Source organism: Streptomyces sp. NPDC026394 (genome assembly GCF_055567735.1).
Genome location: NZ_JBVHPX010000025.1, coordinates 56,342 through 105,473, shown reverse-complemented (window position 1 = coordinate 105,473; position 49,132 = coordinate 56,342). Strand labels below are relative to the sequence as shown.

Here is a 49,132-nt window from a genome sequence, read left to right as displayed (position 1 = left end):
GGTCACACCTACAACGAAACGATCGCTTTCCCACAAGCCCCAGCGGAGGTCCAAGCAGCGGCGGCTTGACGCTTATCCGCGTGGGATGTCTTGTCCACGGGAATCTGTTCCACCGTGCGGACATCGAGCCCCGTCCTGTCGAAGACCGTCACGTCGGAATGGGGGCGTTGCGGTCATCGATCACCACGCATTGCTCGCAGTCGACGGCGAACGGCTCACGCCGGACGCTCCGCAACTGGAGATACCGTTGGTTTCGCAGACGGTTGTGCCACCCCACGGCCATTTCCCGGACCGCGATGTTCCCAGCCAGCAGTTCCCCTTCGACCGGCAACTCCAGATCCTTCACCTGGTCGTCCGTCCAGCCATCCGGCAGCCGGTGCATCCAGGTCTCCGGGATGGCCCGCGCTCCCCGCTCCTGCTCGGCTTCTGCGGCCATTGCTGCTCCCAAGTACCGGAGCGTGCACGTGCGCGTGCACCTAACTCCGCGTCCCACCACCGACCGTGGCGCCACCCGCCCGAGTGACGCCGGACGGCGCGACCTTCATGGCTCTCAGTGGTGGAACGCGGTGCCCCTCCCCGCCCGGCCCCCCAAAGGCCCGCTCTGTGCCCGTAGTTCCGGAAGCAGCCGCTCCAGATCGGCCACGAACAGATCGCTCAGGTCATGCGAGAACCCGTTGCGGCAGACGATCCGCAGGACGGAGAGGTCGTCCCGGTCGGGCGGGAAGGTGTACGCGGGGACGAGCCAGCCGCGCTCGCGCATCCGGCGGGACACGTCGAAGACGTCGAAGTTCCGCACGCCGTCGGCCGTGGTGAAGGCGAAGACCGGCAGTTCGTCGCCGCGGGTCAGCAGGCGGAAGTCGCCGAGCGCGCCGATCCGGTCGGCGAGCGAGCGGGCCACGTCGCGGGTGGTCTGCTGTACGGCGCGGTAGCCCTCCCGGCCCAGCCGCAGGAACGTGTAGTACTGGGCGACGACCTGGGCGCCGGGGCGGGAGAAGTTGAGGGCGAAGGTGGGCATGTCGCCGCCCAGGTAGTCGACGTGGAAGACCAGTTCCTCCGGCAGGGCCTGCCGGTCGCGCCACAGGGCCCAGCCGACGCCGGGGTAGACGAGCCCGTACTTGTGGCCGGAGGTGTTGACGGAGACCACGCGCGGCAGCCGGAAGTCCCACACCAGGCCGGGGTCCAGGAACGGCGCGATCATCCCGCCGGAGGCCGCGTCCACGTGGACGGGGATGTCCACACCGGTGCGTTCCTGGAGGTCGTCCAGCGCCGCGCAGATCTCCGCCACCGGCTCGTACGAACCGTCGAAGGTCGAGCCGAGGACGGCCACGACGCCGATGGTGTTCTCGTCGCAGAGCGCGGCGGCGGTCTCGCCGTCCAGATGGAAGCGGTCGCCGCGCATGGGTACCTGCCGTGCCTCGACCTCCCAGAACGTGCAGAACTTCTCCCAGCAGACCTGCACGTTCGCGCCCATGACCAGGTTGGGCCGGGCGTGGGCCGGATACCGGTCGGCGTTCGCCCGGCTCCAGCGGCGTTTGAGGGCCATCCCGGCGAGCATGCACGCCTCGCTGGAGCCGGTGGTGGAGCAGCCGACGGCGGCGGACGGGTCGGGGGCGTGCCACAGGTCGGCGAGGATGGCCACGCACCGCTGCTCCAGGTCGGCGGTGCGCGGGTACTCGTCCTTGTCGATCATGTTCTTGTCGCGGCACTCCGCCATCAGTACGTCGGCCTGCGGCTCCATCCAGGTGGTGACGAAGGTGGCCAGATTCAGCCGGGAATTGCCGTCCAGCATCAGTTCGTCGTGCACGAGCTGGTAGGCCGCGCGCGGGGCGGTGGGGCCGTCCGGCAGTGTGTGCCGGGGCGGCGCCGTGGCCATCCCCGCGACCGGGTCGGCCTCGCCGTAGAAGGGGTTGACCGACAGGTGCTGCCTGCCGTCCTCGGCGTCTGATCCCTCGTGGAGTGGCATGGTGCGCGCGTACCCTCAGCCGTTCGCGGAAAGCCCTGCCTTCGGGACGCGGGTGAACTTCACGACAGGCCGCGCCCAGGGGTGATGATACGGGGATGGGGACATATGCGGCATTCGGCGCGCCTGTGATGCGCCGGCCTGGGGTGTGTACCGAAAGGTGTTCTCCGGGTGGGGTGGGGGCACCGCTTGGACTCTTGCCGGGGGGCGGGCGCGGCCGGCAGCGGTGGTGATCCTCAACTGGACGTCGCCTCCGCGGCGCTGGACGATTGCCGCGCCCTTGCTTTTCTCGGTTCATTGCATGCGGGCACGGAACCGGGCGCCGAGTGTCACCAGGAATTCTTGCCGAGGGGCGTGCGGGGACACGGTGCCCACATGAATTACTCTTTACCGGGGACGACTGTGAAGCTATCACCTCGCAGTGCAGCCTGGTCAACAAGGTCCGCTGGATAACAAGTTGGACACGAGGTGGGTTCTTTTTCGCAACCCACCAACCCGTCGCTCTCGATTTGGACCTGACTAAGTATCCCCTGGCTTCTGCTGTTGTGCGCTCTGGTCATGCCGGTCCGGCGTCGGGCCTCAATCTTTCGGAGAATCGCGGTCGTATGCTCGTCGCGCCGAAGATCGGCACGGAATGACCAGCGATAAGGATTTGTACGGTGCGAGAAAGAGGCAAGCGGTGGCGCGGTATACGCGCTGTGTGCGCGGGCGTGCTGCCGCTGACATTCGTCGCGGGGATAGTGGGGGCCGCTCCGGCGAACGCGGCGGGTGATGTGGAGTACTGGGAGGGCGACGAGGCCGTCAACGCCCTTCCGGACACCGACCGGGGCCGCGTCGTCAAGTTCTGGACGGAGGGCAGCGCGGGCGTCAAGGCGGCTGCGGAGGCCGCCTTGCTGGGGTCCGATGACGACGTCAAGCGGTTCCTGGACAACGAGCAGGCGCTCATCGAGGCCAAGGACGACCGTATCGGGGCGATGCAGGTCGTGTCCGCCAGCGGCCCGAATGTGCGCGAGGCGGCCACGAAGGCCCTGTCCGCGAACTCCCCCGATCTGGTGCGGAACTTCCTCAAGGACGGCTGGCAGGAGCCGCTGGTGGCGGACCAGCGCCTCCTGGCTCTCCAGGCCATCAGTAACGGCGGGCAGAACGTCCAGGAGGCCGGGAAGGCCGCCCTGAACGGCTCGCCGGACGACGTACGCGAGTTCCTGAGCAAGACCCAGCTCTCCGCCCGGGCGGCTGACAACCGGATCCGGGTGCTTCAGATCCTCAGCACGGCGGGTCCGGCGGTCAAGGAAGCGGCGAAGGTCGCCCTGGAGGGGTCCGCCGCTGACATCCAGGAGTTCCTGGACGTGGGCCTGGAGGTGGCCCGTGCCCGGGACCAGGAGCGGGCCACCGTCGAGCAGCTGGCACAGCAGGCCACGGAAGCCGGGGTCCGCGCGAAGCGGGAGACGGACGCGGCCAAGGCGGCGTCGGACCGCGCCGTAGCCGCCTCGGAGCTGGCCAAGGAGGCCGCCCAGGAGGCCAAGCGGGAGACCGAGGCGGCTCGCAAGGACTCCGTGAAGGCGGCCGGCGCGGCCAGCCGAGCCGCCCAGGCGGCCAAGGGCGCGGCGCGGGCCGCGCAGCAGGCGATCACCGCGGCGCGGGCGGCCAACGCCTCGGCGCGGGTCGCGGCGAGCGCCGCCTCCCGGGCCGCCGCCGCTGCCGCCGGTGCGGCAAACGCCGCGTCCCGGGCACAGAACGCCGCCGCAGCGGCGGCCTCGGACGCCGGCCAGGCCGAGGCGGCCCGTGCTGCCGCCCAGAAGGCGCGGGACGCCGCGAAGGGCGCTGAGAAGGCGGCCCAGGCGGCCGAGCACGCGGGTGTCGCGGCACATGAGGCCGGCAACGCGGCGAAGGCCGCGGTGAGCGCGGGCGCCAACGCCAACGCGGCCGCCGCCGCGGCGAGCGATGCCAGCAACCTCGCGGGCGCGGCCGGAGCGCACGCGGCCGAGGCGAAGGCCGCGGCTGCCCAGGCCCGCCGCCATGCCGCCGAAGCGACCCGCGCGGCCAATGCCGCTCAGACGCTGGCGAACCGGGCGGCGGCCGAGGCGTTCGCGTCACGCGACGCGGCCAGGGCGGCGGCGAAGCACGCCAACAAGGCCGCGGACGCGGCGGAGGACGCGGCCAAGCACGCGGGCGAGGCGAACAAGCAGGCCGACAAGGCCGCCGCGCACGCCACGGCCGCCAAGGAAGCCGCCACCGAGGCCAGCAACGCCGTCAAGCAGGCGCAGAAGGTCCACAAGCTGGCCCAGGAGACCGAGGAGGAAGACCTCAAGGCCCGTACGGCTGCGGCGATCGAGAAGGCCAAGGACCTCAAGGAAGCGGACGACGAGCGCAAGGCCGAGCAGGAGGGCCAGGCGCAGAAGATCAAGGAACTCGACGACGAGGCGCAGCGCATCGGCTCCGAAGCGGCCCAGCCCGGCGCCGACCCGAAGCGGGTCGCCGAGGACGGCCGCCGGCTTGCGCTGCTCGCGGCGAAGACCCGCGGCCCGTGGAGCCAGACCGCTGCCCGGGTGGCCCTGGCCGGCTCGGACGGCGACGTGCGCGAGTACGTCGAACACGGCTGGCAGGAGGCCGCGGAGCAGGACGAGCGGGCCCGGGTCGAGCACCTGGCGGACGAGTCCGAGATGGAGTCGGTCCGCGCCGCGGCCGCCAAGGCGCTGGAAGGCGACGCCGAGACGATCCGTGAGTTCCTGCGCACCGGTCAGCACAAGGCCGCGAACGGTGACTACCGCATCAAGGCGCTGCAGATCAACAGCAAGGGGGGAACGCAGGTCCAGGAGGCGGCCAAGGCCGCGCTGAACGACGGTTCGCCCGAGAAACTGCGCGACTTCATCACCACCGGGCAGTACACGGCCCGGACGGCCGATGAGCGTGTGCGCGCGCTCCAACTGCTCAGCGTCGACGGCCAGCAGACCACGGAGACCAAGGCCGCGGCCAAGATCGCCTTGGCGGGACCGCCGCAGTTGCTGCACGCCTTCATAGAGGTCGGCCAGTACAAGGCAGCGCGCCAGGACCAGCTCGCCGCCACCCACAGCGCCGACATCCAGCGTCTGATCGCGGAGGCGTCCGGAGTCGCGGCGTCCGCCCAGCAGAACGCCCTGAAGGCGGCCGAGTCCGCCCAGCGTGCCAAGAACGCCGCCGCCCAGGCGGACGAGTACAAGCGACAGGCCCAGGAGTCGGCCGAGCAGGCGAAGAAGTACGCCGCCAGCGCCCGCAAGTCCGCCGACGCGGCCGCCGCCTCCGCGGCCGAGGCCGCCCGTTCGGCCAGGATCGCCCGTCAGGCCGAGGCCGACGCGCACGTTGCGGCCCGCGAAGCCACCGAGTCCGCCGCCCGCGCCGAGTCCTCGGCGCAGTGGGCACGCGCCTCCGCCTCGGATGCCTGGGCCGCCGCCAACTCGGCCCGCGCTTCGGCCGTCCAGGCGGGCAAGGACGCGGCCGAGGCCACGAAGGCCGCCAAGGAGGCCTTCGCGATCGCCGTCGCGAAGAAGCGCAAGGAAGAGGAGGCCGTCAAGCAGGAGAAGGAGGCCGAGAAGGAGCGGGCGCGGATCGACGATGCCCTCAAGAAGCAGGAGGAAGCGGAGGCCGAGAAGAAGGACTCCAGCATCTGGGACGTCGTCTCGGAAGCCGGTCATTTCGGGCTCGACATCGTCGGCCTCTTCCCCGGCGCGGGTGACCTCGCCGACCTGGGCAACTGCGCGTGGTACGGCGCCGAAGGCGACGCGGTCAACGCCGGTCTGTCCTGCGCCGCGGCCGTTCCCGGAGCGGGCTACGGTGCCACTGCCGCGAAGTACGGCAAGAAGGCCGAGAAGTTCTTCAAGGCGGCTGCCAAGGGCGGCAAGGCCGTCTCGATCGCCTGCCGGAAGAACAGCTTCACCCCGGAGACGCCGGTGGTGATGGCCGGTGGCGGCACTCGGCCGATCAAGGATGTCAGGATCGGCGACAAGGTCCTGGCCACCGATCCTGAGACGGGCCGGAACGCGGTCCGGACGGTCGACGACGTCATCGTCGGCAGCGGTCTCAAGCACCTGGTACGGCTCACCGTCGACACCGACGGCGCCACGGGCGACGCCACCGGCCAGGTCACCGCCACCGACGGCCACCCGTTCTGGCTGGCGGACCGGCAGGAGTGGGTCAAGGCCGGCGACATCACGCCGGGCGCGCTGCTCCGTACTCCGGACGGCACGACGAACAAGGTCGAGGCGGTCCGCACCTGGACGGCTGATCAGCAGGTCTTCAACCTCACCGTCGCGGGCCTCCACACGTACTATGTACGGGTCGGAGCGGCCGCGGCGCTGGTCCACAACTCGGGTCCGTGCAAGGAGATCGTGCTCGGCCAGTTCGAGCACTTCGAGCAGGCCCGCAACGAGGCGCTGAAGCTGCTCGGCCCGATCGACGCGAGTACGCGCAAGACGCTGATCGGGCGCCTGGAATCGGCACAGTCCACGTACAACAAGACCATTGGGTTCACCACCAGGGTGAACGGCGTCTACAAGCAGTTCCGGCTGGACATCGACGAGCAGAAGGGACTGCACATCAACGTCATGGTCGGTAAGGGGGCCTCGGCCCGGAAGTGGGCAGTACCGTGGAAGAGCAAGGCGACGGACTTCAAGGAGATGGAGAAGGAACTCGAAAAGTTCCTGAAGAACAACACATGACGCAGATAAACTCTTACGGCAGCCGCCGGGATTACCTCCCCGCTTTCTTGAGGAGCGGGGCCGGCGCGGCGGGTGGTCATACGGAAGCCCAGTTGCTGAGCCGGGAGGAGAGCCGCGCACTCGAAGCCGTCAGCCTGAATCGTTTTCCGCAGCTCCCGAGCGGTGAGATCGGCTGGGAGGACGCCTCCTGCTCCGAGCGCCTCTGGTACGAGGACGACGAGGAAGGGATGCGCGGCGTCACGGAGTTGCTGACCAGGAACATCCGCCAGGACGCGCACGTCGTGATCTTCTGGGGGACGCTGGTGATGCCCTCCGTGCGTCTCCCGGTGAACGACGTCGTGCGGCATGTGGCGGACATCCTGGACGAGTTTCCGCACTTCTGGGTCTACTCGTCCGAGGACCGGGTCCTCATCGAATTCCTGCCGGACGGCCGAGTGACCGTGGCGGACATTCCGGATGAGGCTCCGGCATAGTCGACGCGCTGCGGCACTGCGGAAGTGACGGTGCCCCGCCCGGCTGGTTGCCGGGCGGGGCACCGCTCTTGCCTCAGGGGCTCGGGGCGCTGCCGCCGGGCTCACCCCCCCCTGCCCCCCTGCCTGACTGCGTACGGTCCGGCCGCGCCCCTGCGGGCCCCGGTGTGCCGGGGACGTCACAGCACCCTTCCCGCCTTGGCGTCCAGTGGGTGAACGGTCAACCTCCGCAGCGCTCCAGTGTGTTGCCCGCGTATTGCGCCACCCTGTAGGGGAACTTAGTTTTGCCTGACTTATCGCGCGGGACGGGGGACACGGATCCGCCGGCCCCGCCGTGCCGTCACCCGGCCGCCGGTCCGGCGCGGGAGCGGTGCCCGACGCGACCCGAAGGAGCCGACGTGGAAGCGAACGAGGAACGGGCGACGCCGGCCCGCGAGGCCCGCGCCACCGTCTCCCGGCTGCTGTTCGGACAGCTGGCCACGTACGCCGTGGGCGCGGGCGTCCGGCTGGGCGTGCTGGACCGCATCGGTGACGGCACCCGTACGGCGGCCGACGTGGCGGCCGCGTGCGGCACCGACCCACAGGCCACCTTGCGCCTGCTGCGCGCACTGGCCGCCCTGGACCTGCTCACCGAACACGAAGCGGGCGTCTTCGAGGCCACCGCCGCCGGAGCGCTGCTGCGCAGCGACACCCCGGACTCCATGGCCGCCCTGGCCCGCATCTTCTGCGAGCCGGTCATGACCCTCGCCCGGGAGCGCGTGGAGGACAGCGTGCGCACCGGTGCGCCCGCCTTCGACTCGATCTTCGGTACGGACTTCTTCAGCCACCTCAAGGACGAACCGGAACTGTCGCAGGCGTTCAACGCCGCGATGAGCCAGCGCACCCACACCGCCGCCCAGACCGTGCCGCCCCACTACGACTTCGGCCGCTTCACCACCATCGTCGACGTGGGCGGCGGCGACGGCACCCTGCTCGCCGCGATCCTGCGGGCCCATCCCACGTCGCGCGGCATGATCTACGACAGCGCCGAGGGCCTCGCCCAGGCCCCCGCGAAACTGGCCGCCGCGGGGGTCGCCGACCGCGTCACCCTGGAGCCCGGCGACTTCTTCGCGGCGGCACCGCCCGGCGGCGACCTGTACCTGCTCAAGAGCGTCATCCACGACTGGAACGACGAGCAGTGCGTCGGCATCCTGGGCCACATCCGGCAGGTACTGCCCCCGGACGGCCGATTGCTGATCATCGAGCCGGTCCTCACCGACACGGTACGGCCCGGCGCGACCGCCCTGCCCTACATGAGCGACCTCAACATGCTGGTCACCGTCGGCGGCCGCGAACGCACCCGCGCCGACTTCGAAACCCTGTGCGCCACGGCCGGCTTCAAGATCACCGGCCTCACTCCGCTGCCGACCGCGGACGCGCTGTTCGTCATCGAGGCCGCGGGGATCTGATCCGGAAGGGAGCCGATACGGAGCCGGTACGGCACGCCAGGGGCTTCGGCTGGACGGCCGACGTGGTCGCGTACGCCCGGCGGGCGGGCGTACCGGTCGACATCATTTGGCCGGGCGGTGCGGTGCGGGATCAGCGGGGTGTGCGTCAGGGGCGATGTGCCGGCTGGCTCCCCTGGCGTTCAGGAGGAATGCGTCAGCCCGCACTCGCCAGGGACAGTTTCGCCGCGAAGCCCAGGAATGCCGCGCCCGCGCCGGCCGACAGGCCCGCGGTCAGGCGTTTGCGGCGGCGGAAGGTGGCGGCGAGGTAGGTGCCGCTGAAGATGAGGATCGAGAGGTAGGTGAGGCTGAAGAGCTGGGCCCAGGCGCCGAGGGTGAGGAAGGAGAGGACGGGGTGGGCGTAGGCGGGGTCGACGAACTGGACGAAGAAGGAGATGAAGAAAAGGATCGCCTTGGGGTTGAGGAGGCTGATGACCAGGGCCCGGCGGTAGGGGCGTTCGCGGGCTTCCCTGGTGGCGGGGGCCTCGCCGGACGTGGCCTGCTTGCGGAGGGACTTCGCCGCCTCCCGGTTGCGCCACAGGGCCCACGCGCCGCGCAGCATTCCCACCGCGAGCCAGGTGAGATAGCCCGCTCCGGCGAATTTGACGAGGGTGAAGAGGACCGGGCTGGCCTGTAGGAGCGAGGCCACGCCGCCTGCCGACAGGGTCATCAGGACGGTGTCGCCGCACAGCACCCCGGCCGCCGCGCGATAGGCGACGCGCGGGCCGCGGCGGGCGGCCACGGAGACGACGTACAGCGAGTTCGGGCCCGGCAGCAGAATGATGAGCGCGAGGCCCGCCAGGTAGGTCGGAAGGTCGGTTATCCCCAGCATGGCGGCAGGATGCCACTCGTGCCCCGTCCGCCCCACAGGTTTCCGGTATACGGACTTGCACCTCACGTGGCGTGAGGACTCATCGTGGAGCGCGTACCGAGAGGGAAGGAGGGCGGGACGGTGAGTTATTCGGTGGGGCAGGTCGCCGGGTTCGCCGGGGTGACGGTGCGGACCCTGCACCATTACGACGAGATCGGGCTGCTGGTGCCGGGGGAACGCAGTCACGCGGGGCACCGGCGCTACGGCGACGCCGATCTCGACCGGCTCCAGCAGATCATGTTCTACCGGGAGCTCGGCTTTCCGCTCGACGAGGTGGCGGCCCTCCTGGACGCCCCGGACGCCGACCCGCGGGAGCACCTGCGGCGGCAGCACGCGCTGCTGAGCGCCCGGATCGGCAAGCTCCAGGCGATGGCCGCCGCCGTCGAACACGCGATGGAGGCACGCGAAATGGGCGTCAATCTCACCCCCGAGGAGAAGTTCGAGGTGTTCGGGGACTTCGACCCGGACGCGTACGAGGACGAGGTGCGCGAGCGCTGGGGCAGCACCGACGCGTACCAGGAGTCGCAGCGGCGGACGGCGTCGTACACCAAGGAGGACTGGAAGCGGGTGACGGAGGAGTTCGACGCCGTCCACCGGAAGATGGCCGAGGTGATGGCGAGCGGGCTGCCCGCGGACTCGGCCGCGGCGATGGACGTGGCCGAGGAGCACCGCCGGTGCATCGCGGCCGGTTACTACGACTGCTCGCACGAGATGCACACCTGCCTCGGCGAGATGTACGTCGCGGACGAGCGCTTCACCGCCACCTACGAGGCCATCCGGCCGGGGCTGGCGGTGTACATGCGGGACGCGATGCTGGCCAACGCGGTCCGTAACAGCTGAGTGCGTACGGGGTAGGGGAGCGAGTCCGCACGGGGCAGAGCGTCCCCTGGCCCGTACGGGCGTGCTCCCGGCCCGTACGGGCCCGTACGGCGGGGTCGGCGACCGGGCGGGCTCAGGCGTTCTTCGGGGCGATCACGACGGCGGTGCCGTACGCGCAGACCTCCGTGCCGACGTCGGCCGCCTCCGTCACGTCGAAGCGGAACATCAGCACCGCGTTGGCGCCACGCGCCCGCGCCTGTTCCACCAGCCGTTCCATCGCCTGGTTACGGGTCTCCACGAGCGTCTTCGTCAGGCCCTTCAGCTCGCCGCCGATCATCGACTTCAGCCCGGCCCCGATCTGGCTGCCCAGGTGCCGGGAGCGCACCGTCAGGCCGAAGACCTCGCCGACGACCCGCTGCACCTCGTATCCCGGGACGTCGTTGGTCGTCACCACCAGCACGTCGGCCTGCGCGGCCTGGCCGCCGCCGAACTCCTCGATGCCCATCGTGTGTCCTGTCCCTCCGTACGGTGAGCCGCCTGTCCGGCGGGCTCCTCGCGGGGAGCGTCTCATGGGGGAGGTGCGGAACGGGGGAATCAGGAGGGAACGGGGACATCGGGGCCGTCGTGTCCGGCCATGACGGGGGGAGGGGGAAGGGGAGGACCGGTGCTTGTCGCTCGTACGGAGGTGGAGGGGAGGGCCCGTGCGGAGGCGGCGGAGTCCGCGGCGGGGCGCCCTCGTACGGCCGTGGAGGGGGCCGGCGCGGGGTGTACGGGGGCCGCGGAGAGCGGCTGGAACCATGGCTCGTCATCCGGCGTTGATAGCTTTGGGCCGCACACTGCGCCTGCATCCCGTCGTACCGCACGATCCGGCGCCCTCGACCCAGGAGCCTTCACCCCGTGAATACTCTCGCGCTCGGCCCCCAGTGGCTGGACCCGGACTATCTGATCGGCACGTTCGGGCTGATCGGCGTGCTGATCATCGTCTTCGCGGAGTCCGGTCTGCTGATCGGCTTCTTCCTGCCGGGCGACTCGCTCCTGTTCACCACCGGCCTGCTGGTGACGACCGACAAGCTGGACAAGCCGCTGTGGCTGGTGTGCCTGCTGATCGTGCTCGCGGCGGTCCTCGGTGACCAGGCCGGTTATCTCTTCGGCCGCAAGGTCGGACCCGCGCTGTTCAAGCGCCCGGACTCCAAGCTCTTCAAGCAGGAGAACGTGGAGAAGGCGCACGAGTTCTTCGAGAAGCACGGGCCGAAGTCGCTGATCCTGGCCCGTTTCGTGCCGATCGTCCGGACCTTCACGCCCATCATCGCGGGCGTGAGCAAGATGAACTACCGCTCGTTCATCACCTTCAACGTCATCGGCGGCACCCTGTGGGGCGCCGGTGTCACCCTCCTCGGCGCCTCCCTGGGCAACATCGAGTTCGTCCACAAGCACATCGAGCTGATCCTCGTCGCGATCGTGCTGATCTCGGTCGTCCCGATCGTCATCGAGTACCTGCGCGCCCGCGGCAAGAACAAGAAGGCCGCCGCCCAGGCGCCGTACGACCCGACGGGCGCCGTCCAACCGCCCCGCCAGCCGGGCAACGACGGCCGCCGCGGCCGGCACGCCAAGCGCTGAGCCGACCGGCGTACCGCCGCCGACCGCCGTCCGGTGACATCCGTACGGCGGTCGTCGCGGTCGTCGGGACAGCCTCGGAAGGGCCTCGGTACGGCGCTGCCGCCGAGTACCGCGCCGGAATTCACGGGTTTCCCCTGAGAAACAGGGGACACTCGCAGCCCGTATGAACCTCAGGAGGGGCCCCGCCACGCGCGCCCCTGCCGACCATCAGGCATCGTGTCCTTGACGGTCGGCAGGAGGCGTACGAGGAGCGAAGAGACGTGGCGTCGGACGCACAGCGGGGCCAGCGCGGAACCAACGGCACGAACGGGAAGAGCGGCGTGAACGGCGTCAGAGGCGCACAGAGCGCCAGCAACGGCACGAACGGTGGCAGTGATCAGGCCGAGGACCGCAAGCCCCAGTCGGACGAGGCGCGCAGCGCCTTCACCCCGCCGCCCGGGATGCCGTACCCGCAGGTCCCCGAGGAGGAGCACCCCACCTCCGAGTTCGCCCTCCCCGAGGGCCTGAAGACCGAGGCGCCGGCCGAGCCGGAAGGTTCCGCCTTCACCCCGCCCGCCGGTACCAACAGCACCACCGGTCAGCACCAGCTTCCCGACCGGACGCCGGCGGGCTGGCCCGCCTTCACACCGCCGCACGGCATCCCCGTCATCAGCCTGACCAAGGAGACGCCCTGGCAGGACCGGATGCGCACGATGCTGCGGATGCCGGTCGGCGAGCGGCCGGTCCCCGAGCGGGTGGAGCGCGCCGAGGAGAGCGGCCCCGCGGTGCCGCGCGTCCTCGACCTGACCCTGCGGATCGGCGAGATCCTGCTGGCCGGCGGCGAGGGCGCGGAGGACGTGGAAGCCGCGATGTTCGGCGTCGCACACGCGTACGGACTGGAGCGTGTCGAGCCCACCGTCACCTTCACGCTGCTGTCGATCTCCTACCAGCCGTCGCTGGTCGACGACCCGGTGACGGCCAGCCGCACGGTGCGGCGGCGCGGCGTGGACTACACCCGGCTCTCCGCGGTCTTCCGCCTCGTGGACGACATCACCTCCGACGGCATCACCCTGGAGGAGGCGTACCGCGGCCTGGCCGAGATCCGGCGTAACCGGCACCCCTTCCCGAGCTGGGCGCTGACCGTCGCCTCCGGGCTGCTGTCCGGCGCGGCGAGCATGCTGGTGGGCGGCGGGGTGGTCGTCTTCATCGCGGCCATGGTCGGCTCGATGCTCGGCGACCGGCTGGCCTGGCTGGCGTCCAGCCGCGGGCTGCCGGAGTTCTACCAGTTCGTGGTCGCCGCCATGCCGCCGGCCGCCATAGGGGTCGCCCTCAGCTTCTCGCACGTCGCCGTGCAGGCGTCCGCGGTGATCACCGGTGGACTGTTCGCGCTGATCCCGGGGCGGGCGCTGGTGGCCGCCGTGCAGGACGGCCTGACGGGGTACTACATCACCGCGTCGGCCCGGTTGCTGGAGGTCGGCTACCTCATCGTCGGCATCGTCATCGGTGTGCTCGCCGCGCTCTACATCGGGCTCCAGCTCAATCCGGAGTACCTCTACCCGGCCGCCGGGTTCGCGTCGTTCAACGATCCGCCGGTCCAGATCGCGGCCGCGATGATGCTGGCCCTGGCCTTCTGCGTACTGCTCCAGCAGGAACGTCACACCGTCCTGCTCGCCACGCTCAACGGCGGCGTCGCATGGGTCGTGTACGGGGCGCTCGCCAACGTCAGCGGCATGAACGCGGTACCCGCCACGGCCATCGCGGCCGGCCTCGTCGGCCTCTTCGGCCAGCTCCTCAGCCGCTACCGGTACGCGTCCGCGCTGCCGTACGTGACCGCCGCGATCGGGCCGCTGCTGCCCGGTAGCGCCACGTACTTCGGGCTGCTCAACTTCGCCCAGGGCGACATCGGCCCCGGCGTCTCGTCCCTCATCAAGGCCGCCTCCCTGGCCCTGGCCATCGCGGTCGGCGTGAACCTCGGCGGCGAGGTGGCCCGCCTCTTCATGAAGGCGCCCGGCGTCACCCAGGAGGAGCCGGGCGAACGGCGCGCCGCGAAGCGGACGCGAGGCTTCTGACGGGCCGCGGCGCCCCGGAAGCGGCGGACGGTGTTCTCCGGGGCGGCGGTTCCGGCCGCCCCGGTGAAAAGCGCCGGGCACCCAACAAAGCAATTAACTGACGCCGGTCGCGTACGGCCGCTCCCCGCCCGAAAAGCGTGCGCCGGCGAGGAAACTAACGCATAACTTTACGCCGGGACGCCGTGCTACTTTCGGCCCTCCTGATGACCGGCCCCCACGAGGCAGGGCAGTTCTTCCGGCCGCGCGTGCGGCGCGGCCGTCGTCCGATCGGGGGAGCACTTCATGACGGGACGTGCCGGGAACGCGGGGCCGGACGGCGGGGCCGAACACGGTGCCGGAAACGGCGCCGGTGCGGTGGCGAGCGTGTTCAAGCAGCACAGCACCCTGTTGATCACTGGCGTGCTGCTGGGCCTGCTGGGGGTGGCCGCCTCGCTCACCCAGCCCTGGGCCATCGGAGAACTGATCGCGGCGGCGGGTTCGGGCGATCCGCTCGGCCTGCCCGTCACCCGGCTCGTCGTCCTTTTCTGCGCGGGCGCGCTTTTCTCCTCGCTCCAGTCCTACGTGATCGGGCGGGCCGGGGAGAACATCGTCCACAGCGTCCGCCGGCTCGTGACGGAACGGCTGCTGCGGGCCGATCTCACCGCGTTCGGAAAACGGCCGCAAGGGGATGTTCTCACCCGCGCGGTCACCGACACCTCACTGGTGAAGATCGCCCTTTCGCAGAGCCTCGCGCAGTTGATCACCAGTGGCGCCACCGTGACCGGCGGTGTCGTCCTGATGTTCGTCATCGATCCGTGGCTGATGCTCATCACCATGAGCTGCCTGGGGGGCGCCGCCGTCATCTCGCTGGCGCTCGCCCGCAAGCTGCGCAAGGCGGCCCTGCAGAACCGCGACGACACCGGCGCGTTCGGCAGCGACATGCAGCGCGTGCTCTCCGCACTGCCCACGGTCAAGGCGTCCCGCGCCGAGTCACGCGAGACCGCCCGTATCGGCGGACTGGCCGGGAAGGCGCGGCGCTCGGGCATCCGGGTCAACGCCTACAACGCCCTGCTGGTCCCGTCGATGAACGTCGGCACGCAGGGCGCGCTCGCCGTCGTCGTGGGCGTCGGCATGACGTGGGTGGCGCGCGGCGAGATGAACATGGCCGTCCTGACCACGTTCATCATGTATCTGTTCCAGCTGGTGTCGCCGCTGGTGATGTTCTTCATGGCGGTGGGCCAGTTCGTGCAGGGCCGGGCCGCCATCCAGCGGGTCGACGAGCTGGTCGCGCTGCCCCAGGAGGGCGGCGGGGCGGCGGCCATCGGGGGAGACGGCGGTACGGCGGCCGCCCGGGGAAACGGCGGTACGGCGGGAGCGGGGCGCCCGGCACCCGGCGCGTGGCCGGGGCAGGACCCGCCGGCGGTCGAGTTCCGCGACGTACGGTTCGCCTACCGGCGCGGTCGGCAGGAGGACCGGACGCAGGTCCTCCACGGTGTCTCCTTCAGCGTGCCGGCGCGCGGTCTGACGGCGGTGGTCGGCCCCTCGGGCGCGGGCAAGTCCACCCTCTTCCAGCTGATCGAGCGGTTCTACGCGACGGACGGCGGACGCATCCTGCTCGGCGGACAGCCGGTCGACACGCTTCCGCTCGACACGGTCCGGGGCCTGGTCGGCTACGTCCAGCAGGACAGCGCGGCCATGCGCGGCACCGTGCGCGAGAACCTGACGTACGCCAATCCGCACGCCGGCGAAGGCGCCATCCGGGAGGCCGTGGAGATGGCCGGCCTCGCCACCGTGGTCGCCGGCCTCCCGCAGGGCCTGGACACCGAACTCGGCGACCAGGGCAGCGGCCTGTCCGGCGGCCAGCGCCAGCGGCTGTGCATCGCCCGCACACTGCTGCAGAAGCCCGCGGTCATGCTGCTGGACGAAGCCACCTCCCACCTGGACTCGGACTCCGAACGCGACTTCCGCGACGTGCTGCGCCGGGTCTCCCGGCAGTGCGCGGTCGTCGCCATCGCCCACCGGATATCCACGGTCGTCGACGCCGAGCAGATCGTGGTGCTGGAAGGGGGCAGCGTCCGGGCCACCGGCGCCCATCAGGAGCTGATGGAGCGCGACGAGCTCTACCGCAGGCTGGCCGGCTCGCAGCTGTACGCGGGGCCCGGCCTCGACGGCGCGGCGGACGGTCCGGCGCGCGGGGAAGCGGAGCGGGCCGCGCACGTGATGACGGCCGGCGGGGTCCCGGCGAGCCGCCCCGGCGGGCCCCCGGCGGCCCGGCCCGGCGAGCAGACGATGCGGCTCCAGCCTGTCCGGAGCGGTGAGCAGACGATGCGGCTGCGGCCCGTCGGCAGTGAGGAGCAGCGATGAGTACCGTGAACAGCCCCGACGTCGCCATCGTGGGCACCGGCCCGAACGGCCTCGCGGCCGGAGTGGTCCTGGCCCGCGCAGGCCTGCGCGTGGAGCTGTACGAGGCGGCCGAGTCGATCGGGGGAGGGCTGCGTACCGCCTCTCTCTTCGACACCGACGTCGTGCACGACCTCTGCTCCGCCGTCCATCCCATGGCCGCCGCTTCGCCGTTCTTCCGCGCGTTCGACCTCGCGGGCCGCGGGGTCGAGCTGCTGCAACCGGAGATCAGCTACGCCCACCCGCTGGACGGGGGCCGCGCCGCCCTGGCACACCGGTCGCTGGATGCCACCTGCGAGCACCTGGGCCCCGACGGTCCCCGCTGGCGGCGGCTGCTGGGCCCGCTGCTGGAGCACAGCGAAGCGGTCGTCGACCTGATCCTCTCCGGGCAGCGCAGTCTGCCGCGGGACCCTGCGGCCGCCCTGCTGCTGGCGAGCCGGGTGGCCCTGCACGGCAGTCCGCTGGGCGCGGCCCGCTTTCAGGGCGAGGAGGCACCCGCCCTGCTCACCGGTGTCGCCGCGCACGCAGTCGGCAAGCTGCCGAGTCTCGCGTCCGGTGCGGTGGCCATGCTGCTCGGCCACTTGGCGCACGGGACGGGGTGGCCGCTGCCGCGCGGCGGCAGTGGCCGGATAGCGGAGGCGATGGCCGAGGACATCGCCGGGCACGGCGGCGTCTTCCACACCGGACACCCCGTACGGGACCTGGCGGAACTGCGCGGCGCGCGAGCGATCCTGCTCGACACCAGTCCCAAGGGCTTTCTGGCGCTGGCGGGCGGCCGGCTGCCGCGCGCCTACGCGCGCTCCCTGGAACGCTTCCGTTACGGGCCGGGCGCCGCCAAGGTCGACTTCCTGGTCTCCGAGCCCATCCCCTGGTCCGAACCGGCAGTCGGCCGCGCCGGTACGGTGCACCTGGGCGGCACCCACGCCGAGATGGTCCGGCAGGAGACGGCGAACGCCCGTGGAGTACGTACCAAGGAACCGTTCGTCCTCGTCGTGGACCCGGCGGTGGCGGACCCGGGGCGCGCGCTGCCCGGCAAGCGCCCGGTATGGGCGTACGCTCACGTACCCAACGGCGATCCCACCGACCCCTTCGACCGGGTCTGTGCGCGGATCGAGCGCTACGCCCCCGGCTTCCGGGACACGGTCCTCGCACACCGCTCCGTGCCCGCCGCCGCGTACGAGGACTACAACCCCAACTACGTCGGCGGCGACATCGGCTCCGGCGCGATGACGCTGTACCAGAGCATCGCGCGGCCCGCCCCGCGCATCGACCCGTACCGCACACCGCTGCCGGGCGTCTTCCTGTGCTCCTCGGCCACCCCTCCGGGGCCCAGCGTGCACGGCATGTCCGGCTACCTGGCCGCGCTCTCCGCGCTCCGGCACCGCTTCGGCACGCGTGACGTACCCGGCCTGGCGCCCGGGCCGGTGGATTTCTCCGGTTCGTCAGGCATTCTCGGCTCTGTGCCCGTATAACGGTATTTCGTGGCACTGAAAAGGTGCGGTAATGGCAAAGAGCTGCCCACCGTCCGGTCAAGTCGTTTATGCAGTCCCTACCTTGAGACATTGGTCCCAGAAGACACCTGTCCGCAAGAAGGCCTTAATGCACGCCTAAACGGCGCGCATGTCTGTTTGATACGGTGACGAATGAAGCGCTGTCCCCCCACATGCGCCGTTGAGGCGTTACCGCTGGACGTATGGCTCTGCTGGTCCGACTGCCGAGCAGTTGACTGTGGTTCCCCCTGCAGTCGGCCTGGTTGACGCATTTCCGTCCCGTTCCGGCGCCCCTTGCGTCACGACGCTCCCATCGGCATGACAGTGGGGACAAAGAGAAGGGGAAAACGGGTGGACAACGGGGTTGAGGACATCGGCTACGGGCGGCAGTTCGAGGGGTGGTACGACCGGCTGCTCCCGGACGACAGGCTCACGGCCGAAGCGGTGGCAGGGCTGCTGGCCCGTCACCCCGCGCCGGAGGCGGGGACCATCGAATTCGGTGTCGGTACGGGGCGGATAGCCATCCCGCTCGCGCAGCGGACCGGCCAGGTGACCGGCGTGGACTCCTCGCCGGAAATGCTGGACGCGCTGCGCGTCAAACTGAAGGACCTGAAGGACGGCGGAACCGTCACCCCGGTGCACGGGGACATCCGCACCTACACCTCGGAATCCCGCTACGGGCTGGTGTACTGCGTCTGCGCGACCCTGTCGGTGCTGACCACACCGGAGGACCAGCAGCGGGCCGTGCGGCGGGCGGCCGACCTCCTGGTCCCCGGCGGCCGGCTGCTGATCGAGACGCACAACAAGCCGCCGGTCCTGGCCCTGCACGAAGGGCTGACCCGCACCACCTACTTCGTCCCGTACCCCGAGCCGGGTACAGGCGTACAGACCCACTCCACCCTGCTCGCCGACGACCAGTGGCACTGCTCGCACATCCTGTACCAGGCCGACGGCACCACCCGGGTGGGCAGCGAACTCACCCGGCTGACCACGCCGGACGAGGTGGACGGCTACGCCCGCGCGGCCGGGCTGGAACCCGAGGCCCGCATGTCGCGCTGGGACGGCACCCCCTACAGCGACCGCGCCCCGCTGTTCATCTGCAGCTACGTCAAGCCCTGACGGCGGCAGCAGACATCGGGACGCGGACGACAGAAGGGGGATCGACGTGGGACGTCCGCCGATATTGCCGACGGATCAGAAGTTCGCTCTGGTACTCAGGGTGCTCACCGGTGAACTGACCGCGGCGGAGGCCGCGCGCAACGCCGGGGTGTCCGAGCAGTCCGTATCAAATTGGCGTCGCCAGTTTATTGAGGGGGCCCGTGTCGGCCTTGCCGGTGAAGGCGGCAGGGACACCGAAGATGCCTCCCGGGTGGCCGAGCTGACTCAAGAAATCGCCACGCTCAAAGCCACGATAGGCGAGTTGTACATAGAACTCCGCAAGTACGGCAGGAGTACGGCCGGCCGCGGTCCGGTACGCGGTGCCAGGCCCGCACGGTCCCAAGATTCAAGTAACTCGTTATTTTATCCCGGCACTGCGTGCTAGCTTTCCGGGCATCAGTCACTTCGCATCACGGGGGAGGGAATGTGGCGTCTTTGGAACGCCAGTTTGGCGTAGGTATGGCCGGACTGGCCGGCGCGAGCCTGCTGACCGGCGCGGTAATGCGGTGGAAAGGCAGACGGGAACGTGCGCGTCGCTACATGCTGCACGAAAGGCCCGACGGCAGCCTCGTAGAGGTCGACGTCCGTATTCCTCCGCAGGCCGAGCGCGTCGTACTGCTCGACAACGGGCTGGGGACGCCCCACGAATACTGGGACTGGGTCTGCGAAGCACTTCCCCCGGACATGGGGTACGTGAAGTTCAACCGCCCCGGGTACGGGCTCAGCTCGTCGGCCGCCGGTTACGGCCTGGAGCAGCACTTCACGCTGCTGGACGAACTGCGCGAGACCTTCACCGGCGAACTCCCGCTGGTGCTGGCCGGGCACTCCCTCGGCGGATATCTCGTCGCCGCCTACGCGTCGCGCCACCCCGGCGCGGCGCGGGGCGTGACCTCGGTGGTCATGGTCGATGCCACCGATGTGGCGCATCTGCGCAGCTCCCGGCGTTCCGAGGTCGACCGCTGGTCCCGGCAGTCGATGCTCATGGAGCGGGCGTACGCCATGGCGGGGGTGGCGGCCTTCCGGCCCGCCCTGAACAAGTTCGAGACCTATCGCCAGGACGTCAACCGGAGCTCCCGGGCGTTCCTGGCGGAGCCCCGGACCTGGGCCATGGCCCACCGGGACTACCGGGACGCGATGACCTACCCGGAACTCACGTCCCTGGACCTGCCGCTGACCGTGGTCACGGCGGAGAACAACCAGGGGGACAACGACGCGCACCGCGTGGTCCAGGCCAGGATGGCCACCCTCTCGGAGAGGTCCCGGCACCGCTTCGTCGACGGGTCCGACCACGAGACGATCCTCTCCGTGCGGGCCTTCGCCGAGCAGGTGGCGAAGGCGATCACCGACGAGCCGCCGGCCGGGCCGGCCGGCGCGGACGGCGGACCGGCCGCCGGGGACCGGCCGGCCGACGGGAACGGCGGTACGGGAGAGGAGCTGACGTCAGCATGAACGTGAACACGGAACGCGTGAAGACCGCCGCCGTCACGGCTTCCCTCGCCGCCTGGCTCGTCGCGACGGCCGCGGCGCAACTGCCCGAGACGCGCTTCGACAACATCCTGTGGTGCGGCAAGCTGCGCATCCCGACGCCGAACTGGCGTTTCTTCGGGCCGAATCCCGGAGTCAAGGACTGCCACCTGCTCTACCGGGACATCGCGGACGGCAAGCCGGGGGAGTGGCAGGAGATCCCGGTCACCCGCGACCGGCCCTGGTACGCCCTGGCCTGGAACGCCCGCAACCGGTCCCCCAAGGCCCTGTTCGACGCGATCCAGGGCATCCGGTCCCGTGCGGCGGCGGCCGGATCGGAACTGGCGCCCGTGGTGTGGTCGCCCGGATACCGGCTGCTCTCCGGATACATCCAGCACCACCTGCCGCATGTGGACGGTGCGTCGCACAGTCAGTTCCTGCTGATGCACTCGTATCTCACCGCTCCGGAGCACCGGCAGATCGAGCCGTTCTTCGTGTCCGAGGAAATCTCACTGCCCACGGCGGAAGCACCGGATCCGGAAACTCTTCCGCTGGCCGCCTAGAAGAGGGGCTCGGGGGTCCTCTCGGCTGGAAGCCGCGCACTCACTCGGCCGTACCAGGGCCGCGTGAGTCCGTGCCCTCCCGCCGAACGGCTGGAGTTGCTCACTGTGAGAATTCGAGAGAAAGAAGACAACATGTCCATCCTGGCCGACTTCGCCAACGCCGAGCTCACCGACGTGAAGCCGGGTCGTATCGGCGCCGACTCCACCCCGACCATGGTCACCCCGCTCGCCACCGTCGCCACCCCGGAGGCCACTCCGGTCGGTTTCGCGGCGACCTCGGCGACGGCGGTGGCGCTCGACAAGGTCACCCACAACATCGGCTGACGGAACACAGCAGGGGCACGGCAGGCACCTGCGCCTGTCGTGCCCCTGCCCCATGTCGGCCGCCGTAGTCATGTTCGATCCACAGGGAGCACCCACTCATGTTTCTCAGCGCTCCGCCCGAGGTCACGGCTCGCCGAGTGGCTTCGCTGGGCACGCTGGTCTCCGCACTGGAAATGCTGAGCCAGCACCGTAAGTTCGAGGACGGCGAGCTGCTGAGCGGCCAGCTGGGAAGCATGCGCCCCAAGCTGGCAAAACGTTTCCCCCGGCTGACCCGTGCCCTCAGCTCGAAGAAGGCGGCGGTCGCCCTGTACGGCGTCCAGGCGGGCGCTTCCGCCGCCACGCTGGTCTGGGGCCACAAGCGCGGCGTACGCGCGGCGGGCAGCGCCGTCCTGGCGGCCACCGGCGCGGCCGGCCGGCTGCACACCCCCTTCGGCGGGGACGGCGCCGACCAGTTGCAACAGGTGATCAACGTCGTGCTGGCCTCGACCGGCACCTTCAAGGACGACGAGAAGGCCCGCGACGTGGCCATGCGGGCCCTGGCCCTGGAGACGACCATCTCCTACGTCGCGTCCGGCGTGGTCAAGCTGGTGTCGCCGATGTGGCTCAGCGGCGAGGCGTTCAGCGGCGTCATCCGTACGCAGAACTACGGTGACCAGCGTGTCTTCAAGCTCGTGCACCGGTACCCGATGGTGGGCAAGGTCGTGACCTGGGGAACGGTCGCCGCAGAGGTCGGCTTCCCGCTGGTCTTCGTGCTGCCGAAGCCCGCGGCCAAGGCGTGGCTCGGCTCGATGACGCTGTTCCACCTGGGCATCGGGCAGTTCATGGGCCTCAACCGCTTCGTGCTGGCCTTCGGGGCCACGCACCCCGCACTTCTCTACGTCCTCGCCCAGGGCGACAAGCAGGCGGCGCTGCCCGGCCCCGGGAAGGCCCCCGCGGCGCTCGCCCCCGCCTCCGAGTAGCCCACCGCCGCACCCGCCTGCGGCCGGGACACGACGAAGGGCGGCACCCCGCCGAAGGGGTGCCGCCCGTTCGCGTACGCGAAAAGAACCGCGAGGCTCAGTGGTGGGCGCCGCCCTGCGCCTCCAGGCGCTTGAAGGACGCCTCGATCTCGGCCTCGGCCTCGGCGCGGCCGACCCAGTCCGCGCCCTCGACCGACTTGCCCGGCTCCAGGTCCTTGTAGACCTCGAAGAAGTGCTGGATCTCCAGGCGGTCGAACTCCGACACGTGGTGGATGTCGCGCAGGTGCTCCACCCGCGGGTCGGACGCCGGGACGCACAGCAGCTTGTCGTCGCCGCCGGCCTCGTCGGTCATCCGGAACATGCCGATGGCGCGGCACTTGATCAGGCATCCGGGGAACGTCGGCTCGTCCAGGATGACCAGCGCGTCCAGCGGGTCGCCGTCCTCGCCGAGGGTGTTCTCGACGAAGCCGTAGTCGGCCGGGTAGCTGGTCGAGGTGAAGAGTCGACGGTCCAGACGGATCCGTCCGGTCTCGTGGTCCACCTCGTACTTGTTCCGCGAACCCTTCGGGATCTCGATGGTGACGTCGAACTCCACGGGTGGCTCCTCCATGATCAACACATACGTCTGGTGATTAAGTGTCCCCCACGCAGGTGTGTGGTGGCGAAAGGGGCTGGTCCTAAGTGCCGGAGACCAGGTCGTGGCAGGTCAGGTGGCGGGCCGCGCAGCGGTTGGCGCAACGTTCCGCCCGGACGGCGACGGGCTCGGCGCGGTCGGCGGGTTCCGCCGCCGTGTCCATGACCCGTTCGGCGGCCGGATCGGCGCGTACGGCCTACCGGTCCGCCACGGATTCCGCCCGTACCGCCTGGTGGGCGGCGTCCAAGCAGCAGCGGCAGACCGTACGGCTGACCGCCAGCTCCACCGCCCTGGGCCTGCTGGTCGCGGCCGGAGCGGTGGTGGCGGCCGGTCCGTGGGACTCCGGTCAGCGTACGGCGGAGCGTGCCCGCGCCGCGGCGCCCGGCGGAACGCGTGGCGAGCATCACGTTCCGGACGGCCCTGCCGCCGCACCGCCCGTCCTGGCCGCGCTCGGCACCCCCGCGCCCCCGCCCGGCACCGAAGGCATGGCGAAGACCCTCGCACCGCTCCTGAGGGACCCCGCGCTCGGCTCGCTGCGTACCGCCTCCGTCGTGGACTCCGCCACCGGCCGCGAACTCTTCGGCGCCGGCTCCGGGCGGAACGCCACCCCCGCCTCGACGGTCAAGCTGGCCATCGCCACCGCCGCGCTCTCCGCGCTCGGCCCCGACCACCGCATCGACACCACCGTCGTCGAGGGCGCGGACGGCGGCCTCGTCCTGGTCGGCGGCGGCGACCCCACCCTCACCGCCCGCGCCCCGGAGCAGGACGCCCAGGACCGGCCCGCCAGCCTGCGCACACTGGCCGACGACACGGCCCGCGCACTCAAGAAGCGCGGCACCGCCAAGATCCGCCTCGGCTACGACACGTCGGCCTACACGGGCCCCGCCCTGCACCCCATAAGCCCCAACGAGAACATCGCCCCCGTCACTCCCCTCATGACGGACGAGGGACGCCTCGACACGTCCCGCTCCGGCCCGGCGCCCCGCGCCACCGACCCGGCCGCCGCCGCGGCCCGCACCTTCGCGAAACTGCTCAGCGACCGCGGCGTAACGGTCGAAGACCCACCCACCAGCACGACCGCCCCCGCCGAGGCCCGCCGTCTCGCCACCACCCGCTCCCTGCCGCTCTCCGGCCTCGTCGAGCGGATGCTGACCCACAGCGACAACGACATCGCCGAAGCACTGGCCCGCCAGACGGCCCTCGCCACCGGCGAACCGGCCAGCTTCGAGGGCGCCGGCCGGGCTGTCCACAAGACCCTGGCGAACCTGAAACTCCCGCTGACCGGCGCCGTCTTCGAGGACGGCAGTGGCCTGGACCGCGACGACAAGGTCTCCGCCACCCTCCTCACCCGCCTGCTCACCCTGGCCACGTCCCCCGACCACCCCGAACTGCGCTCCGTCGCCACCGGCCTGCCGGTAGCCGGGTTCACCGGCACCCTCAGCGGCCGGTACACGGGCGAGAAGGCGGGCGCGGGCACCGTACGCGCCAAAACCGGCACCCTCACCGGCGTGAACACCCTCGCCGGCACGGTCGTCGACACCGAAGGCCGCCTCCTCCTCTTCGCCTTCATGACCAACAACACCACCGACCCCCAGTCCGCCCAACAAGCACTGGACCGCATGGCCACAGCAGTGGCCAACTGCGGTTGCCACTGACGACAAGGCGCCACTCGCCCACCACCGACTGCGGTCAGCGCTGAATCCAAGGCGCCACCCGACCACTCGGATCAACCCCCACCCACCCCCTCCCCACCCCCCTCACGGAAGGGGGCGGGCCGGAGCGGCCCGCCGCGCAGGCCCGCCCCCGAACCTTGACAGCCCCGCGCAGCGGCCACCGCCCGCCGCAGGCGCAACGGACCCGCACCCGAAAGCGGACCGGCACCGGTGCCCCGGAAGTCCGCGCCCAACGGGCGCCGCGCAGCGGCCACCGCTCGCCGCAGGCGCAACGGACCCGCAGCCATATGCGAACCGGTACCGGCGCCCCGGAAACCCGCGCCCAACGGGCGCCGCGCTACCCCAAGCGGATGCGCCCACGTACCGTGAACCCATGACGAGCATCGGTGGTGTGGAGATGGTCGACTGGAACCTCGCGGTAGCGACCGCGACCCGGTTCGTACGGCCGGGACCAGAGGTGAGCCGGGACGAGGCGCGGGCGATCGTCGCCGAGTTGCGACGGCACGCGAAGTCCTCCGAGGAGCACGTGCGCGCGTTCACCCGCATGGTGCGGCCGGATCCGGAGGGGGAGCCGGGCACGGCGCAGGACCGGCCGGGACAGGACACGCCGGTGCTGGTCGTGGACCGGGCGGGCTGGATCAAGGCCAACGTGGCCGGCTTCCGGGCGGTGCTCAAACCGCTGCTGCAGAAGATGGAGGAGCGCCGTTCCTCCGTACCGGGCGGCGCGGTGCTGGGGGCGGTCGGCGGCAAGGTGACCGGCGTGGAGCTGGGGATGCTGCTGTCGTTCCTGGCCTCACGGGTCCTCGGGCAGTACGAGACGTTCGCGCCCGCGAGCCGGGACCTGCCCGCCGCGGCACGAGGCGGCCGGCTGCTGCTGGTCGCGCCGAACATCGTGCACGTCGAGCGGGAGCTGGAGGTCGACCCGCACGACTTCCGCATGTGGGTCTGCCTGCACGAGGAGACGCACCGTACGCAGTTCACGGCCGTCCCCTGGCTGCGCGACCACATCGAGGGCGAGATCCAGTCCTTCCTCGGTGAGACCGAGATCGACCCGGGCACGCTGCTGGAGCGGCTGCGGGAGGCCGCCCAGTCGCTGACCGGCGGCCGTCCCGAGGGCGAGGAGGGCGACGAGGGCGGCCGCAGCTTCGTCGACCTGGTGCAGACCCCGGCGCAGCGGGAGATCCTGGCCCGGCTGACCGCGGTGATGTCACTCCTGGAGGGGCATGCCGATTATGTGATGGACGGTGTCGGCCCGGACGTGGTGCCGTCGGTCGCGGAGATCCGCGAGAAGTTCCAGAAGCGGCGGGCCAGCGGCGCAGGCCGCCTCGACCAGGCGCTGCGCAAGCTGCTGGGGCTGGACGCGAAGCTGCGGCAGTACCGGGACGGCGAGCGGTTCGTCCGGGCGGTGGTCGACGAGGTCGGCATGGACGGCTTCAACCGGGTGTGGACGTCGCCGAACACGCTGCCGACGAAACAGGAGATCGCCAAACCGGCGGACTGGGTCGCGCGGGTGCACCGGTAGGGGGCGGAGCCCGGCGGTGCGGAGTCGTGAGCCGGGCGCACCGCGAGGCTGGTGAACGCTCCCCTCAATCACTCTTCTGAGGGACCGTGACCGCAGGATAGGCGTGCAATGCTCGGGGAACTGCTCGTCTCTGTCACCATCTAGGCACTCTGTGTGACGAAAAAGCCGTAGACGGCCCGAGGCCCCCCAAGCTGACGATTGGAAACGGACATGGGTCCCCATCCAGCGGTCGCCGCGATACGCGTGGCGGTCCGCCGCGTACTTCACGACGTACTGAACCACCACACCTCGCACTCCCCGGCCCCCGCGACCCCCGCGCAGCAGCCGGTCGCCGCGGGCCCCGCGCGGCCCGCCGGGGCGCCGCTGCTGCCGCCCGAGCCGGCGGACGGGCCCCCCTTGGTGCTCGTCGCGTGCTCCGGCGGCGCCGACTCCATGGCACTCGCCTCCGCACTGGCCTTCGAAGCGCCCCGGCTGGGCGTACGGGCCGGCGGCATCACCGTCGACCACGGTTTGCAGGACGGCTCCGACGTCCGCGCCGCCGATGTCGTCCTGCGGATGCGCTCCCTCGGACTGGACCCGGTCGACGCGGTGGCCGTCGAGGTGGGCCGCGAGGGCGGCCCCGAGGCCGCCGCCCGGGACGCCCGCTACGCCGCGCTGGACGCCGCCGCCGAGCGGCACGGCGCCGCCGCCGTCCTCCTCGGCCACACCCGTGACGACCAGGCAGAGACGGTCCTGCTGGGGCTCGCCCGGGGCTCCGGCACCCGCTCGCTGTCCGGCATGGCGGCGAAGACCGGCCGCGGCGGCCGCTACCGCCGCCCGTTCCTGGAGGTCGACCGGCAGACCGCCCGCAAGGCGTGTCTGATCCAGTCGCTGCCCGTCTGGGAGGACCCGCACAACTCCGACCCGCTCTACACCCGCTCCCGGCTGCGCCACGAAGGCCTGCCCGCGCTGGAGAAGGCGCTCGGCAAGGGCGTCGTGGAGGCCCTGGCCCGTACGGCGCAGCTCTCCCGGGACGACGCCGACGCCCTGGACTCCTGGGCCGCCGACGCCGAGCGCACGGTCCTCGACGAGCGCGGCACGCTCGACGCCACCGCGCTCTACGCGCTGCCCGCGGCCGTCCGTCGCCGGGTGCTGCGCCGGGCCGCCATCGCGGCGGGCGCTCCGGCCGGTTCGCTGTTCGCCCGCCACATCGAGGAAGTGGACCGGCTGATCACCGGATGGCGGGGCCAGGGCACCGTCAACCTCCCCGGGCGCGTGGGTGTGCGACGGCAGGGTGGCAGACTGGTGATCCGGCAGGGCTGAGCCGCAGGACATCGAAAGGGCACCGCCCCGCCTCACGAGTCTCACGACACCGAACCGAGCGAGAGTGGCACGGGTGGACGACAAGGACATGGGTTCCGACCTTCAGTCGGTGCTCATCAGCAAGGAAGAGATCGACGCGAAGCTGGCGGAGCTGGCGGCGAAGATCGACGCGGAGTACGCGGGCAAGGACCTGCTCATCGTCGGCGTCCTCAAGGGCGCCGTGATGGTCATGGCGGACCTGGCGCGCGCGCTGTCCACCCCCGTCACGATGGACTGGATGGCCGTGTCGTCGTACGGCGCGGGCACCCAGTCCTCCGGAGTGGTGCGCATCCTCAAGGACCTCGACACCGACATCAAGGGCAAGCACGTCCTGATCGTCGAGGACATCATCGACTCCGGCCTGACGCTGTCCTGGCTGCTGTCGAACCTCGGCTCCCGCGAGCCGGCCAGCCTTGAGGTGTGCACGCTGCTGCGCAAGCCGGACGCGGCGAAGGTGGCCATCGACGTGAAGTGGATCGGCTTCGACATCCCCAACGAGTTCGTCGTGGGCTATGGCCTGGACTTCGCGGAGAAGTACCGCAACCTGCCGTTCGTGGGCACCCTCGCGCCGCACGTCTACGGCGGCTGAGCGGCGCGGACCCGTCCGGCCGCCTCCGATGCGGCCGGGGCCCGGGACCGACCGGTGCCCGGCGACGGGAACCCCGAGGGGCTTGTCGCCGTTGGAGCAGGGAGAACGGCATCCGAAGCTGCATTGTTAACCGTGGGCGGCGTCGTCGGGTGACAATGCTGGGGTACCGTCCGAAGGTCAGTCTTTTTTCGGGCCAGTAATACACCGTACGCACGACCAGCCCTCCACAGGGCTGTTGTGCCTCACTGTGGCAGGAGGGACGGGGCCTAGACGGCTCCGTATGGATGGACGTGAAGCGATACTTCCGTGGGCCGGTCATGTGGATCGTGCTGGCCGTCCTCGCCGTGGTCGTGTTGATGCAGGTCGTCGGCTCGTCCGGCGGCTACAAGACGGTGGACACCGGTCAGGTCGTCAAGGCGATCACTGACAACAAGGTGAAATCCGCCGAGCTGACGACCGGCGACGAGAACAAGATCAAGGTCGAGCTGTCGGGCGACAACAAGGTCGACGGCTCCAACAAGCTCCAGGCGAGCTACATCGGCGACCAGGGCGTCGACCTGGCCAAGACCCTGCAGGCCAGGTACCAGACCGGCGAGATCAAGGACGGTTACACCGTCTCCCCGTCGAAGCAGAACCCGTTCCTCAGCATGCTGGTGACGCTGCTTCCCTTCATCCTCATCCCGGTCGTCTTCCTGTTCCTGCTGAACCAGACGCAGGGCGGCGGCTCCCGGGTGATGAACTTCGGGAAGTCCAAGGCCAAGCTGATCACCAAGGACACGCCGAAGACGACGTTCTCGGACGTCGCGGGGTCCGACGAGGCCGTCGAGGAACTCCAGGAGATCAAGGAGTTCCTGCAGGAGCCGTCGAAGTTCCAGGCGGTCGGCGCCAAGATCCCCAAGGGTGTGCTGCTGTACGGCCCGCCGGGTACGGGCAAGACGCTGCTCGCGCGCGCCGTCGCCGGCGAGGCGGGCGTCCCGTTCTACTCGATCTCCGGTTCCGACTTCGTCGAGATGTTCGTCGGTGTCGGTGCCTCCCGGGTCCGCGACCTGTTCGAGCAGGCCAAGGCGAACGCCCCGGCGATCGTCTTCGTCGACGAGATCGACGCCGTCGGCCGGCACCGCGGCGCGGGCCTCGGCGGCGGTCACGACGAGCGGGAGCAGACGCTGAACCAGCTCCTGGTCGAGATGGACGGCTTCGACGTCAAGGGCGGCGTCATCCTGATCGCCGCCACCAACCGTCCGGACATCCTGGACCCGGCGCTGCTGCGCCCCGGCCGCTTCGACCGGCAGATCGCCGTCGACCGCCCGGACATGCAGGGCCGTCTGGAGATCCTCAAGGTCCACCAGAAGGGCAAGCCGGTCGCACCGGACGTCGACCTGTCGGCCGTCGCCAAGCGCACCCCCGGCTTCACCGGTGCCGACCTGTCGAACGTGCTGAACGAGGCCGCCCTGCTGACGGCCCGCAGCGACGCCAAGCTGATCGACAACAAGTTCCTGGACGAGGCGATCGACCGCGTGGTGGCCGGACCGCAGAAGCGGACCCGCATCATGTCCGAGAAGGAGAAGAAGATCACCGCGTACCACGAGGGCGGACACGCCCTGGTCGCGGCGGCTTCCCCGAACTCCGACCCGGTTCACAAGATCACGATCTTGTCCCGCGGCCGGGCCCTGGGCTACACCATGGTCCTGCCGGACGAGGACAAGTACTCGACCACGCGCAACGAGATGCTCGACCAGCTCGCGTACATGCTCGGTGGCCGGGCGGCCGAGGAACTGGTCTTCCACGACCCGACCACGGGCGCCGCGAACGACATCGAGAAGGCGACCGCGACGGCCCGTGCCATGGTCACCCAGTACGGCATGACCGAGCGGCTCGGCGCGATCAAGTTCGGCTCCGACAACTCCGAGCCGTTCCTGGGCCGTGAGATGGGTCACCAGCGCGACTACTCCGAAGAGGTCGCCGCGCTGGTCGACGAAGAGGTCAAGAAGCTCATCGAGACCGCGCACAACGAGGCGTGGGAGATCCTGGTCGAGAACCGCGACGTGCTCGACAACCTGGTTCTGCAGCTCCTGGAGAAGGAGACGCTGAACAAGGAAGAGGTCGCCGAGGTCTTCAAGCACATCGTCAAGCGCCCGGCCCGTCCGGCGTGGACCGGCTCCTCGCGGCGTACGCCGTCGACGCGCCCGCCGGTGCTGTCGCCGAAGGAGCTGGCGCCGGCCAACGGCTCCGCCCCCTCGGCCTCCTCGTCCGCCGTCTCGACGGACAAGGCCGAAGCCCCCGAGGACCAGGCCCCCGACGCCTGACCGCCTGACCGCTCACCGAGCGGTGATGGAACACGGCGACCGGGTCCGCCCGGAAGCAGACCGGGCCCGTACGGAATCTTCCGTACGGGCCCGGTCTTCGTCGTCGGTGGCCCGTCGTGCCGGGTTCGGGACGGGGCCCACAACGGCCCCGGAATGAATGTGGCGCCTCACGGGTTCTAGCCTGGACGTGTGGTACTCCGCGTGTGGAGCGGGCGCAACAGGAACGAGGCACGAGATGACCGATCCGGTGACGCTGGACGGCGACGGCACGATCGGCGAGTTCGACGAGAAGCGCGCCGAGAACGCCGTACGTGAGCTGCTGATCGCTGTCGGCGAGGACCCGGACCGCGAGGGGCTCCTGGAGACGCCGGCCCGGGTCGCGCGGGCGTACAAGGAGATCCTGGCCGGACTGCGCCAGCAGCCCGAGGACGTCCTGACGACCACCTTCGACCTCGGCCACGACGAGATGGTGCTGGTCAAGGACATCGAGATCGTCTCGCTGTGCGAACACCACCTGCTGCCCTTCCACGGCGTCGCCCACGTCGGCTACATCCCGGCCGACAGCGGCAAGATCACCGGGCTGTCCAAGCTGGCCCGCCTCGTCGAGGTCTTCGCCCGCCGCCCGCAGGTGCAGGAGCGCCTCACCACGCAGATCGCGGACTCCCTGATGCGCATCCTGGAGGCCCGCGGCGCCATCGTGGTGATCGAGGCCGAGCACATGTGCATGTCGGTGCGCGGCATACGCAAGCCGGGCGCCAAGACGACCACATCGGCCGTACGCGGCCAGCTGCGGGACTCCACGACCCGCTCCGAGGCGATGAGCCTGATACTGGCGCGCTGACGCCCGGCGGCGGCCACCGAGCCGCTGTACGGGGACTGAAGCCCGTACGGGGCCTCCGGGCGCCCGGACGGTCCAGAGCGGCCCCGGGCAGCAGTACGAAGCGGGCGGGGCCCGGTGGATCTCCACCGGGCCCCGCCCGCTTCGTACGCCGCCCCCTGGGGCGATGCCCCGCTACGCCTTGAGGTGGCCGCCCATCCACTCCAAGGCGGCGGGTATCTCACGGCGCCAGGTGTTGAAGTTGTGGCCGCCGCTGTCCAGGATGATCGAGGCGATCTTGCCCGGGGACTTGGTCTGCTGGATGAACTTCAGCGTTTCCTTGTAGTTGTCCTCGCCCTGCTTGCTGGAGGTGACGAGGAGGTTCACCGGTGCCGCGGGCAGGTTCTTCTGCCGCCACAGCAGGTTGTTCTCCCGCTCCAGCTGCTTGTCGCCGCCGAAGAGCGCGCCGGTCGAGGCGTCCAGCGGGGCCTTGTACGCGCCGGAGAGGGCCACGCCGGTCGAGAAGGCCTTCGGGTAGCGCATCGGCATCTTCAGGGCGCAGTAGCCGCCGGTGGAGTCCCCTATGACGCCCCAGTTCCTGGCGGCGGTGCCCACCCGGTAGTGGCTGGCTATGTCGTGCCGCACGTCATGGGTGAAGAAGGTCTCGGTCTGCGGGCCGTCCGGGATGTCCACGCACTCCGTGTCGCGCGGCGGCGCGACGGTCGGGCGCATCATCACCAGTATCGTCGGCTGCATCTTGTTCTTGCGGACCAGCTCGTGCTGGGTCTGCGGGAAGTGCAGCTTCTTGTAGAGGGCCTGTGCGGTGCCCGGGTAGCCGGTCAGCACCACGGAGGCGGGGAAACGCTTCTTCGCGTACTTCGCCTGGAAGTACTGCGGCGGCAGGTAGACGAACGCCGGGCTGTTGATCTTGGATTTCTCGCCCTGCAGCACGACCTTGTCTATCCGGCCGCCCACGTGCGGCTTGGATCCGCCGGGTACGCCGACGTGCTCGCTGCCGAGCATCTTCAGCTTGGTGCCGTTCGGGCCGGTCTCATGATTCGTCACCACGCCCGGCTCCTGCTCCTGGCCGAACAGGTCCGCCCACGATGCGTAGAAACCGAACGAATTGTTCGCGAAGAGGCCGATGGAGGCGAAGATCGACAGCTGGGTCGCCAGCAGCAGACCGATGCGGCCGAGGACCGTGCGCCAGTTCTGCCGGGACAGGCGCGGCCACAGCCAGATCGTGAGAACAAAGAGCGCTACCGCGAAAAGGACGGCCAAGAGCAGCACTTTTTTGCTGGTGAGACCCATGTGGTGCTTTCTTCCGGGCGGCCGGTCGTCCGTGCCGCGGGTGGAACCCCGGGCCCTGAAACGCCGTCATACAGGGCGCAAAAGTCCAGATGCTGCGACTAAGGCTCGCACTTCTCTCGACCGGGGCGACGGGAAAGTAATGTCTGACAAGCTAGATGGCGAAAAGTCCGGGACGGTTGCGTGGCGTCCGCCACGCTGGCTGCGCGGCCCCCGCCCGGAAAAGGTGCCGCCATTGGTGGGGACGGCCGGCGCGGTCGTCGGACTGCTCAACCTGGTCGCCGGGCTCTTTCCCCGCTTCCGGCACAGCAGGCTGCATGCCCTGGCGGAGGTCCTGCCGGGTGCCGTGAGCGCCCTGGCGGCGGCCTCCTCCATCGTCGTCGGGATCCTGTTGCTGATGCTCGCCCACGGGCTCAAACGGCGTAAGCGCCGGGCCTGGGTGGCGGCCGTCTCGCTGCTGCCGGTGGGCATCGCGGCCCAGCTCGTCTACCGTCACTCCATCGTGGGCGCGGCGCTCTCGCTGGCCCTGCTGGCCTTCCTGGTGTGGCACCGGCGCGCCTTCGATGCGCTGCCGGACCCGCGCAGCCGGGTGAAGGCCCTGCTGAACTTCGTCGCCCTGGGCGGCATCAGCTTCGGCCTCGGCCTGGTGATCGTGAACTCCCACCCGCACAAGATCATCGGCGATCCGTCGGTGTGGGAGCGGTTCAAGCACGTCATGTGGGGTCTCTTCGGCTTCGAGGGCCCGGTCCGGTACGTGAACAACGTCGACTACACCGTCGGCTACTCGCTCGGCGCGCTCGGCCTGCTGACCGTCGCCACCACCGCCTACCTGGCCTTCCGCCCCGAGCACCCGGCCGCCCGGCTCACCGGACAGGACGAGGAGCAGCTGCGGGAACTCCTCGCCAAGCACGGCGGCCGCGACTCCCTCGGCTACTTCGCGCTCCGCCGCGACAAGGGCGTGGTCTTCTCGCCGACCGGCAAGGCCGCCGTCTGCTACCGGGTGATATCCGGGGTGATGCTGGCCAGCGGCGACCCGATCGGCGACGTGGAGGCGTGGCCGGGCGCCATCGAGCGCTTCATGGAGGAGGCGCGGGCGCACTCCTGGACCCCGGCCGTCACCGGTTGCAGCGAGACCGGCGGCCAGGTCTGGACCCGCGAGACCGGCATGGACGCGCTGGAACTGGGCGACGAGGCGATCGTCGACGTGGCGGACTTCACGCTCACCGGCCGCTCGATGCGCAACGTACGGCAGATGGTCAAGCGCATCGAGCGCAACGGCTACGAGACCCGGGTACGGCGGGTGCGCGACCTGGAGCCCGAGGAGCTGGCGCGTGTCCAGCAGGCCGCCGACGCCTGGCGCGACACCGACACCGAGCGCGGCTTCTCCATGGCGCTGGGCCGCATCGACGCCGAGCGGGACGGTGACGCCGTGATCGCCACCGCGCACCTGGCGCCGGCCGAGGGCGAGCGGCCCGGCCCGTTCGGCGACCTGAAGGCCATGCAGCACTACGTACCGTGGGGCAAGGACGGCATCTCGCTGGAGCTGATGCGCCGCGACCGCTCCGCCGACCCCGGCATGAACGAGCTGCTGATCGTCGCCTCCCTCCAGGCCGCCCCGGACCTGAAGATCAAGCAGGTGTCGCTGAACTTCGCGGTCTTCCGCTCCTCCCTGGAGCGCGGCGAGAAGCTGGGCGCGGGGCCGGTCATCCGGATCTGGCGCGGCATGCTGATCTTCCTGTCGCGCTGGTACCAGATCGAGTCGCTGTACAAGTTCAACGACAAGTTCCGGCCGCGCTGGGAGCCGCGCTTCGTGGTCTTCCGCAACAGCCGGGACATCCCGCGCATCGGCCTGGCCGCGCTCCAGGCCGAGGGCTACCTGGAGCTGGGCCTGCCCCGCGCGCTGCGCCGAAGGAAGGCCCCCGAGCCGCGCCCGTGCGCGCACACCAAGGCGCCGATCGGCGTGGACGAGGTGGAGCCGGCGGCGTAGGCCGGGACCTGGCACCGCAGCGTTCCGGGCGCCGTCCGTCCCCTCCCGGGGGTGGGCGGCGTCCTCGTTCCCGGCGCCTAGGCTGGTGCCATGAGTACCTTGCGCGGCCGGGTGGCCGGACTTCCGGACTGGGACCGCTGCGCGGTGATGGGCGTGGTGAACGTGACGCCCGATTCGTTCTCCGACGGCGGGCAGTGGTTCGACACCGAGCTGGCCGTCAAGCACGGCCTGGACCTGGTGGCGCAGGGCGCCGACCTGGTGGACGTGGGCGGCGAGTCGACGCGGCCGGGCGCCGCCCGGGTGGACGAGGCGGAGGAGCTGCGCCGGGTCGTGCCCGTCGTGCGGGAGCTGTGCGCCGCCGGGGCCGTGGTGTCCGTGGACACCATGCGCGCCTCGGTGGCCGAGCAGGCCGTGGCGGCCGGCGCGCGGCTGGTCAACGACGTGAGCGCGGGCGCGGCCGACCCGGCGATGGTGCCGGTGGTCGCCGCCGCCGGGGTGCCGTTCGTGGTCATGCACTGGCGCGGCCGGTCCATCGACATGAACAACCGGGCCGTGTACGGGGACGTCGTCACCGAGGTGCTCGGCGAGCTGCGCCAGAGCCTGGACCGGGCGGTCGACGGCGGCATCGACCCCGGGCGCATCGTCGTCGACCCCGGACTGGGCTTCGCCAAGGAGGCCGGGCACGATCTCGCGCTGATCGCGCAGCTGGCGCGGCTGCGGGAGCTGGGCCGCCCCCTGCTGGTGGCCGCTTCGCGCAAACGTTTCCTGGGCAGGGTGCTGGCAGGGGACGCGCAGGCCGCTCCGCCGCCCGCCCGCGAGCGGGACGCGGCGACGGCCGCGGTGTCGGCGATGGTCGCGCGGGAGGGGGCCTGGGCGGTGCGGGTGCACGAGGTGCGCGCGAGCGCGGACGCGGTACGGGTGGCCCGTGCCGTGGAAGGCGCGGCGCCGGGGACGGACGGGACGAGTGTGACGGGCGCCGCGGGTGCGGCGGACGCGACGGGAGCGGTGTGAGTCCACGTACGGACATCGAGCTGGTCGAGCAGGCGAACACCGACCTGTACGAGGCCATGGAGCGCGGTGACCACGCGGCCATGTCCGAGATGTGGATGGACGGCCAGGTGAGCGTGGTGCACCCGGGCTGGCCGGTGCTGCGCGGGCGCGGCGAGGTGCTGCGCTCGTACGCGTTGATCATGGCGAACACCGAGTACATCCAGTTCTTCCTGACGGATGTGGAGATCGACGTCCTCGGCGACACCGCGCTGGTCACCTGCACCGAGAACATCCTCAGCGGCGGGCCGGCGGAGGAGGACGGCTCGGTCGGGCCGCTGATCGGCCAGTTGGTCGTCGCGACCAATGTCTTCCGGCGTACGGAGGAGGGCTGGCGGGTCTGGTCGCACCACGGCTCGCCCGTCCTGGCGGACCAGGACGATGAAGGGGGCGGGGACGGGAACGGCGACGCGGCCGGGCCCGGTGGCGACGGGCCGGGCGCCGGAGGCGTGGGCGGCGGGGTCTGAACGTGAAACTCGCGTGAAGACTTCGCGCGTTTTCGCGGGGACCTGGTGACTGTTCCGTGGCCGTACGGTGACCGACGCCAGGCCGACGGCCTGCGACGACGCCGCCGGGCCCGTCAGCGGGAAGCGTCAGCGAGGTCGACTCCGGCGCACCCGTTCGAGCCAAGTGCCGCACGGGTAGGGGTGGGACCGCGGGGCCACGGGTAGTGGCCGCGCGGACGACCGTCTGTACGCCCCGGCAGAGCCGCCCAGCAGTCGTACGGGCCTTGTCCACGGCCCCCGTGGGCAAACACTGTCGGTGCTCGCAGGTAGATTCGATGATGGGGCGGCGTGCCGGACGAGTCTCTGGTCCCCGCCCGCAATTCCGACGATCAGTGGTACCAGAGGTGCCAATGGGACCAGTGGGAGTGTGATTCGCGTGGATCGTGTCGCGCTGCGTGGGCTGAAGGCCCGAGGGCACCACGGGGTCTTCCCCCGGGAACGCGAAGAGGGCCAGACCTTCATCGTGGACCTGGTGCTGGGCCTGGACACCCGCCCGGCGGCGGCGACCGACGACCTCGCGAAGACCGTGCATTACGGCGTCGTGGCGGAGGAGGTCGTGGCCGTCGTCGAGGGCGAGCCCGTCGACCTCATCGAGACGCTCGCGGAGCGCATCGCCGGCCAGTGCCTCAAGCACGAGGGGGTGCAGGAGGTGGAGGTGGTCGTCCACAAGCCGGACGCCCCGATCACCGTCCCCTTTGACGACGTGACCATCACCATCACCCGGAGCCGAGTATGACCAGCAGTGACCCGACCGTGCAGCCGGTGCCCACGTCCGTGGTGGAGCGGGTGGACGCCGCGGACGTGACGCTCTCCAACCCGAAACGCGCCGTGATCTCCCTCGGCAGCAACCTCGGCAACCGCCTGGAGACCATCCAGGGCGCCGTCGACGCGCTGGAGGACACCCCCGGCGTCCGCGTCAAGGCCGTCTCGCCGGTGTACGAGACCGAGCCGTGGGGCGTCGACCCCGGGTCGCAGCCGTCGTACTTCAACGCGGTGGTGCTCATCAAGACGACGCTGCCGCCCGCCTCCCTGCTGGAGCGCGGCCACGCGATCGAGGAGGCCTTCGAGCGGGTCCGTGACGAGCGCTGGGGGCCGCGCACGATCGACGTCGACATCCTGGCGTACCAGGACGTCGTCTCCGAGGACCCGCTGCTGACCCTGCCCCACCCGCGGGCCCACGAGCGCGCCTTCGTCCTGGTGCCTTGGCACGATGTCGACCCGGAGGCGGAGGTCCCGGGCCGCGGCGCGGTGGCCGAGCTGCTCTCGGTGGTCGGCCGCGAGGGCGTCGTACCGCGGGTGGACCTGGAACTGCGGCTGCCGGAGTAGACGTTGGACCGGTGGGCGCGGCACCGGCGTCGCCGGCCGCCGGCACCGTACGCCGGACCTGCCGTGACGCACGAACGCCGCACGACCATGCGCACATCCGCATTCCGCACCACACGTACGAGGACGAGGGCACAAGGGGCGAACGCTCGGTGAAGCAGCTACACATCAAGGTGCTGGGCGGGCTGTTCCTGGCAGCCGGAGTGCTGGCCTGGGCCGGCGCCCGGCTGTGGGACTCCTTCGGCACCCTTCCCGGCGTGCCGCTGGCCGCCCCCGTCGTACTGGCCCTGATCGCCGCCGTCCTGGCCGCCACCGCCGTGTCCCTGCGCTCCCGGCTGAAGGCCCAGCGCGAACGCCGCCCCGACGCCCGGGGCGTCGACCCGCTGGTGGCCGCCCGCGCCGTCGTCTTCGGCCAGGCGAGCGCCCTGGTGGCCTCCGTGGTGGCCGGTGTGTACGGCGGTGTCGGCGTCTTCCTGCTCACCACGGACCTCGCAGTCGAGCCCCGCCGTGACCAGGCCATTCATGCGGGCTTCTCGGTCCTGGCCGGTGTGGCGGTGGTGCTGGCCGCCTTGTTCCTGGAGCGCGTGTGCAAGCTCCCGGAGGACGATGACGAGGCGGGGGCGAGCGCGGCGTAGGGGGCGGTGACGGCACCCGCCGCCACCCCCGGCGCCCCGCGCCGCTACGCGCCGGGAACGCTCTCCACCACGACCTCGTCGCGCGCCAGGCGGCCCGCGTCGGCCGCCGTGGACCGCCGCAGCGCCGCGTGCAGCGCCGCAGGGGTCAGCACACCGAGGAATCGTTCCTCCTCCAGGACCGCGATCCACCCGGCGTCGTGCTGGAGCATCGTGCTGAACGCCTGCTTCAGCGGCGCCCCGAGCGGCAGCCACGCGTCCATGCGCCGCGCGTGGTCGCGCACCTCACGCCCGGTCGCCGCCGTCGCCGTTCCGGAGCCCGCGGCCTGCGGAGCCGTGGCCTTCAGGCCCGCGGTCTGCGGACCCGTGGCCTTCAGGCCCGCCGCCGAGACCCAGCCGTGCAGGGCGCCGTCCGCGTCCAGGACCACGGCCCACGCCGCGCCCTCCTCGACGAGCCGCGCGGCCGCCCGCGCCGCGTCGTCGTCGAGCCGGACCACCGGCGGCTGCTCCAGGTCGCCGGTCTCGATCGGGGTCACCGAGAGCCGCTTGAGCCCGCGGTCGGCGCCGACGAACTCCGCGACGTACGGGGTGGCCGGCGCCCCCAGCACCGTGGCCGGGGTGTCGAACTGCTCGACGCGGCCCGCCCCGTAGACGGCGATGCGGTCACCGAGCCGTACCGCTTCCTCGATGTCGTGGGTGACGAAGAGCACCGTCTTGTGGAGCGTGGACTGGAGCCGCAGGAACTCCGTCTGGAGGTGCTCGCGGACGACCGGGTCGACCGCGCCGAATGGTTCGTCCATCAGCAGGACGGGCGGGTCGGCGGCGAGCGCGCGGGCGACGCCGACTCGCTGGCGCTGCCCGCCGGAGAGCTGGTCGGGGTAGCGGTCCCCGTACTGCGAGGGGTCCAGGCCGACCAGGTCGAGGAGTTCGGCGGCGCGGGCGCGGGCCTTCTTGCGCGGCCAGCCGAGCAGGTGCGGGACGGTCGCCGTGTTGTCCAGCACGGTCTTGTGCGGGAAGAGGCCGACCTGCTGGATGACGTAGCCGATGCGGCGGCGCAGTTCGACGGGGTCGATGGTCGATATGTCCGTACCGTCCAGGTAGATACGGCCGTCGGTGGGTTCGATGAGCCGGTTGACCATCTTCATCGTCGTGGTCTTGCCGCAGCCGGACGGTCCGACGAGCGTGACCAGCTCGCCCTCCGCGACCTCGAACGAGAGGCCGTCGACGGCGGTGGTCCCGTCGGCATAGCTCTTGGTGACGTGCTCGAATCGGATCATGGTGGTTCCCCAGTGTGGACGGCCGCCGGCCGGGTAGGCGCGCTGTGCTCCGGCTCCTGCCCGCGGAATCCGTCCCGTCACGTGTGTCTTGTTACGGCTGGATGGCGGGCCGGTCGGATTGTCAGTGGTGGGGGATAGGGTCGCAGACAGTCACCGAAAATGTGAGCGACAGGGCGGGGGAGGTGACCGCGGGTGAGCGCGCAGAGCTGCCTGGAGGCGAACGACTGGATCTGCGGTGAGTATGTCCGGACGCGGAGCCAGGAGTTGCTGGATGCCACCGTCCAGCACGTGGGCATCACGCTGGTGTCCGTCGTCATCGGCCTGCTGATCGCCTTTCCGCTGGCGCTCACAGCCCGCCGCTGGCGGGCCGCGGCGGGTCCGGTCCTCGGGCTGACGACGATTCTGTACACGGTCCCTTCGCTGGCGATGTTCGCGCTGCTGACACCGGTCTTCGGCGTCTCGGCCGCCGTGGTCGTCACGGGCCTGGTGCTGTATTCGCTGACGATCCTGGTCCGGAACATCCTCGCCGGGCTGGAATCGGTGCCGCAGGAGGTCCGCGAGGCCGCGCGCGGGATGGGCTACGGCCCCGTGAAGCTGCTCTTCGGTGTCGAACTCCCGCTGGCGCTGCCCGCGTTGACGGCCGGGCTGCGCATCGCGACGGTCTCGACGGTGGCGATGACGACGATCGGCGCCGTGGTCGGCTACGGCGGCCTCGGCAATCTCATATCCAGCGGCATGGAGGGCTTCTTCAAGGCGGAGGTGCTGACGGCCTCGGTGCTGTGCGTGCTGTTGGCGGTGGCCGCCGACGTCCTGCTGATCGGCCTCCAGCGGCTGCTGACGCCGTGGACCCGGGCGCAGGCGCGGGCACGGTCCCGCGCACGGCGTGAGCGGCGGGCGGCGGGCCGGACGGCGAAGAAGGCGGTGGCCTGAGGCGATGGACGCGATAACGGGCGCTTGGGACTGGCTGGCGGCCTCGGCCAACTGGGCCGGGGAGAAAGGGGTGTGGCACCGGCTCGGCGAGCATGTCTACCTCAGCGCGATGTGCCTGGCGATCTCCTGCCTGATCGCCCTGCCGGTCGCCCTGTACCTGGGCCACATCGGCAAGGGCGGGGCACTGGCGGTCAACATCTCCAACGTGGGGCGCGCCGTGCCGACGTTCGCGGTCCTGGTCCTGCTGACGCTCAGTCCGCTGGGCACGGCGGGGGACTGGCCGACGATCGTCGCGCTGGTGCTGTTCGCGGTGCCGCCGCTGCTCACCAACGCGTACGTGGGCATGCGGGAGGCCGACCGGGACGTCATCGAGGCGGCGCGCGGGATGGGCATGTCCGGGCCGCAGCTGCTGCTGCGGGTCGAGTTGCCGCTCGCCTACCCGTTGATCATGACGGGCCTGCGGTCGGCCGGCGTCCAGGTCGTGGCCACGGCGACGCTGGCCGCGCTCGCGGGCGGCGGCGGCCTCGGCCGCATCATCACCGCCGGCTTCGGCAACTACAACACGCCGCAGGTGGTCGCGGGCGCGGTGCTGGTCGCCGTACTGGCGCTGCTGGTCGAGGGACTGCTGGTGCTGACGGACCGGGCCTTCGACCCGATGCGGCGCGGCCGCGGCCGGGCGCGCAAGTCCCGTGAACCGGCGGACGACGCGGCCCGGGCCGGGAGCCCCGCGTAGGCGTGGGCGGGCGTGGCGGACGGCCCGGTGGTCGTGGCCTGGTGGCCGTGCCCCAGCGGTCGTGCTCCGGTGGCCGTGGGCGGGCGTGGCGGACGGCCCGGTGGTCGTGGCCTGGTGGCCGTGCCCCAGCGGTCGTGCTCCGGTGGCCGTGGCCGGGTGGCCGCCCCGGCGGTCGCGGCCCGGCGGTCGTGGCCCGGCGGTCGTGGCCCGGTGACGAGACGGCCTCGGTGTCCGGGGCTTGCACATGGACTTTTCTCTCTCTCCTCCTTGGACGGTGAATCGGTATGAACCAGGACCCGAACAGCCAGACCCTCAGCCATCGCCCTCGCCCCGGCCGTAGACCGTCCCGTACGGTGCGGGCCGCGCTCGCCGCGGGGGCCGCGCTCGCGCTGGCGGGCGGGCTGGCCGCCTGCGGCGGAAAGAGCCTGGAGGAGAAGGGCGGCGCGAAGAGCGGTGGCGGTAAGGGGGACATCGTCATCGGCTCGGCCGGTTTCACCGAGTCGAAGGTGCTCGCGGAGATCTATTCCAAGATCATTAGCGATGCGGGATACCGCACCACCGTCAAGACGCTCGCCAATCGTGAGCTGTACGAACCGGCGCTGGAGAAGGGCCAGATCGACGTCGTACCGGAATACGCCTCGACCCTCGCCGAATTCCTCAACGCCAAGAAGAACGGGCCGAACGCGAAGCCCGTCGCCTCCAGCGACATCGGCGAGACGGTCGCCGCGCTGAAGGCGCTCGCGGAACCCCGCGGGCTGAAGGTGCTGCCGGCCGGGGAGGCGACGGACCAGAACGCGTTCGCGGTGACCAAGGAATTCGCCGACCGCCACCACCTCAAGACGCTCTCGGACCTCGGCCGCTCCAAGGAGAAGATCAGGCTGGCGGCGGGCGAGGAGTGCGAGACGCGGCCGTTCTGCAAGCCGGGCCTGGAGAAGGTCTACGGCATAGCCGTGACGGGCATCGATCCGAAGGGCGTGGGCACCACGCAGGCCAAGCAGGCCGTCAAGGACGGCACGGACCAGATGGTGCTGACCACCACGACGGACGCCACGCTCGACAACTTCGGCCTGGTGCTGCTGAAGGACGACAAGAAGCTGCAGAATGCCGACAATGTGCTGCCGGTGGTGAATGCCGAGAGCGCCGGTGACAAGGAGATCGAGGCGGCTCTGGGCAAGCTCAGGGACAAGCTGACGACCGCCGATCTGATCGAACTGAACCGCAAGGTCGACGCGGAACGGCAGAAGCCGCAGGACGTCGCGAACGCATATCTGGAGTCGAAGGGACTGGCGAAGAAGTAACCACCGGGAAACGAACCGGCGGGCGGGGCCCCATAGGTCCCGCACGCACGGTAAGTTTCAGGCCATGCCACGAGGACGCCACCGCCATTCGCCACCCCTGCACCGGCTTCTTCCTCCCGTGACGGTCGCCGGTGCGTCCCTAGTCTGCGCCTCGGGCGTCTGGTTCGTCGGCGACGACCTGGCACAGCGCGTGCTCGCCACGGGTGCGGCGGCCGCCGCGGTCACCGGTTCCGTACTGCTGCGCGCGTGGGACCGTACGGCGGGCAAGAGCGTCGCCGAGCTGAAGAACGCCCGGGTGCGGGACGAGTGGAAGACCGACGAACGCATAGCCGAGCTCGAATCGGACCTGGAGGAGTCCCGCGGGATACGCGGCAAGCTGGACACCAAGCTGCGGGCCAAGCGGGCCGAGCTGGCCCGGCTGCGCAGTGAGCACGCCGAGCTGCTGCGCCGCTACGCCACCGCCGAGACCGAGCGTGCCAGCGCCCTGGAGGGCCGCCGGCTGCTGGCGATCGAGACCGGGACGCCCGCCGGGGAGCTGACGGCCGGCACCGGGGACGGTCCGGACGGGAGCGTGCCGGGCGCGCTCACCGCGGGGATGTACCACCGGGCGGCGGAAGCGCTGCGGCAGCTACCGCGCAGCGCGGCCCGCCAGGCCGGGAGCGCGCAGGCCCGGGACGGTGAGGACGGCCAGGGGAATTCCGGGGCGGCCACGGAGCGTCCGGCCGCGCAGGACCGGGACCGTACGGCCGCCGTCCCGAAGCCCGGCGGCCGGAAGGCGGGCGGGCCGAAGCCGGGGAGGTCAGGGCTGGGCGGTCCGAAGCCGGACGGTCCGAAGCCGGGGGCGTCGATGCCTGCCGCCTCCGGGGCCGCTGAAGCGCAGGCGGGTACGGCCGACGGCGCCGGCCGGGGACGTGACCGGGGCTCCGCCGAGCAGCGGGGCGCCGTTGCCGGCGCGGGGTCGGCGTCCGGTCTGCTCCGTGTCCCGGCCGCCGCGGCCGTCGTCGCGCCCGTACGGGCCGCGCGGCTGCCCGCCTCCCGTCTCCAAGGCGGCTTCGACTTCTTCGGGACGGCGACCGGCACCGGTGCCGTACGGGACGGGGCACCGCAGGACGGTCCGGGCGCGGGCGCGCCGTCGACCGTGACGCGGCGGCCGAAGCCGGTCCGGCGGCTGGAGGAGGACCTCGCCGACGTGGTCGGTGACGAGGCGGTCGCCGAACAGTCGGCGCTCGGCCGGGCCCGTGACGGGGCCCCGGAGCCGACGGCGGAGAAGCCGGAGAAGGCGCAGGCGGCGGCGACGGAGAAGAGCGCAGCAACGGAGAAGGCGGCGGAGACGACGGAGAAGGCGGCGAAGGTCGAGACCGCGGACGTTCCGGCGGACCGTGCGGCGACCGAGGCCGCGGACCCCGCCGACGGCGAGGTCATCGACCTGACCGCGCACGACGAGACCGAGCAGATCGACTTGGCGGAACTGCGCAGCGCGGTCTCTTCCTGACTTACGAACAGGTCGGTTCCCGCCGACTTCCGTTATCCGTTCTCCGTGCCGATGCGCCCGGCGGTGGCGGTCCTGCCCAGCGGCAGGCGGCCCACTGCCGGGCGCATCGGCACGCTCAGACCGCGCCCGCCGTCCTCTCGGGCCGGCCCCCCGCCTCGGTCCGGTCCGCCTCGGTCCGGTCCGCCTTCGCCCGTTCCGCCCTCGGCCGGTGTACGGCCGTCAGTACGGCGGCAGCCAGGGTGAACGCGGCGGCCAGCCACGGCAGCCGGGCCGCGCCCACCGTCTCCAGCCCGATGCCTCCCAGGCCGCCGGCCAGCGACACGGCGAGGTAGACGGCGGCCGCGTTGAGGGAGACGACCACGGACTGTGCCTGCGGGGCGAGCGCGGCGATCCGGTACTGCTGCGGTGTGGTCACCGAGAACGACACCCAGCCGGAGACCGCCACCGCGACCAGCGCGGCGGGCAGCCACTCCCGGCTCAGCGGTACCAGCCCGAAGACCACGGTGAGCGCGAGCGCGGCGCCGAGCACCACCCGCCGCGGGCCGAAGCGGTCGGCCAGGTGGCCGGCGACCAGGTTCCCGGCCGTGCCGGTGATGCCGAAGACCAGGAGCAGGACGGCGGTCAGACCGCCCCCGCCGCCTCCGCCCCCGCCGCCTCCGCCCGTCCCGGCCCCGGCACCGGCTCCCGTACCGATTCCCGTACCGCCGTGGCCGAGTACGGGCCCGTAGACGGCGCTCAGGTACTCGAAGGGGATGTAGATGCCGACGAACACCACGACGGTGACGGCGAGCGTGTACAGGACACCGCGGTCCGCCAGCGGGGCGAGCCGGCGGCGCAGCCCGCGAGGCGTCCCGGTGCGGATACGGGGCAGCCGGGCGGCGAGCAGCGGGACGACGAGCAGGGGCAGCACGGTGACCAGCCACATCGTGGTGCGCCAGCCGTACGCGCCGCCGATGGCGGTGCCGAGCGGCGCTCCGAGGATCAGTGCGGAGGTCAGCCCGGTGTTCACCAGGGCGAAGGCGCGCCCGCGTGCGGCCTCGCCCGCCAGGGCCGCGGCGGTGGCCGAGGCGTTCGGGGCGTAGAGCGCGGCACCGGCTGCCGCGACGACCCGGGCGGCCAGCGCGGCCGGGTAGCCGGGGGCGAGAGCCGTGGCCGCGTTGCCCAGTGCGAAGACGGCCAGTGCGGTGATCAGGACCGTACGCCGGGACCAGCCGGCGGTGAACGCCGCGAGCAGGGGCGAGAGCACCGCGTAGGCGAGGGCGAACACGGTGACGAGCTGTCCGGCGGCGCCGAGCCCGACGTGCAGGTCGGCGGCGATGTCGGGCAGCACCCCGGCTATCACGAAGGCGTCGGTGCCGACGACGAACGTCCCGGCGGCGAGCACGGCTCCGTGGAAGCGCCAGTTTCCCGAGCCGGAGCCGGCGGGCGCCGCCGCCCGGGACCCCGGCGGGGCCGACGGTCCCGCGAGGGGAGGCGGCGACGGGGAGGGTGGCAGAGGAGACGGGGGAGGCGACGGGGGAGAGGAGAGAGTCGGCGGCTGGTCGGACGCGCTCTTGCGGGGCATGCGGTCTCCGGACTCCAAGAATGGCACCGATCGGTACCGTCTGCTGGGTGAGCGAGACGGTACCGATCGGTTCCGTATGGAGTCAAGGTTGGCTATCGTGGCCGTATGCCGACCAACGCCCGGGAACGACTCGTCAAGGCAGCCGAGGATCTCTTCTACGCCGAGGGCATCCGCGCCGTCGGCGTGGAGCGGCTGCTCGCCGCCTCGGGAGTGGGCCGGGCGTCCTTCTATCGGCACTTCGCGAGCAAGGACGACCTGGTCGTGGCCATGATCGACGGTTACGGCCGGCGCTGGTTCGACTGGCTGCACGCCGCGGTCGCCGAGCGTGGCGGCACACCGCTCGCCCTCTTCGACGCCCTCGCCGAACGCTTCTCGGCCGACGACTACCGCGGCTGCGCCGCCATCAACACGATGGTCGAGATCGCCGATCCGGCCAGCGCCGCCCATCGCGCCGCCGCGGCCCACAAGCGCACGATGACCTCGTACGTCGCCGAGCTGCTCACCGGGGCGGGGTATGTGCGCGGCACACAGGAGCTGGCCGAACAGCTCGTCCTGCTGATCGACGGTGCCCAGGTCACCGCCCTGCGGGAGCGCTCGGCGGCACCCGCCCACCGGGCCAGGGCGGTGGCGGCCGCCCTGCTCTCGGCCGGGTGATCCCCTCGGGCTGTGGGGTGCTCCTCGGCTGCGGACTCCCCTCGGCCGCGCGCCTCACCGGAAGTGGCGGCCCAGGAAGGCGAGGGGGGACTCCTGCTGCGGCGCGAAGGGCGTCCCCGTCTTCCGCGCGCGGTAATGGATCAGCAGGGACTCGCCCAGGAAGCTGACGCCGATGGTGAGTTGGGTGGGCCGTGCGTACGGGTGCATTCCCATGTGCTCGGCGAGGACGCCGTATCCGGCGGAGACCAGCAGTGACGCGATGACGACGAGGAACGTACGGCCGGTGTAGCGCTGCCACAGCGTGCCGTCCTTCTCGAAGAGGTGTACCAGGGTGCCGCGTGCGGCGCCGAGGCCGAGGCCGAGGAAGGCGCCGGGGACCACCCAGGCGATGTCGGTGCCGGTCACACCGTCGGCCTTGGCGACGAAGAGGATGCCGAGGCCGGTGAGGACCGCCGGGCCCGCGAAGAGTTCGCGGACGGTGAGCGGTTCGCCCTTCAGGCGCTTGGCGACGACGAGGACGAGGACCGCGGCGATGATCGCCGCGAGCAGCCAGCCGTTCACGATTCCCCCTGACGGCACCCGAGGGGCGGGCGCCCGATGTTGTTTTAGCTCAGTCGTGCCAAAAACAATTTAGCTCGACCGTGCCACAATGGCAACATGCCGAAGATCGTCGACCCCGAAGCCCGCCGCCAGGCCGTCGCCGACGCCGTTCTGCGCGTCATCGCCCGGGAGGGGGTGGAAGGCGCCTCGTTGCGCAATGTCGCCGACGAGGCGCGGCTGGCCGTCGGATCGGTGCGGCACTACTTCCGTGACCACGACGAGGTGCTGCTCTTCACGATGCGCGAGCTGAGCGCGCGCATCGACCGGCGCGTACGGACCCATGTGGACCGCCTGCTCGACCCGGCCGCGCGGCGGGAACGGCCGGCACGGGTGGAGGAGCTGATCGGCGAGTTCCTGGCCCTGGACGAGGAGCGGCGCCAGGAGGCGGTCCTGTGGGCGGCGTTCTGCGGCGCGGCCCGGCTCCGTCCGGAGCTGCGGGCGTGCGCGGTGGACATGGAGACCGGCCTGCGGGCCCTGCTGGCACGGGTGCTGCGCGGCGCGCAGGAAGCCGGCGGTCTGCCCGCCGACCTGGACGTGGACCTGGAGTGCCTGCGGCTGTCCGCCCTGCTGGACGGCCTCAACCTGCGCGCGATGCTGGAACCGGAGTACGTCACGCCGGAAGCGCAGCGGGCGGTGCTGCGCAGGCATTTGCAGGGGTTGAAGGCGGGCTGAGGAGGGCCGGTGGCCGTCGGCCGGCGGGAGGGCGGCTCACAGGCGGCGGGCACACGACCGTATGTGACGGCGCACGACCGGGGCACGACCGGCCGCGACCGGGGCACGACCGGCGCGCGACCGGCACGCGGTAATCCGGTCGACGCTACGGGCCCTCGTTCGGCAGCATTCCGTCATGGAACAGCCTCGGCGACACCACTGGCCCCTCTACGGAATCCGTATCCGTACACCGCGCCTCGAACTGAGCCTGCCCGGCCTCGATCTCCTCGACGATCTGGCCGCGGTCGCCGCCGACGGCGTGCACGACGCGGCGGAGATGCCGTTCACCGTGCCCTGGACGGACGCGCTCCCGGAGGAGCGCGGGCGCGCGACGTTCCAGCACGTGCTCTCCACGGTCGCGGAGTGGCGGCCGGAGAGCTGGACGCTGAGCCTCGCGGTGACACGGGAGGGGAGGGCGGTGGGGCGCCAGGACGTGGTCGGCACCGCCTTCGGGGTGACCAAGGAGGCGGAGACCGGGTCCTGGCTCGGACGGGCCCACCAGGGACAGGGCATCGGTACGGAGATGCGGGCGGCCGTCCTGCACTTCGTCTTCGACCGGCTCGGCGCGGACGCCGTGACCTCCGCCGCGATGACGGACAACGTCCGGTCGCTGGCCGTCTCGCGCAAGCTCGGGTACGTACCGGACGGCGTGCAGGTCGCCGCGGTACGCGGGCAGGCGCGGACGTTGCAGCGGCTGCGGCTGGACCGGGCGGGGTGGGAGGCGCACCGTACGGTGCCGGTCGAGGTGGCGGGGTGGACGGAGGAGTGCCGGGCGCTTTTCGGAGCGTGAGCGGGCCGGCGGCGGCGCGGACGCCGAGGTGCGCGCCGTGCCCGTACGGGTACGCTGGCGGCCGACTTGATCAGCCGCGCGTCGTACGGAGACGCGTGGGCACCGGGGCGGACGCGGGGTGGACAGTGGCCGGAGCAGTCACCAGGAAGGCGGCCGGGCCGGTGCCGCGGGCGCTGTCGGCGGCCGTGCTCGGCGTCGTGGCGCTCGCCGCCGTCGGCTGTTCGGCGCGGCCCGAGGCACGACCGGAGGCGAAGCCCGACCCCAAGCCGTCCCGCACCGCTCCCGCCTGCCCCGAGGACGGTGTCGTCATCAAGGGACTCCCGGTGGACGCCGCCATGGGCACCCGCGCGATGGGCGTCACCCTGACCAACTGCGGCGAGCGCCCGTACAAGGTGAACGGCTACGCGGGCGTCCAGGTCCTCGGCAAGGACCGCGAGCCGCTGGACGTGAAGATCAGCCACGGCTCGGACGTCGTGGACGACGTCGGCCCCGAGCCGATCACGCTCCAGCCGGGCGAGCACGTCAGGGCCGTACTGATGTGGCGCAACCGCGTGACGGACGCGACGCGCCCCGCCGTGAACGGCGCGTTCCTGGCCCTCACCCCGGCCGCGGGCGGCAGCCGTCCGCAACTGGTCCGGGAGCTGATCGACTTCGGGTCCACCGGCAAGCTGGGCATCACGGCGTGGCACCGGGAGGGCCCCAGGCCGCGTACGTAGTCCGGGCGTACGACCCTGGTGCGGCCCCGGCTCCCGGCCCGGCTACTTGTCGATGTCGCCGACCACGAAGAACAGCGAGCCGAGGATGGCGACCATGTCGGCGACGAGCGTCCCCGGCAGCAGCTCGGTCAGCGCCTGGATGTTGTTGTACGACGCCGAGCGGAGCTTGAGGCGGTACGGGGTCTTCTCGCCCTTGGAGACCAGGTAGTACCCGTTGATGCCGAGCGGGTTCTCGGTCCAGGCGTAGGTCGCGCCCTCGGGAGCCTTGAGGACCTTCGGGAGGCGCTGGTTGATCGGGCCGGGCGGCAGCTCGGCGATCCGGTCGAGGCAGGCGTCGGCCAGCTCCAGGGAGTTGTGGGTCTGCTCCAGGAGGCACTCGAAGCGGGCC

44 protein-coding genes (1 of these 44 only partly in view) are annotated in these 49,132 nt (G+C 71.3%); 34 read left to right on the top strand and 10 right to left on the bottom strand.

All coding sequences use genetic code 11. The features are described from left to right. Positions 1–148 precede the first annotated feature (148 nt). Together ACZ4QV_RS36240 and ACZ4QV_RS36235 are read right to left on the bottom strand one after the other, a co-directional pair. Positions 149–436, bottom strand: coding sequence for a hypothetical protein (locus tag ACZ4QV_RS36240; RefSeq protein WP_361639785.1), 288 nt, complete (start codon positions 434–436; stop codon positions 149–151). Between the two features lie 114 nt (positions 437–550). Beyond that, a complete protein-coding gene (locus ACZ4QV_RS36235; RefSeq protein ID WP_361639787.1) occupies positions 551–1,963 on the bottom strand; it encodes a glutamate decarboxylase in 1,413 nt (470 codons plus the stop codon). A gap of 707 nt (positions 1,964–2,670) precedes the next feature. Here ACZ4QV_RS36235 and ACZ4QV_RS36230 point away from each other — a divergent pair. The 3 genes from ACZ4QV_RS36230 (at position 2,671) to ACZ4QV_RS36220 (ending at position 8,569) form a co-directional block, all read left to right on the top strand. Next, complete coding sequence (locus tag ACZ4QV_RS36230; RefSeq protein ID WP_467764019.1) at positions 2,671–6,651, top strand: polymorphic toxin-type HINT domain-containing protein; 3,981 nt, start codon at positions 2,671–2,673, stop codon at positions 6,649–6,651. Next, a complete protein-coding gene (locus tag ACZ4QV_RS36225) occupies positions 6,648–7,124 on the top strand; it encodes a CDI toxin immunity protein (RefSeq protein ID WP_361639790.1) in 477 nt (158 codons plus the stop codon). Before ACZ4QV_RS36230 ends, ACZ4QV_RS36225 begins: the two co-directional genes overlap by 4 nt. A 395-nt stretch (positions 7,125–7,519) precedes the next feature. Continuing rightward, complete coding sequence (locus ACZ4QV_RS36220) at positions 7,520–8,569, top strand: methyltransferase (protein ID WP_361639792.1); 1,050 nt, start codon at positions 7,520–7,522, stop codon at positions 8,567–8,569. Positions 8,570–8,762: 193 nt separating this feature from the next. On the opposite strand, the gene leuE is transcribed toward ACZ4QV_RS36220, so the two are convergent. After that, positions 8,763–9,437: a leucine efflux protein LeuE gene (gene leuE, locus ACZ4QV_RS36215; protein WP_361155612.1), complete on the bottom strand. Its 675-nt coding sequence runs from the start codon at positions 9,435–9,437 to the stop codon at positions 8,763–8,765. Positions 9,438–9,557: 120 nt separating this feature from the next. On the opposite strand from leuE, the gene ACZ4QV_RS36210 reads away from it, so the two are divergent. After that, positions 9,558–10,316, top strand: a complete 759-nt coding sequence (locus ACZ4QV_RS36210; protein ID WP_467764018.1) for a MerR family transcriptional regulator — start codon at positions 9,558–9,560, stop codon at positions 10,314–10,316. A 112-nt stretch (positions 10,317–10,428) separates the two neighbouring features. On the opposite strand, the gene ACZ4QV_RS36205 is transcribed toward ACZ4QV_RS36210, so the two are convergent. Next, positions 10,429–10,800: a YbjQ family protein gene (locus ACZ4QV_RS36205; RefSeq protein WP_073760643.1), complete on the bottom strand. Its 372-nt coding sequence runs from the start codon at positions 10,798–10,800 to the stop codon at positions 10,429–10,431. Positions 10,801–11,192: 392 nt separating this feature from the next. Between ACZ4QV_RS36205 and ACZ4QV_RS36200 the strand changes: the two genes are divergently transcribed. The 10 genes from ACZ4QV_RS36200 to ACZ4QV_RS36155 all read left to right on the top strand — a co-directional run bounded on the left by ACZ4QV_RS36200 (position 11,193) and on the right by ACZ4QV_RS36155 (position 22,297). Continuing rightward, positions 11,193–11,912, top strand: a complete 720-nt coding sequence (locus ACZ4QV_RS36200; RefSeq protein WP_361155615.1) for a DedA family protein — start codon at positions 11,193–11,195, stop codon at positions 11,910–11,912. 260 nt (positions 11,913–12,172) lie between these two features. After that, entirely contained in the window at positions 12,173–13,960 is a 1,788-nt protein-coding gene (locus ACZ4QV_RS36195) for a threonine/serine exporter family protein (protein WP_361155617.1), read from the top strand. Positions 13,961–14,242: 282 nt separating this feature from the next. Next, on the top strand, positions 14,243–16,303 hold the full coding sequence (locus ACZ4QV_RS36190; RefSeq protein ID WP_361584627.1) for an ABC transporter ATP-binding protein: 2,061 nt from the start codon (positions 14,243–14,245) through the stop codon (positions 16,301–16,303). Then, positions 16,300–17,811 (top strand): phytoene desaturase family protein, encoded by a 1,512-nt coding sequence (locus tag ACZ4QV_RS36185; RefSeq protein WP_361155619.1) that lies wholly within the window; start codon positions 16,300–16,302, stop codon positions 17,809–17,811. The genes ACZ4QV_RS36190 and ACZ4QV_RS36185 overlap by 4 nt, the downstream gene beginning before the upstream one ends. Positions 17,812–18,180: 369 nt before the next feature. Next, positions 18,181–18,948, top strand: a complete 768-nt coding sequence (locus tag ACZ4QV_RS36180) for a class I SAM-dependent DNA methyltransferase (RefSeq protein ID WP_467764017.1) — start codon at positions 18,181–18,183, stop codon at positions 18,946–18,948. Between the two features lie 46 nt (positions 18,949–18,994). Next, positions 18,995–19,372 carry a transposase gene (locus tag ACZ4QV_RS36175; protein WP_361155622.1) on the top strand — a complete coding sequence of 126 codons (378 nt, stop codon included), beginning with the start codon at positions 18,995–18,997 and terminating at the stop codon, positions 19,370–19,372. A 155-nt stretch (positions 19,373–19,527) separates the two neighbouring features. After that, complete coding sequence (locus ACZ4QV_RS36170) at positions 19,528–20,436, top strand: alpha/beta fold hydrolase (protein ID WP_361155624.1); 909 nt, start codon at positions 19,528–19,530, stop codon at positions 20,434–20,436. Further along, complete coding sequence (locus ACZ4QV_RS36165; protein WP_361155625.1) at positions 20,433–21,014, top strand: hypothetical protein; 582 nt, start codon at positions 20,433–20,435, stop codon at positions 21,012–21,014. Before ACZ4QV_RS36170 ends, ACZ4QV_RS36165 begins: the two co-directional genes overlap by 4 nt. A gap of 132 nt (positions 21,015–21,146) precedes the next feature. Next, positions 21,147–21,338, top strand: coding sequence for a linaridin family RiPP (locus tag ACZ4QV_RS36160; RefSeq protein ID WP_361155627.1), 192 nt, complete (start codon positions 21,147–21,149; stop codon positions 21,336–21,338). Between the two features lie 98 nt (positions 21,339–21,436). After that, positions 21,437–22,297: a hypothetical protein gene (locus ACZ4QV_RS36155; protein WP_361155629.1), complete on the top strand. Its 861-nt coding sequence runs from the start codon at positions 21,437–21,439 to the stop codon at positions 22,295–22,297. 97 nt (positions 22,298–22,394) lie between these two features. Here the strand turns inward: ACZ4QV_RS36155 and ACZ4QV_RS36150 are convergent, their stop codons facing one another. Next, on the bottom strand, positions 22,395–22,892 hold the full coding sequence (locus ACZ4QV_RS36150; protein ID WP_004571927.1) for an inorganic diphosphatase: 498 nt from the start codon (positions 22,890–22,892) through the stop codon (positions 22,395–22,397). A gap of 200 nt (positions 22,893–23,092) precedes the next feature. On the opposite strand from ACZ4QV_RS36150, the gene dacB reads away from it, so the two are divergent. From dacB to folE, 6 genes are all read left to right on the top strand, one after another. Next, positions 23,093–24,586, top strand: a complete 1,494-nt coding sequence (gene dacB, locus ACZ4QV_RS36145; protein WP_361155645.1) for a D-alanyl-D-alanine carboxypeptidase/D-alanyl-D-alanine endopeptidase — start codon at positions 23,093–23,095, stop codon at positions 24,584–24,586. A 391-nt stretch (positions 24,587–24,977) separates the two neighbouring features. Further along, positions 24,978–26,126 (top strand): zinc-dependent metalloprotease, encoded by a 1,149-nt coding sequence (locus ACZ4QV_RS36140; protein ID WP_361155630.1) that lies wholly within the window; start codon positions 24,978–24,980, stop codon positions 26,124–26,126. Between the two features lie 210 nt (positions 26,127–26,336). After that, positions 26,337–27,428: a tRNA lysidine(34) synthetase TilS gene (tilS, locus tag ACZ4QV_RS36135; protein ID WP_361584617.1), complete on the top strand. Its 1,092-nt coding sequence runs from the start codon at positions 26,337–26,339 to the stop codon at positions 27,426–27,428. Between the two features lie 88 nt (positions 27,429–27,516). Then, on the top strand, positions 27,517–28,056 hold the full coding sequence (gene hpt / locus ACZ4QV_RS36130) for a hypoxanthine phosphoribosyltransferase (protein WP_030077134.1): 540 nt from the start codon (positions 27,517–27,519) through the stop codon (positions 28,054–28,056). A 284-nt stretch (positions 28,057–28,340) separates the two neighbouring features. Next, positions 28,341–30,359, top strand: coding sequence for an ATP-dependent zinc metalloprotease FtsH (gene ftsH, locus ACZ4QV_RS36125; RefSeq protein ID WP_361155632.1), 2,019 nt, complete (start codon positions 28,341–28,343; stop codon positions 30,357–30,359). Between the two features lie 235 nt (positions 30,360–30,594). After that, a complete protein-coding gene (folE, locus tag ACZ4QV_RS36120) occupies positions 30,595–31,200 on the top strand; it encodes a GTP cyclohydrolase I FolE (protein WP_361155633.1) in 606 nt (201 codons plus the stop codon). A 171-nt stretch (positions 31,201–31,371) separates the two neighbouring features. On the opposite strand, the gene ACZ4QV_RS36115 is transcribed toward folE, so the two are convergent. Continuing rightward, on the bottom strand, positions 31,372–32,487 hold the full coding sequence (locus tag ACZ4QV_RS36115) for an alpha/beta hydrolase (protein WP_467764016.1): 1,116 nt from the start codon (positions 32,485–32,487) through the stop codon (positions 31,372–31,374). Positions 32,488–32,626: 139 nt separating this feature from the next. On the opposite strand from ACZ4QV_RS36115, the gene ACZ4QV_RS36110 reads away from it, so the two are divergent. From ACZ4QV_RS36110 to ACZ4QV_RS36085, 6 genes are all read left to right on the top strand, one after another. Further along, entirely contained in the window at positions 32,627–34,471 is a 1,845-nt protein-coding gene (locus ACZ4QV_RS36110) for a phosphatidylglycerol lysyltransferase domain-containing protein (RefSeq protein WP_361159833.1), read from the top strand. Positions 34,472–34,561: 90 nt separating this feature from the next. Beyond that, on the top strand, positions 34,562–35,482 hold the full coding sequence (folP, locus tag ACZ4QV_RS36105; protein ID WP_361159830.1) for a dihydropteroate synthase: 921 nt from the start codon (positions 34,562–34,564) through the stop codon (positions 35,480–35,482). Continuing rightward, positions 35,479–35,985 carry a nuclear transport factor 2 family protein gene (locus ACZ4QV_RS36100; protein WP_361159827.1) on the top strand — a complete coding sequence of 169 codons (507 nt, stop codon included), beginning with the start codon at positions 35,479–35,481 and terminating at the stop codon, positions 35,983–35,985. Before folP ends, ACZ4QV_RS36100 begins: the two co-directional genes overlap by 4 nt. A 415-nt stretch (positions 35,986–36,400) precedes the next feature. Beyond that, positions 36,401–36,760, top strand: coding sequence for a dihydroneopterin aldolase (folB, locus tag ACZ4QV_RS36095; RefSeq protein ID WP_030019216.1), 360 nt, complete (start codon positions 36,401–36,403; stop codon positions 36,758–36,760). After that, entirely contained in the window at positions 36,757–37,350 is a 594-nt protein-coding gene (folK, locus tag ACZ4QV_RS36090; protein ID WP_361159823.1) for a 2-amino-4-hydroxy-6-hydroxymethyldihydropteridine diphosphokinase, read from the top strand. Before folB ends, folK begins: the two co-directional genes overlap by 4 nt. 149 nt (positions 37,351–37,499) lie before the next feature. Further along, positions 37,500–37,982: a DUF3180 domain-containing protein gene (locus ACZ4QV_RS36085; RefSeq protein ID WP_361159820.1), complete on the top strand. Its 483-nt coding sequence runs from the start codon at positions 37,500–37,502 to the stop codon at positions 37,980–37,982. Positions 37,983–38,026: 44 nt separating this feature from the next. Here the strand turns inward: ACZ4QV_RS36085 and ACZ4QV_RS36080 are convergent, their stop codons facing one another. After that, on the bottom strand, positions 38,027–39,256 hold the full coding sequence (locus ACZ4QV_RS36080) for an ABC transporter ATP-binding protein (RefSeq protein ID WP_361584608.1): 1,230 nt from the start codon (positions 39,254–39,256) through the stop codon (positions 38,027–38,029). 192 nt (positions 39,257–39,448) lie between these two features. Here ACZ4QV_RS36080 and ACZ4QV_RS36075 point away from each other — a divergent pair, with 192 nt between their 5' ends. From ACZ4QV_RS36075 to ACZ4QV_RS36060, 4 genes are all read left to right on the top strand, one after another. Next, the gene (locus ACZ4QV_RS36075; RefSeq protein ID WP_361159813.1) at positions 39,449–40,186 is read left to right on the top strand and encodes an ABC transporter permease; all 738 of its coding nucleotides are present in this window, start codon (positions 39,449–39,451) and stop codon (positions 40,184–40,186) included. A gap of 4 nt (positions 40,187–40,190) precedes the next feature. Further along, on the top strand, positions 40,191–40,919 hold the full coding sequence (locus ACZ4QV_RS36070) for an ABC transporter permease (RefSeq protein WP_361159810.1): 729 nt from the start codon (positions 40,191–40,193) through the stop codon (positions 40,917–40,919). A gap of 284 nt (positions 40,920–41,203) precedes the next feature. After that, positions 41,204–42,217 carry an ABC transporter substrate-binding protein gene (locus tag ACZ4QV_RS36065; RefSeq protein ID WP_361159807.1) on the top strand — a complete coding sequence of 338 codons (1,014 nt, stop codon included), beginning with the start codon at positions 41,204–41,206 and terminating at the stop codon, positions 42,215–42,217. A gap of 118 nt (positions 42,218–42,335) precedes the next feature. Then, positions 42,336–43,709, top strand: coding sequence for a hypothetical protein (locus ACZ4QV_RS36060; RefSeq protein WP_467764015.1), 1,374 nt, complete (start codon positions 42,336–42,338; stop codon positions 43,707–43,709). A gap of 115 nt (positions 43,710–43,824) precedes the next feature. Here the strand turns inward: ACZ4QV_RS36060 and ACZ4QV_RS36055 are convergent, their stop codons facing one another. Continuing rightward, positions 43,825–45,093, bottom strand: a complete 1,269-nt coding sequence (locus ACZ4QV_RS36055; RefSeq protein WP_361637818.1) for an MFS transporter — start codon at positions 45,091–45,093, stop codon at positions 43,825–43,827. A gap of 285 nt (positions 45,094–45,378) precedes the next feature. On the opposite strand from ACZ4QV_RS36055, the gene ACZ4QV_RS36050 reads away from it, so the two are divergent. Further along, positions 45,379–45,927, top strand: coding sequence for a TetR/AcrR family transcriptional regulator (locus tag ACZ4QV_RS36050; RefSeq protein ID WP_361159798.1), 549 nt, complete (start codon positions 45,379–45,381; stop codon positions 45,925–45,927). A 54-nt stretch (positions 45,928–45,981) separates the two neighbouring features. Here the strand turns inward: ACZ4QV_RS36050 and ACZ4QV_RS36045 are convergent, their stop codons facing one another. Further along, a complete protein-coding gene (locus tag ACZ4QV_RS36045) occupies positions 45,982–46,488 on the bottom strand; it encodes a DUF1453 domain-containing protein (protein WP_467764014.1) in 507 nt (168 codons plus the stop codon). Between the two features lie 96 nt (positions 46,489–46,584). Here ACZ4QV_RS36045 and ACZ4QV_RS36040 point away from each other — a divergent pair, with 96 nt between their 5' ends. The 3 genes from ACZ4QV_RS36040 to ACZ4QV_RS36030 all read left to right on the top strand — a co-directional run bounded on the left by ACZ4QV_RS36040 (position 46,585) and on the right by ACZ4QV_RS36030 (position 48,744). Beyond that, the gene (locus ACZ4QV_RS36040) at positions 46,585–47,199 is read left to right on the top strand and encodes a TetR/AcrR family transcriptional regulator (RefSeq protein ID WP_361584594.1); all 615 of its coding nucleotides are present in this window, start codon (positions 46,585–46,587) and stop codon (positions 47,197–47,199) included. Between the two features lie 175 nt (positions 47,200–47,374). Then, on the top strand, positions 47,375–48,028 hold the full coding sequence (locus ACZ4QV_RS36035; protein ID WP_361159789.1) for a GNAT family N-acetyltransferase: 654 nt from the start codon (positions 47,375–47,377) through the stop codon (positions 48,026–48,028). Between the two features lie 95 nt (positions 48,029–48,123). Continuing rightward, positions 48,124–48,744, top strand: a complete 621-nt coding sequence (locus ACZ4QV_RS36030) for a DUF4232 domain-containing protein (protein ID WP_361584591.1) — start codon at positions 48,124–48,126, stop codon at positions 48,742–48,744. A gap of 42 nt (positions 48,745–48,786) precedes the next feature. Here the strand turns inward: ACZ4QV_RS36030 and ACZ4QV_RS36025 are convergent, their stop codons facing one another. Then, a protein-coding gene (locus tag ACZ4QV_RS36025; protein ID WP_361584588.1) for an NADH-quinone oxidoreductase subunit D crosses the window boundary here: on the bottom strand, positions 48,787–49,132 show its 3' portion. The gene runs 797 nt beyond the window's last position; the window shows 346 of its 1,143 coding nt (coding positions 798–1,143); its start codon lies off the right edge, out of view; its stop codon occupies positions 48,787–48,789.

Excerpts from the sequence above, each read along its gene's own strand:
- ACZ4QV_RS36240 (WP_361639785.1), bottom strand. The coding sequence starts at position 436 with ATGGCCGCAGAAGCCGAGCAGGAGCGGGGAGCGCGGGCCATCCCGGAG.
- ACZ4QV_RS36235 (WP_361639787.1), bottom strand. The coding sequence starts at position 1,963 with ATGCCACTCCACGAGGGATCAGACGCCGAGGACGGCAGGCAGCACCTG.
- ACZ4QV_RS36225 (WP_361639790.1), top strand. The coding sequence starts at position 6,648 with ATGACGCAGATAAACTCTTACGGCAGCCGCCGGGATTACCTCCCCGCT.
- leuE (WP_361155612.1), bottom strand. The coding sequence starts at position 9,437 with ATGCTGGGGATAACCGACCTTCCGACCTACCTGGCGGGCCTCGCGCTC.
- ACZ4QV_RS36205 (WP_073760643.1), bottom strand. The coding sequence starts at position 10,800 with ATGGGCATCGAGGAGTTCGGCGGCGGCCAGGCCGCGCAGGCCGACGTG.
- ACZ4QV_RS36190 (WP_361584627.1), top strand. The coding sequence starts at position 14,243 with ATGACGGGACGTGCCGGGAACGCGGGGCCGGACGGCGGGGCCGAACAC.
- ACZ4QV_RS36185 (WP_361155619.1), top strand. The coding sequence starts at position 16,300 with ATGAGTACCGTGAACAGCCCCGACGTCGCCATCGTGGGCACCGGCCCG.
- ACZ4QV_RS36170 (WP_361155624.1), top strand. The coding sequence starts at position 19,528 with ATGCTGCACGAAAGGCCCGACGGCAGCCTCGTAGAGGTCGACGTCCGT.
- ACZ4QV_RS36165 (WP_361155625.1), top strand. The coding sequence starts at position 20,433 with ATGAACGTGAACACGGAACGCGTGAAGACCGCCGCCGTCACGGCTTCC.
- ACZ4QV_RS36160 (WP_361155627.1), top strand. The coding sequence starts at position 21,147 with ATGTCCATCCTGGCCGACTTCGCCAACGCCGAGCTCACCGACGTGAAG.
- ACZ4QV_RS36155 (WP_361155629.1), top strand. The coding sequence starts at position 21,437 with ATGTTTCTCAGCGCTCCGCCCGAGGTCACGGCTCGCCGAGTGGCTTCG.
- dacB (WP_361155645.1), top strand. The coding sequence starts at position 23,093 with ATGACCCGTTCGGCGGCCGGATCGGCGCGTACGGCCTACCGGTCCGCC.
- ACZ4QV_RS36140 (WP_361155630.1), top strand. The coding sequence starts at position 24,978 with ATGACGAGCATCGGTGGTGTGGAGATGGTCGACTGGAACCTCGCGGTA.
- tilS (WP_361584617.1), top strand. The coding sequence starts at position 26,337 with ATGGGTCCCCATCCAGCGGTCGCCGCGATACGCGTGGCGGTCCGCCGC.
- hpt (WP_030077134.1), top strand. The coding sequence starts at position 27,517 with ATGGGTTCCGACCTTCAGTCGGTGCTCATCAGCAAGGAAGAGATCGAC.
- ftsH (WP_361155632.1), top strand. The coding sequence starts at position 28,341 with ATGGACGTGAAGCGATACTTCCGTGGGCCGGTCATGTGGATCGTGCTG.
- folE (WP_361155633.1), top strand. The coding sequence starts at position 30,595 with ATGACCGATCCGGTGACGCTGGACGGCGACGGCACGATCGGCGAGTTC.
- ACZ4QV_RS36115 (WP_467764016.1), bottom strand. The coding sequence starts at position 32,487 with ATGGGTCTCACCAGCAAAAAAGTGCTGCTCTTGGCCGTCCTTTTCGCG.
- ACZ4QV_RS36110 (WP_361159833.1), top strand. The coding sequence starts at position 32,627 with ATGTCTGACAAGCTAGATGGCGAAAAGTCCGGGACGGTTGCGTGGCGT.
- folP (WP_361159830.1), top strand. The coding sequence starts at position 34,562 with ATGAGTACCTTGCGCGGCCGGGTGGCCGGACTTCCGGACTGGGACCGC.
- folK (WP_361159823.1), top strand. The coding sequence starts at position 36,757 with ATGACCAGCAGTGACCCGACCGTGCAGCCGGTGCCCACGTCCGTGGTG.
- ACZ4QV_RS36080 (WP_361584608.1), bottom strand. The coding sequence starts at position 39,256 with ATGATCCGATTCGAGCACGTCACCAAGAGCTATGCCGACGGGACCACC.
- ACZ4QV_RS36070 (WP_361159810.1), top strand. The coding sequence starts at position 40,191 with ATGGACGCGATAACGGGCGCTTGGGACTGGCTGGCGGCCTCGGCCAAC.
- ACZ4QV_RS36065 (WP_361159807.1), top strand. The coding sequence starts at position 41,204 with ATGAACCAGGACCCGAACAGCCAGACCCTCAGCCATCGCCCTCGCCCC.
- ACZ4QV_RS36050 (WP_361159798.1), top strand. The coding sequence starts at position 45,379 with ATGCCGACCAACGCCCGGGAACGACTCGTCAAGGCAGCCGAGGATCTC.
- ACZ4QV_RS36040 (WP_361584594.1), top strand. The coding sequence starts at position 46,585 with ATGCCGAAGATCGTCGACCCCGAAGCCCGCCGCCAGGCCGTCGCCGAC.
- ACZ4QV_RS36035 (WP_361159789.1), top strand. The coding sequence starts at position 47,375 with ATGGAACAGCCTCGGCGACACCACTGGCCCCTCTACGGAATCCGTATC.